47 protein-coding genes (2 of these 47 only partly in view) are annotated in these 57,671 nt (G+C 48.3%); 8 read left to right on the top strand and 39 right to left on the bottom strand.

Annotated features, from left to right (window positions below; all coding sequences use genetic code 11):
- The 32 genes from B9Y59_RS10450 to B9Y59_RS10610 all read right to left on the bottom strand — a co-directional run.
- Nucleotides 1-318, bottom strand: partial view of a dihydroorotate dehydrogenase electron transfer subunit gene (locus B9Y59_RS10450; RefSeq protein ID WP_411655553.1) — the beginning only. It extends 447 nt beyond the left edge of the window; 318 of the gene's 765 nt are visible here — the first part of the coding sequence; the start codon lies at nt 316-318; its stop codon lies beyond the left edge, outside the window.
- Nucleotides 315-1,244 carry an orotidine-5'-phosphate decarboxylase gene (pyrF, locus tag B9Y59_RS10455; protein WP_085533320.1) on the bottom strand — a complete coding sequence of 310 codons (930 nt, stop codon included), beginning with the start codon at nt 1,242-1,244 and terminating at the stop codon, nt 315-317. The genes B9Y59_RS10450 and pyrF overlap by 4 nt, the downstream gene beginning before the upstream one ends.
- Before the next feature lie 33 nt (nt 1,245-1,277).
- Nucleotides 1,278-2,567, bottom strand: coding sequence for a dihydroorotase (locus tag B9Y59_RS10460; RefSeq protein WP_054324576.1), 1,290 nt, complete (start codon nt 2,565-2,567; stop codon nt 1,278-1,280).
- 258 nt (nt 2,568-2,825) lie between these two features.
- Complete coding sequence (locus tag B9Y59_RS10465) at nt 2,826-4,571, bottom strand: NADH-dependent [FeFe] hydrogenase, group A6 (RefSeq protein ID WP_085533322.1); 1,746 nt, start codon at nt 4,569-4,571, stop codon at nt 2,826-2,828.
- An 18-nt stretch (nt 4,572-4,589) separates the two neighbouring features.
- Nucleotides 4,590-6,383: an NADH-quinone oxidoreductase subunit NuoF gene (gene nuoF / locus B9Y59_RS10470; protein WP_054324578.1), complete on the bottom strand. Its 1,794-nt coding sequence runs from the start codon at nt 6,381-6,383 to the stop codon at nt 4,590-4,592.
- 12 nt (nt 6,384-6,395) lie between these two features.
- Nucleotides 6,396-6,767, bottom strand: coding sequence for a (2Fe-2S) ferredoxin domain-containing protein (locus tag B9Y59_RS10475; RefSeq protein ID WP_054324579.1), 372 nt, complete (start codon nt 6,765-6,767; stop codon nt 6,396-6,398).
- Nucleotide 6,768: 1 nt separating this feature from the next.
- A complete protein-coding gene (locus B9Y59_RS10480; RefSeq protein ID WP_242967369.1) occupies nt 6,769-7,299 on the bottom strand; it encodes an ATP-binding protein in 531 nt (176 codons plus the stop codon).
- 25 nt (nt 7,300-7,324) lie between these two features.
- A complete protein-coding gene (locus B9Y59_RS10485; protein WP_085533327.1) occupies nt 7,325-7,822 on the bottom strand; it encodes an NADH-quinone oxidoreductase subunit NuoE family protein in 498 nt (165 codons plus the stop codon).
- A gap of 188 nt (nt 7,823-8,010) precedes the next feature.
- Complete coding sequence (locus B9Y59_RS10490; protein ID WP_085533329.1) at nt 8,011-8,730, bottom strand: PHP domain-containing protein; 720 nt, start codon at nt 8,728-8,730, stop codon at nt 8,011-8,013.
- Nucleotides 8,727-9,059: a DRTGG domain-containing protein gene (locus tag B9Y59_RS10495; protein WP_054324583.1), complete on the bottom strand. Its 333-nt coding sequence runs from the start codon at nt 9,057-9,059 to the stop codon at nt 8,727-8,729. The genes B9Y59_RS10490 and B9Y59_RS10495 overlap by 4 nt, the downstream gene beginning before the upstream one ends.
- Entirely contained in the window at nt 9,049-10,365 is a 1,317-nt protein-coding gene (locus B9Y59_RS10500) for a [Fe-Fe] hydrogenase large subunit C-terminal domain-containing protein (RefSeq protein WP_198945614.1), read from the bottom strand. The genes B9Y59_RS10495 and B9Y59_RS10500 overlap by 11 nt, the downstream gene beginning before the upstream one ends.
- A gap of 3 nt (nt 10,366-10,368) precedes the next feature.
- Nucleotides 10,369-10,812 (bottom strand): ATP-binding protein, encoded by a 444-nt coding sequence (locus B9Y59_RS10505; RefSeq protein ID WP_054324585.1) that lies wholly within the window; start codon nt 10,810-10,812, stop codon nt 10,369-10,371.
- Nucleotides 10,809-11,159, bottom strand: a complete 351-nt coding sequence (locus B9Y59_RS10510) for a DRTGG domain-containing protein (RefSeq protein WP_054324586.1) — start codon at nt 11,157-11,159, stop codon at nt 10,809-10,811. The genes B9Y59_RS10505 and B9Y59_RS10510 overlap by 4 nt, the downstream gene beginning before the upstream one ends.
- 201 nt (nt 11,160-11,360) lie before the next feature.
- Nucleotides 11,361-12,320 (bottom strand): hypothetical protein, encoded by a 960-nt coding sequence (locus B9Y59_RS10515; RefSeq protein ID WP_085533331.1) that lies wholly within the window; start codon nt 12,318-12,320, stop codon nt 11,361-11,363.
- Between the two features lie 19 nt (nt 12,321-12,339).
- On the bottom strand, nt 12,340-14,190 hold the full coding sequence (locus B9Y59_RS10520) for a TasA family protein (RefSeq protein ID WP_085533334.1): 1,851 nt from the start codon (nt 14,188-14,190) through the stop codon (nt 12,340-12,342).
- A 375-nt stretch (nt 14,191-14,565) separates the two neighbouring features.
- Nucleotides 14,566-16,485 (bottom strand): ABC transporter ATP-binding protein, encoded by a 1,920-nt coding sequence (locus tag B9Y59_RS10525; RefSeq protein WP_085533336.1) that lies wholly within the window; start codon nt 16,483-16,485, stop codon nt 14,566-14,568.
- Nucleotides 16,482-18,701: an ABC transporter ATP-binding protein gene (locus tag B9Y59_RS10530; protein WP_085533339.1), complete on the bottom strand. Its 2,220-nt coding sequence runs from the start codon at nt 18,699-18,701 to the stop codon at nt 16,482-16,484. Before B9Y59_RS10530 ends, B9Y59_RS10525 begins: the two co-directional genes overlap by 4 nt.
- Nucleotides 18,698-19,099 (bottom strand): MarR family winged helix-turn-helix transcriptional regulator, encoded by a 402-nt coding sequence (locus tag B9Y59_RS10535; RefSeq protein ID WP_158089005.1) that lies wholly within the window; start codon nt 19,097-19,099, stop codon nt 18,698-18,700. The genes B9Y59_RS10530 and B9Y59_RS10535 overlap by 4 nt, the downstream gene beginning before the upstream one ends.
- A 386-nt stretch (nt 19,100-19,485) precedes the next feature.
- Complete coding sequence (locus tag B9Y59_RS10540) at nt 19,486-20,022, bottom strand: HdeD family acid-resistance protein (protein WP_054324591.1); 537 nt, start codon at nt 20,020-20,022, stop codon at nt 19,486-19,488.
- A gap of 355 nt (nt 20,023-20,377) precedes the next feature.
- A complete protein-coding gene (locus tag B9Y59_RS10545) occupies nt 20,378-21,208 on the bottom strand; it encodes an Mrp/NBP35 family ATP-binding protein (RefSeq protein WP_085533341.1) in 831 nt (276 codons plus the stop codon).
- Nucleotides 21,209-21,326: 118 nt separating this feature from the next.
- Nucleotides 21,327-22,286 (bottom strand): NAD(P)H-dependent glycerol-3-phosphate dehydrogenase, encoded by a 960-nt coding sequence (locus B9Y59_RS10550; protein WP_085533343.1) that lies wholly within the window; start codon nt 22,284-22,286, stop codon nt 21,327-21,329.
- 925 nt (nt 22,287-23,211) lie between these two features.
- Nucleotides 23,212-24,735, bottom strand: coding sequence for a sensor histidine kinase (locus B9Y59_RS10560; RefSeq protein ID WP_242967292.1), 1,524 nt, complete (start codon nt 24,733-24,735; stop codon nt 23,212-23,214).
- Nucleotides 24,725-25,405, bottom strand: a complete 681-nt coding sequence (locus B9Y59_RS10565; protein WP_054324768.1) for a response regulator transcription factor — start codon at nt 25,403-25,405, stop codon at nt 24,725-24,727. Before B9Y59_RS10565 ends, B9Y59_RS10560 begins: the two co-directional genes overlap by 11 nt.
- 917 nt (nt 25,406-26,322) lie before the next feature.
- Complete coding sequence (locus B9Y59_RS10570; RefSeq protein ID WP_143255293.1) at nt 26,323-26,526, bottom strand: hypothetical protein; 204 nt, start codon at nt 26,524-26,526, stop codon at nt 26,323-26,325.
- 86 nt (nt 26,527-26,612) lie between these two features.
- Nucleotides 26,613-28,076 (bottom strand): NADP-dependent glyceraldehyde-3-phosphate dehydrogenase, encoded by a 1,464-nt coding sequence (locus tag B9Y59_RS10575; protein ID WP_085533349.1) that lies wholly within the window; start codon nt 28,074-28,076, stop codon nt 26,613-26,615.
- Between the two features lie 109 nt (nt 28,077-28,185).
- On the bottom strand, nt 28,186-28,845 hold the full coding sequence (locus tag B9Y59_RS10580) for a CpsD/CapB family tyrosine-protein kinase (RefSeq protein ID WP_085533351.1): 660 nt from the start codon (nt 28,843-28,845) through the stop codon (nt 28,186-28,188).
- On the bottom strand, nt 28,794-29,528 hold the full coding sequence (locus B9Y59_RS10585) for a YveK family protein (RefSeq protein ID WP_158089006.1): 735 nt from the start codon (nt 29,526-29,528) through the stop codon (nt 28,794-28,796). Before B9Y59_RS10585 ends, B9Y59_RS10580 begins: the two co-directional genes overlap by 52 nt.
- A gap of 398 nt (nt 29,529-29,926) precedes the next feature.
- Entirely contained in the window at nt 29,927-30,148 is a 222-nt protein-coding gene (locus B9Y59_RS10590; RefSeq protein WP_085533355.1) for a DUF3006 domain-containing protein, read from the bottom strand.
- Between the two features lie 50 nt (nt 30,149-30,198).
- A complete protein-coding gene (locus B9Y59_RS10595; RefSeq protein ID WP_085533357.1) occupies nt 30,199-31,116 on the bottom strand; it encodes a ComEC/Rec2 family competence protein in 918 nt (305 codons plus the stop codon).
- A gap of 12 nt (nt 31,117-31,128) precedes the next feature.
- Nucleotides 31,129-33,012, bottom strand: coding sequence for a YgiQ family radical SAM protein (locus B9Y59_RS10600; protein ID WP_085533359.1), 1,884 nt, complete (start codon nt 33,010-33,012; stop codon nt 31,129-31,131).
- A 70-nt stretch (nt 33,013-33,082) separates the two neighbouring features.
- Nucleotides 33,083-35,563, bottom strand: a complete 2,481-nt coding sequence (locus B9Y59_RS10605; RefSeq protein ID WP_085534612.1) for an FtsK/SpoIIIE family DNA translocase — start codon at nt 35,561-35,563, stop codon at nt 33,083-33,085.
- A gap of 433 nt (nt 35,564-35,996) precedes the next feature.
- Nucleotides 35,997-36,812 (bottom strand): ClpP family protease, encoded by an 816-nt coding sequence (locus tag B9Y59_RS10610; RefSeq protein ID WP_305764611.1) that lies wholly within the window; start codon nt 36,810-36,812, stop codon nt 35,997-35,999.
- 333 nt (nt 36,813-37,145) lie between these two features.
- Here B9Y59_RS10610 and B9Y59_RS10615 point away from each other — a divergent pair, with 333 nt between their 5' ends.
- From B9Y59_RS10615 to B9Y59_RS10635, 5 genes are all read left to right on the top strand, one after another.
- Nucleotides 37,146-39,080 (top strand): aconitate hydratase, encoded by a 1,935-nt coding sequence (locus B9Y59_RS10615; protein WP_085533361.1) that lies wholly within the window; start codon nt 37,146-37,148, stop codon nt 39,078-39,080.
- Nucleotides 39,081-39,106: 26 nt separating this feature from the next.
- Nucleotides 39,107-40,318 carry an NADP-dependent isocitrate dehydrogenase gene (locus B9Y59_RS10620; protein ID WP_054324759.1) on the top strand — a complete coding sequence of 404 codons (1,212 nt, stop codon included), beginning with the start codon at nt 39,107-39,109 and terminating at the stop codon, nt 40,316-40,318.
- Nucleotides 40,319-40,385: 67 nt separating this feature from the next.
- A complete protein-coding gene (locus tag B9Y59_RS10625; RefSeq protein WP_085533363.1) occupies nt 40,386-41,036 on the top strand; it encodes a redox-sensing transcriptional repressor Rex in 651 nt (216 codons plus the stop codon).
- A gap of 363 nt (nt 41,037-41,399) precedes the next feature.
- A complete protein-coding gene (adhE, locus tag B9Y59_RS10630; RefSeq protein WP_085533365.1) occupies nt 41,400-44,096 on the top strand; it encodes a bifunctional acetaldehyde-CoA/alcohol dehydrogenase in 2,697 nt (898 codons plus the stop codon).
- 282 nt (nt 44,097-44,378) lie between these two features.
- A complete protein-coding gene (locus tag B9Y59_RS10635; protein ID WP_085533367.1) occupies nt 44,379-45,239 on the top strand; it encodes a DegV family protein in 861 nt (286 codons plus the stop codon).
- Nucleotides 45,240-45,994: 755 nt separating this feature from the next.
- Here B9Y59_RS10635 and B9Y59_RS10640 read toward each other — a convergent pair.
- From B9Y59_RS10640 to B9Y59_RS10655, 4 genes are all read right to left on the bottom strand, one after another.
- Nucleotides 45,995-47,098, bottom strand: coding sequence for a TasA family protein (locus tag B9Y59_RS10640; protein ID WP_158089007.1), 1,104 nt, complete (start codon nt 47,096-47,098; stop codon nt 45,995-45,997).
- A 287-nt stretch (nt 47,099-47,385) separates the two neighbouring features.
- Nucleotides 47,386-48,999: a CTP synthase gene (locus B9Y59_RS10645; protein ID WP_085533371.1), complete on the bottom strand. Its 1,614-nt coding sequence runs from the start codon at nt 48,997-48,999 to the stop codon at nt 47,386-47,388.
- A 218-nt stretch (nt 49,000-49,217) separates the two neighbouring features.
- The gene (locus tag B9Y59_RS10650; protein WP_085533373.1) at nt 49,218-49,790 is read right to left on the bottom strand and encodes a hypothetical protein; all 573 of its coding nucleotides are present in this window, start codon (nt 49,788-49,790) and stop codon (nt 49,218-49,220) included.
- A 34-nt stretch (nt 49,791-49,824) separates the two neighbouring features.
- A complete protein-coding gene (locus B9Y59_RS10655; protein ID WP_085533375.1) occupies nt 49,825-50,796 on the bottom strand; it encodes a peptidylprolyl isomerase in 972 nt (323 codons plus the stop codon).
- 243 nt (nt 50,797-51,039) lie between these two features.
- Here B9Y59_RS10655 and B9Y59_RS10660 point away from each other — a divergent pair, with 243 nt between their 5' ends.
- Nucleotides 51,040-51,984: a S1 RNA-binding domain-containing protein gene (locus B9Y59_RS10660; protein ID WP_054324752.1), complete on the top strand. Its 945-nt coding sequence runs from the start codon at nt 51,040-51,042 to the stop codon at nt 51,982-51,984.
- 131 nt (nt 51,985-52,115) lie between these two features.
- On the top strand, nt 52,116-53,156 hold the full coding sequence (locus B9Y59_RS10665; protein ID WP_085533377.1) for an alpha-hydroxy-acid oxidizing protein: 1,041 nt from the start codon (nt 52,116-52,118) through the stop codon (nt 53,154-53,156).
- A gap of 1,404 nt (nt 53,157-54,560) precedes the next feature.
- On the opposite strand, the gene udk is transcribed toward B9Y59_RS10665, so the two are convergent.
- Nucleotides 54,561-55,205, bottom strand: a complete 645-nt coding sequence (gene udk / locus B9Y59_RS10670) for a uridine kinase (protein WP_085533379.1) — start codon at nt 55,203-55,205, stop codon at nt 54,561-54,563.
- 14 nt (nt 55,206-55,219) lie between these two features.
- On the bottom strand, nt 55,220-55,795 hold the full coding sequence (locus B9Y59_RS10675) for a nitroreductase family protein (RefSeq protein WP_085533381.1): 576 nt from the start codon (nt 55,793-55,795) through the stop codon (nt 55,220-55,222).
- Between the two features lie 393 nt (nt 55,796-56,188).
- Between B9Y59_RS10675 and B9Y59_RS10680 the strand changes: the two genes are divergently transcribed.
- On the top strand, nt 56,189-57,565 hold the full coding sequence (locus B9Y59_RS10680; RefSeq protein ID WP_054324749.1) for a citrate/2-methylcitrate synthase: 1,377 nt from the start codon (nt 56,189-56,191) through the stop codon (nt 57,563-57,565).
- Between the two features lie 66 nt (nt 57,566-57,631).
- Here the strand turns inward: B9Y59_RS10680 and B9Y59_RS10685 are convergent, their stop codons facing one another.
- Nucleotides 57,632-57,671 carry the final stretch of a Crp/Fnr family transcriptional regulator gene (locus B9Y59_RS10685; protein ID WP_242967294.1) on the bottom strand. The gene runs 632 nt beyond the window's last position, so only the last 40 of its 672 coding nucleotides appear in the window; its start codon lies beyond the right edge, outside the window; its stop codon occupies nt 57,632-57,634.

The raw sequence follows: 57,671 nt of genomic DNA on the forward strand, positions 1-57,671 counted from the left end.
ACGGGAACAGTCCCCCAACACAAACCCGTTCCCAAGCGGGGCCAGAATATCAAGCATTGCTCCTTCTTCCATGCCCGCTAAAATTCGGGTTCCTTCGCCGCGTATCTGGAACACAAAGCGCAAAGTACCTGCTGCGCGGTCTACACCACAGATTGAGATGGGACGGCGCAATGTTTTTCCCGGTACATAGAGGTGCGCAAACTGTCCCGCCTGTGCAACCTCAGCAAACTCCGGAGCTTCCACGACAAAATCAAAAATGTCCTTTGTAAGCTCTCTTTTTTTCAAAAGCTTACAGGTTTTCACGTCATACTTCATCATTTGATCGTCCCTATCTCCCCTACGATTTCATCGCGCATCCGCACCGCTTCTGCTGCAGCCGCTTTCGCATAATCGCGTTCAGGAGCGTTCTGCTTCTGCCACGCGCAAAGGATCGAGCGGGAGGCATTGACAATAGCGCCGCGGCCGTTTGTATCAAAGGCGGGCGCAACGTCCTTTGCACCGCCGCCCTGGGCCCCATAGCCTGGAACCAGAAAGAAGGTATGGGGCAATGCGGAACGAAGTTCGCGGAGCTGTTCCGGATAGGTCGCTCCCACCACTGCACCAACACCTGAATACCCATACTGCCCGGGAAGCTCTGTCCCCCACTGCTCGCAGAGTACTCCCATCGTTGCATACAGGGTTTTCCCGTCGTCAAAAACTCGGTTTTGCAATTCGCCGGAAGAAGGGTTCGACGTTTTAACCAACACAAAGATGCCCTTGTCCTCTGCCTGACAGATCGAAAGTAGGGGCTTGATTCCATCGGAACCCAGATAACCGTTTACGGTAAGGGCATCCCCGCCAAATGGAACACAGAGCGTATCCTCTACCATCGTGGTCCCCAAGTGCGCTGCCGCATATGCTTCCATGGTAGTCCCTATATCGTTTCGTTTTCCATCCGTTATCACAAACATTCCTTTGCTGTTTGCATAGGCAATGGTATCGTGCAGTGTTTTAACACCCTGCCAGCCATACATTTCATAGTAAGCGCACTGCGGCTTTACTGCCGGTACAATATCGCACAGTGCATCAATCAACCCTTTATTGAATTCCAGGATGGCTGCGGCCGCACCGTCCAAATTTTTTCCATACTTTTCAAAAGCATCCTCTTTGATATAGGAGGGGATATAGGCAAGCTTGGGGTCCAAACCCGCTACTGTGGGATTCTGTAACTTTGCAATGCGTTCAATCAGTCGGTCAAATGCCATATTCTTTTCCGCCCTTCTTATTTTCTGATGGTTTTATATTCTTCCTTCGTTGCCGCCGCGGTAGACGATCTTTCCTCTACAAACAGTCAATTTCACGCGTCCTGTCAAAATGCGCCCCTTAAAGACCGCATTGCGGCTCTTTCCATGGAGCTTCTCCGGTTCCACTGTCCACTGCTCTTCTGGGTCAAACAGCACGATATCCGCTGGGGCTCCAGGATTTAAGGTTCCCGCAGGAATGTGCAACAGGTTTGCCGGCGCTGTACTCATCAGACGAAGCAGTTCTCGAAGCGTCAAAAGGCCCGTCTTCACCAGGTAGGTAATTCCAGCGGCAAGCGAGGTTTCCATCCCGATACTGCCGTTCGGCGCCTTGGAGAAATCAGCTTTTTCCGCAGGCGTATGAGGAGCATGATCGGTGGCAATTGCGTCAATGGTTCCATCGCGGAGCCCTTCGATCACTGCCAATCGGTCCGATTCTGTGCGCAGCGGCGGACTCATTCGGAAATCCGCATCCCGCGCCCGTAGCATCGCGTCGGTCAAACTGAAATAATGTGGAGCAGTCTCCGCCGTGACCTGCACACCGCGGCGTTTTGCATCCCGAATCATTGCCACCGAGGTACGGGAACTCACATGGCAGATGTGGATGGGGACCTGGTATGCCTCCGCCAAAGCAATGTCCCGTGCGGTTCCGCAATCCTCGGCTGCCGCAGGGACGCCCGGCACACCCAGTTCACGGGAAACATCCCCCTCGTTCATCAGTCCGCCTTTGGAGAGATCGAGGTCCTCACAGTGGGAAACGACCCGCATCCCCAAGCCAGGTGCAGCCCTCATCGCCCGGGCCATCAGACGGGAATCTACAACGGGACGTCCGTCATCGCTCAGCGCAATCGCTCCTGCTTCCCGCAAGGCTTCCAAATCGTCCAGTTCATTGCTCTGCAATCCTTTTGTAATGGCCGCGGCCACATAAACATGGGCATCTGCTTCGGCGGCCTTGTCCAAAATATAGCGCACGGTGTCCGGGGTATCGATCGCCGGCTTTGTATTGGGCATGCAAAGCAGGCTGGTCACGCCACCCGCTGCTGCAGCCCGGCAGCCGGTAAAAATATCCTCTTTTTCTGTAAAGCCTGGGTCGCGCAAATGAACGTGCATGTCCACCAGGCCAGGGGCTGCCACCAACCCCTTTGCGTCAAACACCTGGGCATCCGGCGCTTCAACCGTCCCGCCAACCTGCTTTAGGAGACCGTCCTCCAGCAAAAGATCTCCAATGACATCCAAGTTGGATGACGGGTCAAGAATTCTCGCGTGTTGCAGTAAAAGCTTTTCCAAAGTGCACCTCCTGGATGGAATTTCTATAATTTCTATTATACTGATTCCACGGAGAAATGTAAAGAAAGCCTTTCCACGAGAACGTCGAGAACAAGATCAGTAGAAAAATTGCTTCGAATGGATTCCGTCAATCCAGGGAAACCTTGTCGAATTTTCCATATGTCCCTTAGAAAATTTGACTCAATACGCAACAAAAATCCCGGACGGAAAATACCGTCCGGGATTTTTTAGAACTTGTTTTGTGAAAAGATGTTTCTATTAAAATCTTTTTCTTGCAACGTAGCTGGTGTGCAAAAGCTCGTGTGCCTTATGGCTCCCCGGCTCACCCAAATATTCATCGTACACCAGTTTAATCAACGGGCTTTCATGGCTCTTACGCAACGGAAGATTCTTATCCTCTTCATAGAGTGCCTTTGCACGCAGCCCCTTCAGGTCTGTAAAGCTGCGGACCGTTGCCGACTGAATCGGCTGGCCGCCGCCATTGACACATCCGCCTGGGCAGCACATGATCTCAATGAAATGATAATCCGCTTCGCCCTTGCGGACCTTCTCTAGCACCTCATTCGCATTGTTCAGGCCGCTGACAGCAGCAACCTTGACATCCATGCCGCCGATGTGATAGACCGCCTCTTTAATGCCCTCTGTGCCGCGCACTTCTGTATAATCTACGCTGTCAAGGCTCTTTCCTTCCAGAACATCCGCCGCCGTGCGGAGCGCCGCTTCCATTACGCCGCCCGTCGCGCCAAAGATGGCCGCTGCGCCGGTGGAAACGCCCATAGCATCGTCAAAGTCCTCATCGGGCAGATTGACGAAGTCCAGGTGAGCACGGTTGATAAGGCGGGACAGTTCACGGGTGGTAATTGCAATATCGGTGTCTGGAATGTCCTCTCCTGCTGCAGCCTCATCGTCGCGTTTGATCTCAAATTTCTTCGCTGTGCAGGGCATTACACTGACCACCACAATATTCTTCGGGTCGAGTCCATTCTTTTCGGCAAACCAGGTCTTAATCATTGCACCGGTCATCTGCTGTGGGGACTTACAGGACGATACGTTTGGCAGCAGATCCGGGAAATAGTGCTCGCAGAACTTAATCCACCCTGGCGAGCAAGAGGTAATCATCGGCAATACGCCGCCATTCTTTACGCGATCCAGGAATTCGGTCGCCTCTTCCATGATGGTGAGGTCGGCGCCGAAGTCGGTGTCAAACACCTTGTCAAAGCCGAGGCGGCGCAGGGCGGCAACCATCTTGCCTTTTACATTCGTACCAACCGGCATTCCAAAGCATTCGCCCAAAGTCGCACGAATGGCGGGAGCGGTCTGTACCACAACATACTTTTCCGGGTCATTGATCGCCGCAAGAACTTCATCGCATTGATCGCGCTCGGTAAGAGCACCTGTCGGGCAACTCACAATGCACTGGCCGCAGGAAACGCAGGCCACTTCGTTCAAGGGACGTTCAAACATGCAGCCGATGTGCGTATCAAAGCCGCGGCTGTTCGGGCCGATGACAGCCACATGCTGGTGGGCACAAGCGGCAACACAGCGGCGGCAGAGGATACATTTTCCATTGTCGCGGACCAAATACTCGGTGGACTCATCTTTGAGAGATTCGGGTTTTGCGCCGTCGAAGTGCTCAGCGTCATCCACACCCAGTTCATAACAGAGCGACTGCAACTCGCAGCTCCCGCTGCGCTTGCAGGTGAGGCACTTCCGGTCATGCACCGAGAGCAGCAGCTCCAATGTGAGCTTGCGGGATTCCTGTACCTTCGGTGTATTGGTGAATACTTCCATCCCCTCGTTGACCGGATAAACGCAGGCCGCAACCAAAGAACGGGCGCCCTTCACTTCTACAACGCACATACGGCAAGCGCCAATTTCGTTGATATCCTTCAGGAAGCACAGGGTGGGGATATTGATCCCCGCATACCGTGCAGCCTCTAAAATCGTAGAATCCTTCGGCACCGAGAGGGGCATGCCGTTGATTTTTATATTGACCATATCCATTGATGGCACACTCCTTTCTTATCTCTTCACAATCGCGCTGAACTTGCACTTTTCCATGCAAGCGCCGCACTTGATGCATTTGCTCGTATCGATCACATGCGGCTTCTTCACGGTACCGCTGATGGCGCCGACCGGGCAGTTGCGCGCACAAAGCGTACAACCTTTGCACTTGTCTTCCAAGATGTAGTAATTCGTCAACGCCTTACATGCGCCCGCCGGGCAGCGTTTCTCCGTAACGTGTGCAATGTACTCGTCGCGGAAATAATGCAGGGTGGAGAGCACCGGATTCGGCGCAGTCTGCCCCAAAGCGCAGAGCGAATTCTCCTTCAGATAGTTGCACAGTTCTTCCAGACGGTCAATGTCCTCCAATGTGCCATTGCCGCTCGTAATCTTATTGAGGATCTCCAGCAGGCGGCGCGTGCCAACACGGCACGGGGTGCACTTACCGCAGGACTCATCCACAGTAAATTCCAAGAAGAACTTCGCAATGTCCACCATACAGGTGGTATCATCCATGACAATCAAGCCGCCGGAACCCATCATGGAGCCGATGGCAATCAGGTTGTCATAATCGATCGGAACATCCATCTGGGAAGCCGGGATACAGCCGCCGGAAGGACCTCCAGTCTGAGCCGCCTTAAAGGAATGGCCATCCGGCACACCGCCGCCAATCTCCTCGACGATCTCGCGCAGAGTGGTCCCCATCGGGACTTCCACAAGGCCGGTGTGCTTGATCTTGCCGCCCAGGGCGAACACTTTCGTGCCCTTGCTCTTCTCCGTACCCATGGATGCAAACCAGTCCGCACCCTTGAGGATAATCTGGGCAACATTGGCATACGTTTCTACGTTATTCAAGATGGTTGGCTTGCCAAACAGGCCCTTGAGCGCCGGGAACGGCGGACGCGGGCGAGGCTCGCCACGTTTGCCCTCGATGGAGGTCATCAGAGCCGTCTCTTCGCCGCAGACAAACGCGCCGGCGCCCAGACGAAGCTCAATATCAAAATTAAAATCTGTATCGAAAATATTTTTACCGAGCAGGCCGTACTCCCTAGCCTGATCAATTGCAATTTGCAAACGCTTTACAGCGATTGGGTATTCTGCACGAACATAAATATATCCCTGAGAAGCACCGATTGCATATCCGGCAATAGCCATTGCTTCCAGAACCGCATGCGGATCACCCTCCAAAATGGAACGGTCCATAAAAGCGCCCGGATCGCCTTCGTCCGCATTGCAGCACACATACTTCTGATCCGCCTGGTTCTGCGCGGCAAAGAGCCATTTTCTGCCCGTCGGGAAGCCAGCTCCGCCGCGTCCGCGCAGGCCGGATTTGGTGATTACATCAATGACATCCTGTGGGGTCATCTCGGTGAGGGCCTTGCCCAACGCCTGATAACCGTCAACCGCTATGTACTCATCGATGTCCTCAGGATTGATAACGCCGCAGTTGCGCAGGGCAACACGGTGCTGTTTTTCATAGAAAGGTGTTTGATTCAGAGACTTGACGGAGTTGGAATCCTCCACTACAGTCTCTTGATAAAGAAGGCGTTTGACGATTCTGCCCTTGAGCAGATGCTCTTCCACGATCTCCGGTACATCGTCCGGCTTGACCATGCTGTAGAACGCGCCCTCTGGATATACAATCATAATCGGGCCCAAGGCACAGAGGCCGAAGCAGCCCGTACGGATGACATTGACCTCTTGATCGAGGCCTTTCGCGGCAATTTCCTCTTTCAGACGCTGGATAATCAGCTCACTGTTCGAGGAGGTACATCCCGTACCGCCGCAAACCAGTACATTCGAACGATACATTTTGCAGCCTCCTTATTTTGAATTAGCGCCAATGGTAAACTCTGTGACGACATTGCCGTTGACCAGATGATCGTTCACCATGCGGACCGCTTTTTCTGGGGTCATCTTCACATAAGTGATCTTCTCCTTGCCGGGTTCTACAACCTCGACAACTGGTTCAAACTGGCAGATGCCGATGCATCCCGTCTGGGTAACCATGACATTCTGGAGGCCTCTTTTTGCCACCTCATCCACGATGGTGGTGAGAACTGGGCGTGCGCCCGCAGCGATACCGCACGTGGCCATACCGACCAATACGCGGATCGCATCATCCTGTCCTTCCCGCAGCGTGACTTTGCCGCGAGCTTTATCTCGGATTGCCTGAAGTTCCGCTAACGACTTCATACTATATTTTCTCCCCTTTGATGCTTTGTGTTTGTTCATTGAGGAAATCCCGCATCCATGCCACTACATCGGGCATATTCAGCTCCACTTCCTCGCCCAAGATCCCGCGCAGTTCACGGGTATCCAGTGTAAATTCGCGGTCATCTATTCTGCGATGGAACACAAAATCCCGGTCTGTGTTGCAAGTGATTAACAGGAGAACCGTGGCATTGATGTCTCCCAACGGGATAAAGTCCACGTGAGAGGGCACAAATTCTGCTGTCACCGCTGTTCCTTTCCCCGGCTCAGATACGATCCGCAGCTCACCGCCCGTCATTTCCGCTTCCATTTTGAAGAGCGGGATACCCAGGCCTACTTTGCGCGTTGTACGCGTAGTGAAAAAAGGATCTGTCACATGGGCAACCTGATCCGCGGACATCCCACGGCCATTGTCCACAATCTGGATCGTCAAACGATCCTGAGTGGTATCCTCACAGACCTCCACCTCAATACAAGTCGCTCCCGCTGAAATGGAATTCTGCGCGATGTCCATCACATTTAAAGATAGCTCCCGCATCTTAGTCGTTGTACTTTGCCAAGATTCCGTCGATTTCCTCCGGCACCAAACGGCCATATACATCGTCATTGATGGTCATGACCGGAGCCAAACCGCAAGCGCCAATACAGCGGCAAGCGGTGAGAGAGAATTTCCCGTCTGCAGTGCACTCCTCTGGCTGGATGCCGAGCGCAGCGCTCACCTTGTCCAGGACTGCCGCCGCACCCTTTACATAGCAAGCGGTTCCCAAACAAATAGAGATATTGTACCGCCCCTTCGGTGTAAGGGAAAACTGGGAATAAAAGGTCGCCACGCCGAAGACTTCTTCCAGCGGCTTGTTCAGGCCTTCCGCCACCATGGTCTGCACTTCTACCGGCAGATACCCATAAATTTCCTGCGCTTCTTGCAGGACTGGCATAATCGCGCCTTTGTCATCTTTGTGCTTTTCAATCACTTCGTGCAGTTTTTGCTCCTGCTCCGGAGTCCCTTGAAAAGGCAAATTGCTGATTTTTTTTTGCATTCTTGTTCCTCCCTGTGAATTCCAATATGTGGCATAATGTTTCGTAATTTTTCGAACATTTCGTCACATATGCATTGTGATTTATTATAGCACATTGTTTGTAGAAAATCTACAATTTTTCTAGAAATTTGCCTTAAAATATACTCGAAACAATCATGTTTAATAATTTTTCATAAGGATAAGTATTTTTAGAGATTTTGTTCATCCAAGAATCGAATGACCGCCTGTACAGATGCTTCCGGCAATTCCAACGTTGGGCCGGGGTCCCGCATATGCTCCAGATAGTGGGCGTCTGAGTTGCGCAGGAGCAGCATACCGGACAACTCCGGATTGGTTTGCAAAAGGGCCTCCGGGGAACCGGTAAAACTGATCTCCGCTGTATGGAAACCAGCCTCCGGAGGGATGGCGCCCAGGACAGAAATCACACTGTAAGCCGGTTTATCCACGTGCGCTGGGAATGCGGTGCCTCCAAACCTCCTTGCCTCGTACAGTACATGGTCCACACCGACCTGTGTTGCATGAATCAACAGCCGTTTTTCTTCATCCAGAATATGGTCTTGCTCATCCATGACCAATTGGCGGCCAAAAATCTCCGGCCGATTGGGAATTTCCATACTACGCGACCGCACAAAGTCTTCAAATGCTTCCGCCGCGGGAATATCCGGGAACAGACACACAACATGTGCCTCCTCCTGGGTACAGAGTTCCATGCCCGGAATCACCACGAGGCCCGCCTGTTCCCCCGCTCTGACCGCAGAGGCGGCGTTCCGGCAAGAGTTATGGTCTGTCAGTGCAATGATGTCATATCCGAGCAGCTTTGCCATGTTGACCAAGTTGTAAGGAGTCATATCGTCGTCTCCGCATGGCGAAAGACAGGAGTGCAAATGAAAATCGTAAAAAAATTTCATCCTTTCAATAACTCCGCCAGGCGCGCTCCGAGTTCGTAACTGTTTTGCTCGCTACAGAGCACCAGAATGTCCTGTTGCTCTGCCTTGTTGCGTGCCTCTTCATCCAGCGATGCGCGGTCTGTCAGGACAATACAAGCAGCGTCCGCCAACGATGCCACCGCGATTGCGTTCACATTGCCCATCACGGTAAACCAAGCTGCATCGGCAGGAAGCCGGGCCATCACCCAACTGAGCAGATCTCCCGTATAGCCTCCGGTCACCTCACGGGTGAGATCTCCTCCCACCAGTACCTGCAACCCCAATTGGTCGCGCAATTCCTCAACGGTCATTGGAATCAACCTCCTTGTTATGCCCCAGCACAAAACCTCCCATAGAGGAAAGAGCTTGGGCAACGTGTTTGATCTCCTCACGCAAGATAAAGATACATTCGTTTTCCTTTGCAGAGCCACGCACTACATCCTCAGCAAACGCACGGCATGTGGGCGCCCCACAGGAACCGCAGTCCAGTCCCGGAAGTTTCCCACAAATTTTGTCGATGTCTGCCATCATCCGCAACGCTTCTCCCATATCATCGGAAAGCTTGAGCACTGGCGCAAATTCTAGGTTATCCTCCCATTGCATGCAGGGTGGAATGCCGCCTTCCAAATGGTTCTGTGCAACCGGCAAATACCGGCGCAGCCGCTGTAGCCGTGCCTTTGCAACATAGGCGTTCTCCACACAGAGGACGCCGCCAACGCATCCGCCAGCACAAGCGTTCAATTCGATGAAATCCAGCTCCTTAATCCGCTCATCTTCCAACTCCTCCAACACGCGGATCACGTTATCCACACCATCTGCCGCCAGATATTTGTCATTAAGCAATGCGGCTGATTCTCCGCCGCTGGATGCCCACCCTACGCCGATGACACCGCATTGCATCAAGGGTTCCACTGCTTCCGCCTTTTCCATTTTATCCACCAATGCAGGAAAGATTTCACTGATTGCAATGGCTCCGTCCACATAGGATGTTTTTGTGCTGATTGGGCATTTCGTATCCGTCACCTTTGCAGGACACGGCGTTATAAAAAATGCGCCGATCTTTTCCATCGGCAGACCGGTTTTCTTTCTGGCTTCTTTTTTTACAAATCGTGCGGCCGTCTCCATGGGAGAATTCAACGGTAGCACATGGGAACAAAGTTCGGGAAACCGCACACGAATTAAACGCACCACCGCCGGACAAGCGGAACTGATCACAGGCCGTTGCAACAATCCTTGCTGCATCAGTTTGCGTGTAGCGTCCGAAACCAGCTCCGCACTGCGCGAAACCTCGTACACCTCGTCAAACCCCATCCCCTTCAAGCCGGTGAGGACAATGTCGATGTCGTCCAGATTATTAAATTGACCGAATAAGGCTGGCGCTGGCAGTGCAATCTTGTAGGAGTAGTTGTCCAACATAGAAAAATGGTCAAACCGAGCCCGCTTGGCATGGTGTGGGCATACACGAATACATTCGCCACAGTCAATACACCGTTCCGACAGGATTAATGCCTTTCCATCGCGTACACGGATTGCCTCGGTTGGGCAGCGTTTAATACAGTTCGTGCACCCCATACACTTATCCTTGTCCAAAATCACAGAATGGAAAAACTTTTCCATCTTTTAATCACCGCCTGCCCGGTTCCTATCGGTAAATACAGTCATGTAAAGGGTCGTCCCCTCCCCAACCTTGGTATCTATGTCTAGGATATCGGAGTATTTTTTGATATTCGGGAGACCCATCCCTGCGCCAAATCCTAAGGAGCGCACATTATCCGGCGCTGTGGACCATCCCTCCTGCATGGCTTTACTCAGATCTTTGATCCCAGGGCCATGATCCTCTAAAATCACATAGATTTTGTCCGAGTCGATCTCCACATGCGCCGTGCCACCGCCTGCATGGATGACCATATTGATTTCCCCTTCGTACATGGCGATAGCCACGCGGCGGATGACATCCGCATCGTAACCGATTTTTTTCAACTTCCTCTTGACATCGCTGGAAGCCGCGCCAGCCTGGGTAAAATCGTCCCCCGGTACTACATAATCAAACGACAGGGCGCTCATTGCACTTCACTTCCCCCTGACAAGCCGTTGGTGTAGAGCAGTCCGCAGGCAGTAAACATGCGGTAGGGGGTTTTCAGCACGGTAATCCCCTTTTCTTGAGCCAGTTCTAATACAGTATCATCAATCTCCTTTCCCCGGACAAAAATGATGCAGTGCATGTCCATCATCTCCGCCGTCCGCACAACCTGTGGGTTCGTCAGGCCCGTGAGCAGCACGGATTGGTCCTTGACAAAGGCCAGCACGTCGCTCATCATATCGCTTCCGCACGCCGTACGAACCTCTGTATCGAGGTCTCCCTCTACCAGGACATCCGCCTTTAAAATCTGTACTACGTCGCGTACCTTCATAGAACGTTCCTCCCGTTTCATGATTCACAATGTTTTTAAATACTCTACAATAAAATTTATGCATTTTCATTATAACATATCACAGAAACGGAAACAACTGGCCGGACAAAAGATCGAGAATAAAAAATACCCTCCTCTAAGTTTTTCAGAGGAGGGTATCTCGATCAATCCAATGTTACGAACCCAAGAAAAAAAATGTTATCAGAAAAATCCGCCGATAGACACTGGCTTTACCTTAAATGTCACTTCAGAGGGATCAAATCCATTTTGTTTCGAGTAATTCACAGTGTGGGACTGCTCCTGCGGCTCCAGGATATATCCGTTTTCCGCTAAATAACCCCGCACATCATCCGTACCAATTGTAAGTTCTCCCTCGGAGTCTGCCGTGTAAGGGAGGGTCAATTCCTCCACGCGGGTTCCATTGTCGGTAAAATAGATGGATAATTCCTGTGGTCCCGTCTGTAAGGGCTTCACCGTAAATACCACCTCAGAAGGCTCAAACACATCCTTGCCAGAGGAGTCCACCGTATAATTTACTGTATGGGACTGCCCCTGCGGATCAAGAACGTAACCATTTTCCGCCAAGTATGCCTGTACATCCGCCTCGTCAATGGTAAACTCTCCGTAGGAAGAGGGACGGTACGAGTAAGATAACCCTTCTACACGGTTTCCATCCTTGTCCTCAAAATATGCGTAGAACGTAGGAGTGACTTTATTGAGTGAAAAATATTTGGATACGGAAGCATTTCCTGTAGCAGGCGCCGTGTATTCTATGCACAAAGGACTCGGCCGTCCATTCCGGATAACCGCATACTGTGGAACACGATCAAATCCGGATAAGCCCTCGATGCCCGTGGCGTCCTCTAAGGAGTCATATTGCCAGCCATAGCTGAGGCCAATCGATGGGATTTTTTGCCCGTTCACATGGAGGACCCAGGCATAATCATATGGATAGGCGGGATCCGTCGTCCACTTATATTCCACTGTGACCGTTTGACCGCAGGGAACCCACAAATATCCCACCGTCTTAAACCCGCCGTCATTAATTCGATATTCCACCTGATATTTCCCGTCGATCGAATAATCATACGCGGAAGCCACCGACGAAATACAAAACAACATACATGCCGCCAAAAGAAGGGCGAACAGCCTCTTTTTCATACCATCCAGCTCCTTTTCCTTATTCGATCGTACCTATATTCAGGCAAACGTCCAAACCATTTTTGTAGTCTTCCCCCACTGGAGCTGAAACAATGGGCGTTTCCTGTGTCCCTCCAACAGTTTTTGTATTTCGAATGGTTCCTGTATTCATGGTAACCAAGCCCGCATTATATGTACTGCCTCTTACATTGGCGCCGCTTTCTGGAGCAGATACCTGACAGTTTTCAATCAATCCCGCGTTGAAGCAAGCCAAGCCTCCATTGTTGAAGAACATGTTAATATCATCATAAAGCGCTAAAATAATATCTTCGTCACTTAAATCCGGATTGATTTTCCCCTGGAAGGTTGTATTCCGAATAGCCGCTCCTGCGGTATTTTGGAAAACAATTCCGCCAAAATCGATATTCTTCCCTTTATTTTGCTCGTTTGCCTCCAACACACCGTTGATCGTGCCGTAAGAAATACAATCCTCAATTGTACCGCCATTGATTGCTGCAATCGTACCGCAATTGTTTCCTGTGGTATAAATCACGCTATCTGACGCAATGGTGAGGTTTTTCAAAGTGCCTGTATTTGTGGCCAACAGGCCTAAATGATCTCCGCCGTGGATCGTGTAACTTACGGAATGCTTAACCCCCTGATATTCCCCATTCAAGCTGCCGCTGAAGGATTCAATCGGCGTATACTCACCCAAGGCGATGTCTGCGCCCAGAACGAAGTGCTTGTCGCTGTAGTTTCGGATTTTATTGAACTGCTCCGCATTCATAATCAGGAAAGGATTCTCCTCGGAACCATCGCCTCCTGCAAAATCCGTGTTTATTTTTTCCACCAAGAATGTAATACTTTCGGGATTTACACCTTCGCTGTTAACAGTAACCTGCTGGGCCTTCTGTCCCTCTACAAACTGATAACCTTCCGGAGCAGTCAAATCTCCCGTAGAAACATCATATACCTTCTGCTCTGTACCGAGCTCATATTCAATTGGCGTAAACGTAGCTTCTGCGTCCTGTGGATCGGAAAAATGAATGGTTACCGTATAGGGATCTGCCGCAGGAGTAGAACTATCGCCGCCTTCATCTGGATTCCCACCTTCATCTGTATCCACTTGATAGGCATTCAGAGTCAGTAACCCATGATAGTGTTTCCCCTGATAGAGATTGTCCACGGTTTCTGGCAGATATCCCGCGAGGACATATGTCGCATTTTCCCCGGCTGGAATCACCGCGGTGGTATATGTATGATACTCTGTACCGGCATTCTTTGCCTTTTGTTCGGTGGGGTTCGCTTTGGAATCATCATAGAGCTTATTCAGATTCACATTCTCAATTTTTGTCCAACCATCGGCAGTATGTTTGTAAACAAAAATTTTGAGAACATCCTGAAGCTTATTCTCACAAACCGGTTGATCTGGCGTCGAGGGAGTCATTGTACCATTTGCCAGATCTTCTGGTTCAAACTGTGCCTCCCCTTCTTTACAGGCGGCGCCTAAGTCCATAGAGAGCTGAACCTTCGTGGGCAATGTTCCACGATTTTGAATGGTGACCGGCTTAAAATATGCCGGGATATTCTCCTCTGGATAGTTCTCTGGGTTTTGACTGTTGTTGGTCAGCGCATTGTCTCCACCGTCGCTGACAAATTCTTTATAAAAATTTTCGTACAGCATCGGGCGTAGATTTTTGAATTCCATCGGCTCAGTGGTTGTAAATCCGTCATCGCCCGGATTGACCTCAATGTCCAAAATACCAGCCTCGAAATTGCCGCTTACTTTTTCGGTATCCGTAAACCATGCCATTGTACCGCCCATCAACAGGCTGAGTACCAATAATACCGAAATGGCTGAAAGAATGACTCTGCTTCGTTTCGCTTTCATTTCTTCTGCACCTCCGTGTTTGGGACAGATTCTAATTTCTGTCCATTAAATCCTCAATATAAGACTATAATCTGTGAACTCTGCCTATTCTCAGATCACCCTAATTATAAGCATTTGAGAATCGTATTTATAGACATATTTCCTCTGATTATTTTTATATTTTATGATTCTTTTATATTGGAATTAGATATATAGTTAATCCATAACAATTTATAAAATGCTATAATTAATTTTATATTGGCTCTATATAAGTGAAAAATATGTACTTCCCAGAATTTTTTAAAAATGGCCAGCAGTCCTCTGAGCAAACAAAAAGCGTCAAGCTACTATAGTAACTTGACGCTCTTGATCGATTTGGCCCTATTCCTTTTTCATTTATGTGGCAGGCTGTAAACGGACAGGTGATGTGGAAGCCTTTTCAAATTGGCTATTATAAAGGTTGGCATAGAAACCATTCTTCTTCATCAGTTCTTCATGGGTTCCCTGCTCCACAATATCGCCGTCCTTCATACACAGAATCAGATCTGCGTCCCGAATGGTGGACAACCGATGTGCAATGACAAAGCTGGTGCGCCCTTTCATCAAATTGTCCATAGCCTTTTGAATCAATACTTCCGTACGTGTATCGACCGAACTGGTAGCTTCATCCAGAATCAAAATCTTGGGATCCGAGAGAATTGCACGCGCAATGGTCAAAAGTTGTTTTTGCCCCTGTGAGACATTGCTTGCCTCCTCGTTGAGCACCATATCATAGGCGCCCGGCAGGGTGCGTACAAAATGGTGTACCTGTGCGGCTTTTGCCGCTGCAATCACATCATCATCATCGGCGTCCAATCTTCCGTAACGGATATTCTCCCGTATGGTTCCATTATACAACCAGGTATCCTGCAAAACCATGCCAAATACCGAGCGAAGTTCCTGGCGCGAGAAATTGCGGATGTCATAGCCATCGATCAAAATGGCGCCTTCATTCACATCATAGAAACGCATCAAAAGCTTGACCATCGTGGTCTTTCCCGCGCCTGTCGGCCCGACAATCGCCACTTTTTGTCCGGGCTGAATACTGGCACAAAAATCATGGATAATGGTCTTACTGGGGTTATAGCCAAACTTGACATGTGCAAATTGTACGCTCCCCTTAATATGAACCAACGTATCTGTATCCGGCAGAGTATCATCGTTATTGATGTGTACCACGGGTGTATCAGGGGCCTCCTCCGATTCTGCAAGGAATTCAAATACACGCTCCGCTGCGGCTGCGGTCTGTTGAAGAATGTTGCTGATATTGGCAATTTGTGTGATCGGTTGAGTAAACTGACGTACATACTGAATGAATGCCTGGATTCCGCCGACATCTAACCGGCCACCAGCAGCCAACCACCCACCTACAATGCAAACGGCTACATAGCCTACATTTGCCACAAAGTTCATCACCGGTTGCATCAGCCCGGAGAGAAACTGCGATTTCCATGCCGATTTATATAGCGTTTCATTGTATTGGTCAAACTGCTGCATGGAGGCTTCTTCGCCGTTGAACGCCTTCATCACGGTATGTCCTCCGTACATCTCTTCTACATGGCCGTTCACATGCCCCAGATATTCCTGTTGCGCTGCAAAATATTTCTGGGAATGTTTCACAATGATGAGAATAAATACCAATGAAACCGGAATCACGCACAAGGCAACTAGCGTCAGCTGCCAACTGATCGAGAACATCATGGCAATGATACCAACTACCATGGTAACAGAGGTGATAATTTGCGTGATGCTCTGATTTAAAGTTTGGCTCAATGTATCAATATCGTTTGTCACACGCGAGAGTACCTCTCCATGGCTGGTGGTATCGAAATAATTCAATGGCATGCGGTTGATCTTCTTCATAATGTCGTTGCGCAAATGATATGTCACCCGCATCGATACGCCGGTCATAATCCATCCTTGAAGATAGGAGAACACTAAGCTGATGAGATACAATCCCAGCAGGAAAAGAAGGATCTGTGCGATACGCCCAAAATCAATTCCTGTTCCTGTACCGGCAATCTTTCCCATAATCCCATTGAAAATCTCAGTGGTTGCATTGCCCAAAACCTTAGGCCCTACGATGGTGAAGATGGTGGAAAGCATGGCGGTTCCCATCACCAAAAAAATCCGGAATTTATACTTTCCGAGGTATTGCAACAGCTTTTTCATGCTGCCCTTAAAATCCTTTGCTTTCTCCACGGGGCCGCGCACCGGACCACGCCCGCCCAAAGGGCCACGCTTGCGCGGAGTAGATCCGCTCATCGGGTTGCTCATGCCAATTCCTCCTCTGAAAGCTGCGACCGGGCGATCTCTTGATAGGTCTTACAGGACTGCATCAACTCACGATGCGTCCCTTTTCCAACGATCTTCCCGTCGTCCAACACAATGATTTGTTCTGCGTCCATGATGGTACTGACGCGCTGGGCGACGATCAAAACGGTCGCGTCGCCAGTATCCTGTTTTAAAGCATGACGCAAAGTAGCATCCGTCTTAAAGTCCAGCGCAGAAAAACTGTCGTCAAAAATATAGATAGGCGCCTTTTTCGTCAATGCGCGTGCAATCGAAAGACGTTGTTTTTGCCCACCGGAGACATTCGTGCCTCCTTGAGAAATATCGGTTTCCATCCCGTCCGGCATCCGGCGAATAAATTCCGTCGCCTGAGCCACATCCGCGGAGTGACGGATGTCCTCATCCGTCGCATTCGGGGAACCATAACGCAGATTGGAAGCAATATTTCCAGAAAAAAGCACTCCCTTTTGCGGCACATACCCGATATACTCCCGTAATTCATGCTGCGGGATTTTTCGAATGTCAACACCGTCCAACAGGATTTTGCCCGCCGTTACATCGTAGAAACGGGGGATCAAGTTAATCAACGTAGACTTTCCAGACCCTGTAGAGCCAATGAACGCTGTTGTCTGTCCTGGAAGCGCCGTGAAATGAATGTCCTGCAATACATCATCCTCCGCTTGATTGTAGCGGAAACACACATCTCGAAATTCGATCTTACCAGAGGGCCGCCCATTCAAATGGATCGGTTGTTCTGCGTCCCGGACGGCTGGTTCTGTGTGGAGTACCTCCGCAATGCGTTCTGCGGAAACCGACGCGCGAGGCACCAGGATAAACATCATAGAGATCATCAAGAACGCCATAATCACCTGCATTGCATATTGCATGAAAGCCATCATATCGCCCACCTGCATCATGGATTGCTCAATCTGTTGACTGCCAACCCATACCACCAAAAGGGAAATGCTGTTCATCATAAACATCATGGCTGGCATCATAAAGACCACTACACGGTTGACGAATAGATTTGTCTTGGTTAAATCGCGATTTGCCTGTTCAAAACGATTTTCCTCGAAGGATTGCGTCCCAAACGCCCGAATGACCATCATACCGCTCAGGTTTTCTCGGGTAACTAAATTGAGCTTATCAACCAGCTTCTGAACAACCTTAAAACGCGGGGTCACAATGGAGAAGATCACCACCACAAGGCCAATCAGAATCACTACACCCAGGGCAATGATCCAACTCATAGATACACTTTTGTCAAGTGCCATCACGATGCCGCCAATTCCGGTAATAGGCGCAAGGCAGATCATCCGCAGGCCAATCACAAGCAGCATCTGTACCTGCGTGATGTCATTCGTAGTCCTTGTAATCAGAGAAGCCGTAGAGAAACGATCAAACTCCTCGTTTGAAAAATGTTCCACCTTTTGAAACACGTCGTGCCGAAGATGTTTCGCTGTTCCCGCTGCAATGCGTGACGCCAATAGTCCCACACAGATCGTAGCAGCAGCGCCAGCTAGCGTGAGAAGAAGCATCAAAAGACCGGTGCGTAAAATATAATCGCTTTGAATCTTTCCGACGTCGACTCCTAATTCCTGATAAAACGCTTTTGTCATAGCAATTCCCATCTGGCGATTGGTCGAATCGTCCGAGAGCCCTGCCTGTTCCCATGCCTGTTGAAGAACCTCTTTTGGAATTTGTTCAAACATCGGAGCGGCCGAGTAAAGCTGATGAAGATCTATATTCTCCAGATCTGCCTTAACTGCTGTTGTTTGTTCTCCTGCAACGGCTTTCATTGCGTTGACAATTGTTGTCACCCCACGGCTATATGCATCTGCTGTTGCCTCCAACTCCGGATCATCCAGCGTATTTTGCACATAAATGTCGGTATTTTGCAGGGCCGGATATGAGTCCAAATATGCGGCAGCCTCTGCACTGTCTACAGCAACCAAATGATAACTTTGTTCCATCTGCAAACGGGCCGTTTCATCCATAAACTGTTGCAAAAAAGAAAACCCATCTGCACCGATTGCCTTCGGCGCCGGGTCCTCTATACCACCCTGCTGAATTCCCACATTCACTATGTTCGACATCATGTTGGGCAAATTCAGGTCACACATAGCCTGTCCAAATAGAAGTACCACACACGCAATGATCGGCCCAATGTAGGGCTTTAGATACTTTGCGAGTTTTCTCATGAATCGGATTCATCCTTTCCTATTTGATTTCGTTCTTCTTTAAGCGTTGTCAAAATATCGAAAAGTTGGGACGACAATTCCAACAACCGGTTGAGATTTTCTTCTCCCATCCGACGCTCCGCTTCATCGGCCAAGGAAAAAATCTCTCTTCGCGCATGTTCCAAAAGTTCATATCCTTTAGGAGTCAAACAAACATACACAGCACGACGGTCACACTTGGTCATGCTCCGTACAATCAACCCTTTGCCCTCCAAAGAATTGAGCATCTGCGACACTGCCGGCATCGACATGTTTGTCCGCCGGCTGATCTCAGTGATGCGAACACCGTCCGTCCCGCCCATTTCGCCTTGCAGTCTACCGCAGGCTGCAATTTTATGCAGCATAAAAAAGGCGGTCATCGGCAAGCCATCCCTCTGCGCAAAAAGCGGTTTTATACATTTATAGCGCCAAAACAACTCCAATATTTTTTTCCCGCTGTGCGACTCCCAATCCTCATACCCTACCATAGCCCTGTGTTTTCCCTTCCTTATATTTTTGTTTCTAAATAGTTAAGTATATTAATATTATATAAGGCCATCAAACTTTGTCAAGGCGAAGTTTGCAATCTTCACAAATTCTTAATACTCTTTTCGTGCAATATTTCTATTCTCAATCCTTAGATTTCGTATTTTGTCCTTTCTGGTCAGGTTTTCCAGATGGACCCATTTCTATCAAAAATACGGAATACAAAAAGCCTCCGCTTTAAAGCGAAGGCTTTCCAATTTAACCTTAAATAGGTTGCATCTTATTCCATTTTGAGGTGACTCTCAAACCACCACATAAACAGAGCTGCAGCACCCTGCACCAGAAATACCAAACCCATGGTAATCCCAATGATTTGAATCGCAATTACTGGACGGATAAACGAGATGAACCCCAAAAGAATAGAAGCCACACCGACCAGCGTCATCCAATACCAGCCCTTTACGCCAAATCGTTTGATTTCCAGGGAATCCACTGTTCGTGTGACTCCGGAAAACACCGTCCAAAGGCCAAAGATATAGGGAATTACATTAATCGTAACCACCTGATCGCACAAGACAAACAAGCCCAAAAGTATCGTAAGGATTCCCTCCGCTAAAAGCCACCCTGCACCATACAGGTTGCGGAAACAAAAAATATAAATCACAATACTGAGCGCGCCAGAAATGAACATCGCCAAACCAAAAACAATGGTTAACGACAATAAAATAGACGACGGCGCTACAATCGCCAGTACTCCGGCAAAAATCAATAAAATACCGGAAATAAGCCATAAAGTTTTAGAAACACCTGGTTTCATTCTATAGATCCCCCTCTTTACGTCGCGAAATTTCATTTTGCTGAAATGAAAACTGAAAATCCTATCTCCTGCAAACAATTTTATCTCTTTCCCATATCCGGAACGCTGGCCTCGAATGGGCCTTTAAAAGATCTTCTGCTACGTATTTTCTATAGCTGTCTCATTTTCAAAAATATAGTTTATTATACCCCTTGTGAACCGAAAAAGAAACAATAATTTCCTTATTTTAACAAGTTGCAATTTACTTTTAGTATTATTTTAAATAAAAAATACATCCTGTTGCGCAAATTACATTATCCACGCAACAGGATGCCCATTTTTTGACAGCCTAATGATTTAAAGTGGTTTCAAAAATTCAGAGTTGTTCCACCGCATCCGCTGCGGTGTTCAGGCAATCGGTATTGACCAGTTCCGCCAAACCCGCGTCATAATTCTTAGCAATTTCCGGATCGATCGGCACCCTGCCCAAAACTTTTAAATTGAACTGCTGTGCCGTTTGCTCTACATGGCTTTCTCCAAACACCTTGATCTCTCGGCCGCAGTCCGGGCACTTGACATAACTCATATTCTCTACCACACCAATGATCGGTACATTCATCATCTTGGCCATATTAACTGCCTTCGCAACGATCATAGAAACCAGTTCCTGCGGAGAGGTGACGATTACAATTCCATCCAACGGAATGCTTTGGAAAACAGTCAGTGGAACATCGCCAGTCCCCGGAGGCATATCCACAAACATATAATCGACATCTTCCCAGATCACATCCGTCCAGAATTGTTTTACTGTATTGGCAATGATGGGCCCACGCCATACCACTGGTGCTGTTTCGTCGTCCAGCAAGAGGTTGACCGACATAATATCAATCCCCGTCTTAGTACGTGCTGGCAGAATGCCAAATTCGCTGCCCATGGCCTTCTGATGAATCCCAAATGCTTTTGGAATGGAAGGACCGGTAATATCTGCATCCAGCACCGCAGTATGCGCTCCCCGACGGTTCAATAACACGGCGAGCATGGACGTAACCATACTTTTGCCCACACCGCCTTTTCCGCTGACGACACCGATAACCTTTTTAATATGGCTCATCGCATTCGGTTTTTCCAAAAAATCCGCAGGATTTGCCTCTCTGGAGGGGCAATTTTCCCCACAACTGCTGCAATCGTGCGTACAATTTTCACTCATACAGATTCTCCTTTGTCTATCCGCTGCCGCGCAACGGAAAAATCCGCCCGTTTTGATACGGGCGCTCTTTTATTGTAATAATATATACCAAATTTGTCAACGAAACCAAGGAGCTCAGCTAAAATTCTTTCTTTAAGCTGCGCATAAAGAGGTCCAATAACACTTGATCCGGGTCTTCGCCACAGTTGACAACCGCATTTACAGCCCGGCAGATAGGCATCTCCACGCCATATAGATCACACAACCGCAACAAAGCCGTCGTTGTTGCCACACCTTCTGCCAACTCCCCGTATGGTTCTCCACGAACGAACGCCTCGCCAAAACGCCGATTATGGCTGTACTCCGAAAAGACAGTTGCCTGATAATCCCCCAAATGGCTCAATCCATAGGCGGTGATCTCATTTCCCCCCATCGCTTTAATCAGACGCGCCACCTCCCGTGTACCACGGGCCATCAGAGCTCCTTTCAACGCGGTCTTATTTTTTCCATCCAACATCCCCGCCGCGATACCGATCACATTCTTCGCCGCTGCTCCCACTTCATTGCCGATCAGATCACTACCATAATAAAATCGAATCAGATCGCTTGAAAAAGCCTTTATCAACATTTCTTTTGCCTCTTGGCTACGGCTATCAATCACCATGCAATTGGGAATGCCTGCCGTAAAGTCCTGTACATGTCCCGGTCCCACCCAGACGGAAACCGTCGCCGTCTTGGGCACGTATTCATTCACGACTTGTGTCAAGCGTTTCCCCGTAGTTGCTTCAATTCCTTTCATACAAAGCACAATCGCCTTATCGTTGAGATCAAATATAGACATTTGTTGCATTAAGGTCCGCAAACTCTGGGCTCCAATCGAAATCACTAGGATCTTTGCATGCTGAATCGCATCTCCAAGGTCGCTGGTCAACTTGATGGTATCCCCTAATTGTACGAGACCGTTGGTGCGGGTCTCATACAGACTCTTCATCCGTTTGGACTCATCCCGTCCATAAAGAATCACCTGATGCTGCAAGCGGTCCGCATACCATGCCAAAAAACTTCCCCATCGACCGCAACCAATTATCGATATGTTCATACCTGCGATACAAGCGCCAAAACGACTTGTACCCTCCTCCTCTCCAAAAGTAAATCAAACGTCCACGATAACAACGCAAATTGTGAAGGTTCGATTATATAATATTTGTATTATATATTTATCATTATACAATAAGTATTAAACAAACACCTACTCACTAGCAAAAAGCAGTTGATTCTACTTTTACGATAACCTTTTCGCTTCCAACTTTACTTCCTTGCAGTATACTTTACCAAACCCCGTCTTTACTTACAACGTAAAATTTCAATAACGTCGGAAATAGCGAATTGAAAAAATCCCCGCAGGCTTCCACAGCCTCTTATCTGGATGTTTCAATGCTCTCTCAGCCGTTGGAAATCTCTGATTTCCGCTTACGGCGTGAGGTTATCTATAACATCCAAACGAATGAATTGAAAAAATTCCACGCAAGGCTTCCACGGCCTCTTATCTGGATGTTTCAATGCTCTCTCAGCCGTCGGAAATCTCTGATTTCCGCTTACGGCGTAAGGTTATCTATAACATCCAAACGAATGAATTGAAAAAATTCCACGCAAGGCTTCCACAGCCTCTTATCTGGATGTTTCAATGCTCTCTCAGCCGTCGGAAATCTTTGATTTCCGCTTACGGCGTGAGGTTATCTATAACATCCAAAATGACAAATTAAAAAAATCCCCTGCAAGGCTTCCATAGCCCCTTATCTGGATGTTTCAATGCTCTCTCAGTCGTCGGAAATCTTTGATTTCCGCTTACGGCGTGAGGTTATCTATAACATCCAAAATAACGAATTGAAAAATATTCCCCACATGGTTTCCACAGCCTCTTATCTGGATGTTTCAATGCTCTCTCAGCCGTCGGAAATCTTTGATTTCCGCTTACGGCGTGAGGTTATTATAACACATCCCCCACAAAAATAGGACAAACCGTCTCACATAAACGGCGAGGTAGTCGATACAGAATTGTTTTGCTCGTCCTGAATGTCCAGTTCAAACCAAAACGTACTTCCAACCCCCTGTTCACTCTGCACACCATACGCTCCACCATGCATGTCCAATATGGTTTTGACAATCGAAAGTCCCAATCCGGTCCCCACTTGTGCGCGCTTATGTGCCTTATCCACCTTGTAATAACGTTCCCAAATGTCCTTGAGCTTGTCCTGGTCAATCCCCTCTCCAGTATCTCGTACCTCAATGCGCACTTTTCCATCGTGTTCTGACTGCTTCAAGCGCACCACTTTGTCCTCACCTGTATAAGTAATCGCATTATTTACCAGATTATAAACTACCTGAGAGATTTTCAATTCATCTGCATAGACAGTCACATCACGATCCGCTGTAAATCGGATATCATAGTCTGTCAACTTATTGTATCGTCCCAAAATATCGCGTACGCTCTCCGTTAGATCGAAAAAGCTGGGCGATAACTTCTGTGCACCGGACTGCATTTTACTCAAGTCGAGCATATCGTTCACCAGCGTTGTCAATCGATTAGCCTCATCAATGATAACCTGAACATTTTCCGGCGTGTTTTCCCCGGGAAGGTCCCGCATAACTTCGCTATACCCGGTAATCATTGTAAGCGGTGTACGAAGATCGTGAGAAACATTAGCGATCAAGTCGCGCCGGAGTGTTTCCACCTTAGAGAGTTCTTTTGCTGCATAGTTGAGCGTCGCACCCAATTCTGCAATCTCCCGATAGCCATCCTCTTCAAAACGCACATCATAATTTCCCTGGGCCAATACTTTTGCAGAAGAATTAATTTTGATGATGGGACCAGAAATTCGCCGGGACAGGAATAGCGCCAAGAAGAACGCTAAAACCAGCATAATTACCGTGATCCACGTAAGCTGTATGCGTAGTGTCTGTACCGTAGAGCCGACCGGAGAAATCGTTGAATTCAGCAAAACCAATAGCTTCTTGCCATTTTCCCTCTCTGTAATAAATGTATAGATCATACTTTCCGGCGCATCAGCATCATCGGTAACCTGTTGCCGTTGCCAATTTGGTACCGTACGCATATTGTCCTGTGGAAATTGTTCAAAATAAACCCCTCCATTGCGGCGGGTAATTTCATAAATGAATGCTCGCTGAAGTCCGCTTAACCGATGAATAACACAATTTGGCACCGCATCCTCCGAATAGAACAGATCCCCGTACTCATCTGAAACAATGATACAAATTTGATTGTTTTGTGAGATATCCTGTAAAAGCGTACTCAGATCATCGGAATTGATATTGCGTTCGATGGTTTGTGCAGAATTTTTGATGTCGCTCACCTTGATAAACTTATAAAAACTACCGAGGAACATAATCTGAAAAACCCACAACATCACCAAAATGATGGCGGCAAAAGCCGCAAAACCGGAAAACAGTCCCCATTTTATCCCAACACGGTGGGGAACAAGCCCCCGGACGCGGTCTTTCAGCTGTTTGAAAAATGCTTCAAGCCTCAAACCGATAGCCCACTCCTCTCAATGTGACAATAAATTTACTGTATTGCTTAAGGCTCTTGCGTAGAAGCTTAATGTGTGTATCCAAGGTGCGGTCGTCTCCATAAAAATCATAGCCCCAGACATTTGTAATTAAATTTTCTCTGGTCAACGCAATGTTGCGATTTTTTGCAAAATAAAAAAGCAAGTCATATTCTTTGGGAGACAGATCCACCTTTTCCCCGTCAATCGTGACAATGCGGCCTGTAAAGTCGATATTTAGTCCCTCGAAACTCACCTGGTCCTTCTTTGGTTGGTCTACAGTGGGCTTTGCACGTTTCATAATAGCATTGATACGCATCATCAGTTCTTTTGGAGAAAAAGGCTTGACCACATAATCGTCGATGCCCAATTCGAAGCCGTGAATCTTGTCGTATTCTTCACCGCGTGCAGACAGCATCAACACGGGTGTTGCACTGTACTTTCGAATTTCGCGTACAGCGGAAAAGCCATCCAGTTCCGGCATCATCACATCCATAATAATCATATCAAAATCGTCCGGATGCTCGCGACAAATGTGGACAGCTTCCATCCCATCCGCCGCCTCACGAACGGTATGGCCTTCAAATTCCGCATATTTACGGATCAGCGCGCGGATCTTCTCCTCGTCGTCCACCACTAAAATACGATACATGAACACTCCTCCTTGTAATATCTGTATTTTCGCACAGATCTGTGACGGTTCTGTGATGCTTTTCGGATTTTCTTCCTCCTCATGGTACTACAATCCCCGGGAAAGGGCAAGAATCGGTTTTACAATTCTTCCCGATGTACTATGTTGTAAAAAGATCTGCTAGTAAACGTCAAGTACGAATGTATTCTTTGCCTGTAGAAAAGGACGAATATAATCGAACGATAAGCGCTATAAAGCATTAACGACAGCTAAGTACATATTCGACAAAATCATAGTAGTGACAGGGATACCCTGCAATTTGGTGGGGACTGTCATTTGATATATCCCCATTACAAATAAACAAACGGATATTGGTAATAGGGATAACTGTGATCAAACGGCAGCTGTAAAATGACGGATGATTCCTCTCACTAATTGACTAATGAATATTTTTAATAGGGACAGTCATCGCAAAAGGCAGGTTGTCCCTCTTGCTAATATACTTACAGTTATTTCTGCTTCGGGGGTTTCAAACACACGGATGTTACAACGTAGCAGATATGCAGACATGAGCATCGCAGAAATATTCCATGCGCTAAATCAAACTTCATCTATTTTTTTGTGTTATTTACTGTACGTCGGCAAAATTACTAGGGTATATGGCGAGCCCCCCTACTTCGCCGCTGGACATTTTGGGGACGGCGTCCTGTCTGACAGCAAATATGCGACAGAAAGTCTATCCCCTTTTTAATCGTTTCTACCGGAGTGGGCTTCTGAAAGTACCTCGAAAGAACATTCTTTATAAAGTGTCCATTCCCTTCTTTCAAAACAATTGTCCCTCTAAATACAAAAACAAGCCTGTCGTGAAGGCTTTTCATCATTCCACAACAGGCTTGCCATATTATTCTTTCCTTACCGGCGAAACAGATCCAGAAGATTCACTCCCTAGCACCCCCGTGCATAACAAAAACAGGGTAAAATGGCCAAATCAATACGTTAAACATTTTACAGCAATGATTTAACTGCCCTCTTTGCGTTTGAGAAAATTGGGCAACTTTATTTTTACTCAAGCCGCTCCACTGAATCACTTCTTCCAGTTTCATCCGAACAGAGCCAAAATCTTCATCCCGCATATCCATCATCTCTATTTCCTAGTTCTATGGAAGACACTACTGGTATAAGAGATTTCGATACGCTATTATTCGATACTTTCCTGTATTGATATTTATTAAAAGTCCTCGCGGAGATTGACGGTGATTGCCTTGGGACGGGTCATCGCCTCAATGGAATACCGTACGCCTTGTGTACCCATACCGCTGGCTTTTACCCCTAGGAACGGGAAGTGATCCGGACCGCGCTCCGTCTTGTTATTGATCTGCACAGTGCCGACCTCAAGCCGCTCTGCAATAGAAAACGCTCGGTTGATGTCATTGGTAAAAACAGAGGATTGTAAACCATATTCCGAACGATTCGCCAACTCGATTGCCTGGTCTACATCTTTGACCCGGATAATCGGCAGAATCGGTGCAAAGGGCTCTTTCCAAGCAACCTCCATATCTTCCGTTACATGATCCAGCAGAGTTGGATATACCAGATTCTTTTCCCGACGGTTGCCAGTTACCAAGATCGCGCCTTTCTCCAAAGCCTCTGCAATCAGCTCCATAGCGGACGCAGCCGCCTTCTCATCAATCAAAGGAGTAATCATGGCGCCGTTGCGGGGATCGCCCACCTGCATCTTATCCACACGTATTTTGAGCTTCTCCACCAACCGGTCGGCCACAGCATCGGTTGCAAACACGCGCTTAACTGCTGTGCACCTCTGGCCGGAATAGGCATATGCACCGTCGGCAATCGTATTGGCTGTGAAATCCAGATCCGCATCCTCCAGCACAATCGCCGCATCCTTGCCACCGAGCTCCAGCAGAAGCGGGGTCATGCGTGCTAAGCTTGAAATGTGCCTTCCAATTTCTGTACTTCCGGTAAAATTGATAAAATCAATGCCTTCGTGCGTAACGATGTAATCCCCGATCTCACTGCCGCGCCCAGTTACGGTATTGAGTACACCGCCGGGTAAACCCGCGCTCTGAAAGACCTCTGCCAGATGTAATGCACTGATCGCCCCCTGTGTAGGCGGCTTTAAGACAACGGTGTTGCCGCCAATCAGCGCCGGAGCAATTTTGGAGACGGAGAGATTCACCGGATAATTAAACGGGGATATTGCCAAAACGGTCCCGAGGGGAACCCGGCGAACAAATGAGAGCTTTTGGCGGGACCCGCCGGGGAAGTTCTCGCCGCTGATCGCCTGCCCTTCCATGCTCTTTCCCATGTCGGCCGTGTAACGGAGTAGGTCTGCCGAACGCGTTACTTCAGAAAGCGCCGATTTCTTTTCCTTTGCAACTTCCATCGTCAAAATCTCGGCAATTTCCTGCGCACGCTCTTCCAACAGATCTGCTGCGCGATAAAATACCTCTGCACGCTCATAGATGGGTGTTTCCGCCCAAGTACGCACATGCATCTTGGTATCTCTTATGGCCTCATCGACCTCTTGCTTTGTCATCGCCTGAATTTTCCCAATCAAGCTTCCGTCTACTGGGGAATGAATTTCAAGCTGCTTTCCGGAGTCGGACTCCACCCATTCGCCATTGAGCAGATTTCCATATATGCATTCCCCGTGAACCGTATTTTGAAACATCGGCAAGTTCCTCCTTTTTGTTCTATGATATAGTATTCTCTTTCCGAAAGGAAAATACACCCTGTAAAAGAAGGCACCTATCAAACGATCTGTAAAGTAAAACTGCCCTTTATCGCCTGGTTTTGGATACCAATACGCTCCCTAAAATGGGGATGCATGCATCGTTCAATCTTGAAACAGTTTGCTGAATATCTGCACATTTTGCAACATTTTTCCATACAACCAGCAACACTCCCGACGTATACCGTCCTACTAGAAGGGCGTCCGGTGAATCACAAACCGGCGGGGTATCTACCAGGACAAGGGCATGGGATTGGCACGCCTCTTGCAGCAATCCCTCCATCTGTTCCGTGTGAAGGAAAGCTGCCGCATCTTTGGACCACGATCCGGCAGACAGGATATTTAGTCCGGGAAGGACTTCTCTTTGGACACAATCCTCCCATTTTCTCTGTCCCCGAAGGACCTCCGACAGACCGCAACCATTTGAGATCTGTAAAAGGGAGTGCAGCTGTGGATTTTTCAGACATGCATCCACCAGGAGAACCGGTACAGATCGGGAAGCCACAATCGCCAAATTCGTACAGACCACCGCATGCAAAAACGCAGACGGCACTCCGGAAACCACAACCGAGCGGCGTTCCTCCAAACCGCGCGAAACGAGCAGACGCGCATATAGCGTCCGATAGGCTTCCCATTGCTCGATCGGGCTGAACTGTGTCAGCAAATGCGGCGCTTGTTCAAAGTGCTTTGGTTTTCTCCCCCGCACCATATGGTCACCTCCCCCAAGCAAGCCGGAAGGGGGATTTCTGCAAGCACAGGTGCTCCGTACTCTTCCAAATCCTTTGCGGTTCGGATATGTCCATCCAATGCCTTCCATACCAGAATGGCCGTAATAGAGCACCCCAGTCCCAGCAGGCCTCCTAATATGGTGTTGACTGCAAGGTCCGGGGAAGTGGGTTTCTCCGGCACAGACGCGGAATCGACCACCTTGACATTGCCCGCTTGGAGTACCCGCAGAATTTCCGACGGTGCACAAGCCACGAGTGTATTACACAGGAGAGCAGCCTGCTGCGGATCTTTAGAGGTAACCGAAATCCGTAAAATTTCCGTATGGTCCACTGAATCCAAAGTGAGCATTCCACGCAACTCTTCCAACGATTGTTTGCCTCCTGTCCGGCGCAAAACCTGTTCCAAGGTCCGGTCGCTTTGCAGAATCACCGCACAGGTATCCACCAGTTTTCGGGAAGTATCCACATTGCCAGCATTCAATTCGCGGGCTGTATCCTGTGAATTGTATATATACAAGGTAGCAGATGACGTATAGGAAGGCGTCAGTACATAAGCCGAAAACCCATATGCCGCACAAGCACAAAGGAACATACACAGAAGCCAAATCGGACTGCTCCGAATGAGCAACCACAATAGCGAAGGGAAATCCGTCCGTTTGTGCACAAATCCGCCTTCTTTCTCAAAGTGATACAAAAATCATAGCACAGCCCGCTCTGTAAAACAATCCTAAATTGGGAATATTCTCCAAAGTCAACTTTATTCACATATCTAACTTGCACAATATTTTAAAGTGGCAATTGCATCGTCTGCGCTAAAAATAGGACCATTTCATGCATCCACCGATGATATGAATAACAGTTTTTCTCGATCAAAGCAGCGGTTCAGCCACTTTCTGGCTACCGATCCGCAAAAGTTTCTGATTACATTCTATTCGCAAAAGCATAAATAAAGGGGACACTCCCTATCACGGTCTATTCGGCCGGATATAGAGTATCCCCTTTTCATATACTTCTTTTGAAAAATACATTGACTTTTTATCCGTGGGCATATTTTAGGCTATTTTATTCTTTCCAAAGCTTGTCCTGTAGCTTTTTAATCTTTGACCGGCGCGCTGCCGTCTTCTCTTCATTGATGTGGATTGTACCCTCTTCGTCGATCTCCAAAACGGAACCTTCCACCGCCCCGTCTGGAAGCTCCCCGGTCTCAATTGCAAAAAACTTTTGATCTTTGTCTTCACAGATTGCATAGGCGCCTTCAAAACGGTCGATCACCAAAATGCGCATAATGGATTCCTCCCTTGTTTCTATTCTTCTCATCATACACGAAAGCCCGTTCAAGCGCAAGACTCTTTCTCCGTCATAGCCCAAACCGCTTTTCCATCACTCAAAAACAACAGTGTCCCACATACGTCTGTACGGAAGGAGGATGCACCGATACTTTGTAAGCGGCGAAGCACCGACTCCCGCGGAAGGCGGCTGGTATCCCAAGCAGTCGAAATCGCTGCATATTCGGGCTGAACGGCATCTAACAAAGCCTTTCCCGTAGAAGTATCGCTTCCATGATGCCCCACTTTGAGCACATTCGCCTGTAATTGTACACCACTCGCCAAGATGGACGCCTCCTCTTCCAGCTCGGCGTCGCCCATTAGCAAAAAGGCTGTATCACCGTACACAATCCGTAGAACCAAGGAATTATTGTTTGTATCCTCTGCAATGGACAGCGGCGCTACAATTTGTATCTCCGCATCTCCAAGAAAAAAGACACTTCCCGCCTGTGGATGCTGAACCGGAATAGCACATTCTTGCAACGCCTGCTGCGTTTGGCGGTATTCCTCCGTATCTGCAGATTGCTCCGGTGAAAGATATGTTTTCACCGGAAACGCCCTCAGGACTTCCGGAAGGCCTCCAATGTGATCCGCATCCGGGTGCGTGTTTACCACGTAGCGCAGAGAACAAATTCCTCTTCGTTTCAGATACTGTACAACCCCAGCGCCCTGATCTGGGGTCCCACCATCCACCAGCATGGCCTCGCCTGCACATTCCAAAAGCAGGCTGTCCGCCTTCCCGACATCCAATACATGAAAAGCAAACGGCGCACGATCCACCGCATCTGAAAATGTTCCCAAACCGCAGGCACGGCGTACATCGCGCCATACGGCGGGCGAGGAGGGAAGAAGGGAAAAGATTACGAGGATGAGCACAAACAACAGCACAGGCATATATCGCCGCCACAGCGTCTGTTTCTGCTGCACAAGCCCCCCTCCTTACCGGTGCGCGCCACGCCGGGACCCAGACTTCCTTTTTGGGGGCCTTTTTCCATATTTCGGTTCCTGCTTCTTCCCATGGGGAACTTCCGGAACAGGGCCCCATACCAGACAATTTTCCCCGCGTCCAATCAGGTCGGTGCGCCCCGCCAATTTCAGCGCTTCTAACACCAACGGTTTGTTTTTGGGGATAAAATATTGCATCAAGGCCCGCTGCATTGCCTTTTCCTTACTGCTTCGCGGAACATAGACCTCTTTCATCGTGTATGGGTCCAGGCCCGTATAAAACATACATGTAGAAATAGTCCCCGGTGTGGGATAAAAATCCTGCACCTGTTCTGGACGCAGATGATTCCTTTTGATAAAAAGCGCCAGCTCCACCGCATCCTTGAGGGTACTTCCAGGGTGCGAAGACATCAGATAGGGAACCAGGTACTGCTCCTTTCCGATCTCCTTGGTCAGTTTAAAAAAGCGCTTTTGAAAAGCCAGATAGGTCTCAATATGTGGTTTTCCCATACAATCCAAGACACGCGCTGTACAGTGTTCCGGAGCAACCTTGAGCTGTCCACTGACATGGTATTGTACCAGTTCCCGAAAGAAGGTGTCGTCCGGGTCCTCCATTAAATAGTCGAATCGAATGCCCGAGCGGATAAATACCTTTTTGACGCCCGGCAGGGCACGCACCTTGCGCAATAGCTCAAGATATTCCCTATGGTCAACCTGCAATGCAGGGCACGCCTTTGGAGCAAGACACTTTTTTCCCGGGCAAAGGCCAGCCTTTTCCTGCTTCTTACAGGACGGTCCCCGGAAATTGGCGGTCGGTCCTCCTATGTCGTGGATATACCCCTTAAAATGCGGGTTTTGGGTCAGAATCTTGGCCTCCCGCAAAACGGACGCCTCGCTTCGCGTTGTAACGGCGCGTCCCTGATGGAAAGCGATGGAACAAAAATTACATGCCCCAAAACATCCGCGGTTGTGTGTAATCGAAAATTCCACCTCTTGAATCGCCGGTACTCCTCCCATAGATTCGTAACAAGGATGGTATGTTCGTTCATAGGGCAGTTCATAGATTTCATCGAGCTCTTTCTGGGAAAGAGGCATCATCGGTGGATTCTGTACAAGAATTTGATTCCCGTGGCGCTGAATAACCCGCCTTCCACGCACCGCATCCTGTTCATCCTGTTGTTTCCGGCAGGAGAGCGCATAAGCGCGTTTGTCCGCACAGACTTGTTCATAGCTGGGACATTCCACGGCTGGTCCCGGACGGTACTCATGCGTCGGTACCAGGTAACAGGTACCGCGAACGTCTGTGATGCTGGAAACCGGGACTCCCTCCAACAATCGCTGGGCAATCTCCAGCGCTTGCTTTTCGCCCATCCCGTAGGAGATCAGATCCGCACCGGAATCCACCAGAACCGAGGGATGAATCTTGTCCTCCCAGTAATCATAGTGGGCAAACCGCCGCAGGGAAGCTTCCAGGCCGCCGATAATGACCGGTACATCCGGATAGAGTGCCTTGCACTTGCGCGAATAAACCGTGACCGCCCGATCCGGCCGTAACCCTGGCCGGTTTCCCGGAGAATAAGCATCTGTTTTCCGACGATTTCGCGCCACGGTATAATGGGCCACCATGGAATCAATATTTCCCGCATTCACCAAAAAAGCCAATTTAGGCTTGCCAAAACGTTGAAAATCCCGATCCGTTCGCCAATCCGGCTGTGATAAAATCGCTACCCGATACCCATAGTGCTCTAACAGACGTGAAATGATCGCTGTACCAAAGGTCGGGTGATCCACATAGGCGTCACCTGTCACCAACACAAAATCCGGTGCATCCCACCCACGTTCCAACATTTCTTTGTTTGTAATTGGTAAAAAAGCCATATTCCTTCCCTTTTGCTCCCTTTTACATTGGCGGGCCGCTTCCCATTGTTTGAAGCGGCCCGGATTCCTCTTACGATTCGTTCGTCGGATTGCTTTGTTCGTCGCTAACCCGCATATTCATTTCGAGCCACTGCTGGTAAGTGATCAGTACTTGGCGCGGTTTACTTCCCTCGTGTGGGCCGACGATCCCCATCTGTTCCATCTCGTCGATCAATCTGCCCGCGCGTGCGTATCCCAAACGCAGGCGGCGCTGCAAGAGAGACGTAGAAGCCTGTCCTGCCTCCACCACACACTTGATTGCTTCCTGCATCATCGGGTCCTGGTCTGAATCCGCCGTATCGTTGCCAGCACTCCCCTTTTCTGCCACAGCATTCTTCTCAATTTCCTCTGCGATTCCTGCATCGTAGCCGGGTTCCTGCGATTTCTTAACAAAGTTTACAATGCTTTCAATTTCGCTATCGCTGACAAAACAGCCCTGAATTCGAATGGGCTTCGGAGAGCCCACCGGGGCAAACAACATATCGCCGCGCCCTAAAAGCTTTTCTGCACCGCCCATATCGAGGATTGTGCGGGAGTCCACCTGTGAAGAGACAGCAAAAGCGATTCGGCTGGGAATGTTCGCCTTGATGATCCCTGTGATAACATCCACCGAAGGGCGCTGTGTGGCGATCACTAAATGCATACCTGCGGCACGTGCCATCTGAGCCAACCGGCAGATGGAGTCCTCCACTTCGTTGGGTGCGGCCATCATCAGGTCTGCCAACTCATCGATAATAATCACAATCTGCGGCATATGCTGCATCGGCTGCCCCTGCTCATCCTGATACCCACAGGAACTGGCCAAGCGGTTATACGCCGCCAGATCCCGCACATTGTTTTCGGCAAAGATTTTATAGCGTTTGAGCATTTCTGTAACCGCCCAGCTCAATGCGCCTGCGGCCTTACGCGGATCGGTCACGACAGGGACCAACAACTGTGGAATTCCATTGTAAATACCGAGCTCGACCACCTTTGGGTCGATCATCAGAAAACGCACCTCATCCGGTGTCGATTTATACAAAAGACTGACAATCAACGAATTGATGCACACGGACTTGCCGGACCCCGTAGAACCGGCGATCAGCAGGTGTGGCATTTTCGCCAGGTCGGCCGTAGCGATTTCGCCCGCAATATCGCGCCCCAACACCACTGTTAAACGGCTCTTGCTGGTGACAAAGGTATTGGATTCGATCAGCTCACGCATACGCACCACACTGACCTTTTTGTTCGGTACCTCAATGCCCACCGCTGCCTTTCCTGGGATGGGCGCTTCAATGCGCACACCGGAAGCAGCCAAGTTCATAGCAATGTCGTCCGCAAGATTGGTAATCTTGCTGATTTTTACTCCCGCCGCAGGTTGTAGCTCATAGCGTGTCACCGCCGGGCCACGGGAGATATCCAGAATTTTCGTCTGTACGCCAAAGCTCTTCAACGTTTCCACCAACATACGGCCGTTGGTCTGCAACTCATGGGCAATCTCGTTTTCGTCGGCTGCTTTCGTTGTCTCCAACATCGAAACCGGCGGAAAATGATACTCACCGTCCTCCGGCGGTTCGTCCAACATCGTGAGTTGAACCTCCTTGGCGGGCGCTTGCTCCTCTGGTAACTGCTTTTTCTCCATAGATTTCGGCATAAGCGGAGTCAGTGGTTCCGGTACCGGGATTCCCTCCACTGGCTGTACTACAGAGTCCGTCGGCTGTACGCCAATCGGCTTGCGGAATACCTCGGCAGGCTCTTCCGGGCGGTCTTCTCCTTCGAGCACTGGGTCCGGCGTATGAAAAACCTTCTCCAGTTTTTCCAGCTTTTCATTCCGCTGTGGTTTGACCGACTTGACCGGGTGGGCTGGCAAGTGGTTGGGATCATCCGGATCAAGAGCGATGTCGATATTCATGTCATGCTGGCGTTCCATCTGTCTGCGCTCACGCGCTTCCCCAATGTTGTTGGCAACCACCTCTGCAGGTTTTGCCACCGTACGGAAAAGTTGCACCAAGCTTGTGCCCGTGAGAATCATCACCGCCACAAATAATAGTAAGATAATCACAATTCGTGCCCCAACGGTTCCTAAAAGCATCACAAGCGGGATTCCCAACAGGCCGCTCACCAGCCCAGCCCCGGAACGTTCAATCCCCTTCCCATAGAGCCCTCCAAGCGTCTGGAAAAAGGACATCCCTTCCTGTGCGCTCTCGCCAAATATGTAGAAAGCAGCGCACACCAAGATGATGATTCCAACCATGATGCCGATTTTCACCCGCATCTTCCCACTGCGCCGCTCAAACGCTGTAACAATCGAAATATACAAGAGCAGCACAGGCCAAAGGATTGCACAAGTTCCAAAGAGGCCCATCAACAGATTATGTAACCAAAGCCATACATGGTCTCCCTCGATCAAAACCAAGCAGGCCATAAAAATGGACAAGGCAAAAAGCAATATCGCTAAAATCTGATTGCGCTGCTTGGCTTCTTCCGCCCGTTTCGCTTCCCGTTCCGCTTTCGTCGTTTTTGTTTCACTCATTCGGCGATTAGCGGCACGCTGTTTTTCTGCCTGTCGCCGCGCCTGCGAGTTGCTGTTTCGCTTTGCAGGCGTATTCTTTTTTGTAGTCCTCGTCTTTTTTTCGTATTTACCAGCCACTTTATCCCCCAATTACTTCGGCGCCTATCCGCCGTCTATTCAAGTAAAATATGTAAAGCGCGGTTTACACCGCGCCTGTGTTCCTCAAAAACCAAACGGCCAAAATGCACAAATCCGTGTGGAAATTTTTGTAAGGCTGTTCGGCAAACGGTCACCAAATCTTTCCTTCTACGGCATTAGGATAGCGGGAACCGTTTTTTACATTCGTTCAAGCTACCTGGCGGTAGCTTGTCATGTTTTCCAGCCGCCTGTGCGTTCAATATTCTTACAGCCTTCAAAAGCCTTTATTTTCCGCCTACGGGGTGAGGCTATCATTCTAAGCCTTTTTGCCGGTCTTTTTTGTCGACTTCGAGGTCTTTTTTGCTGCCTTTTTCTCCTTGTCAATCATCTTGTATAAACAATCGATCGCATCCGACAGGCTCCCCAAGGAGTCAATCAAGCCCTCTTTCACCGCGTCCGGCCCGTCCAAGACCGTTCCCACATCCATGACCAGCTCCTCGGTATTCATAGCCAGCTCATAAAAGCGCTGAGGGGTAATATGCGAATTGTCGGTCACAAATTGCGTAATTCGCTCTTGCATCCTCTGGAAGTATTCCAAGGTCTGTGGAACCCCCAACATCAATCCGTTCATCCGCACTGGATGGATTGTCATGGTTGCGCTCGGTGCAATAAAGGAATGCTTTGCTGCTACAGCTAACGGCACTCCGATGGAATGCCCTCCACCCAACACCAAAGAAACCGTCGGTTTTTTCATGCCAGCGACCAGTTCCGCAATTGCGAGTCCGGCCTCCACATCCCCGCCTACGGTATTTAGAATAATCAATAAACCGTCAATGCGTGGTTCTTCCTCGATGGCCACAAGCTGCGGGATTACATGTTCATATTTTGTGGTCTTATTTTGCGACGGCAAGACATTATGTCCCTCGATCTGGCCAATCACCGTCAAGCAATGAATCATATGCCGCCCATCTCCGGTGATGACCGAACCGGTATCCACAATTTGATCGGTCTGTTGCTTTTCGTCGTCTCGCGCTTCACTGCGGTCTTTATTTTCTCCGCTATCGTTTCTTACGCCAGCGGGCTGCGCCACAGCATACCGCGCGGCACGCATGGCCGAATACGTTTTTTCCATACTTGCCACCTCCTACCGCTTAGTGTTCCGGCCATCCAGCAGTTCATACACGAAGGACGCGGGAAAATTGCGGTATAGGCAAGTTCAATTGTATTATAGCATCATTCCACACGGCCTTCAAGCCAGGGGTTGTTCCGATTTCCAAAACCTGATCTGCAGAACTTGCTGCCTCGTCAAAATTTCACAGAGCATAAACCGGTAACATAGAACCGATACAAGGCCCCATCTGTGTGAATATATTGACAATCTTAGGAAATTGAACGATAATAGGAATAATAAATTAGACAGGATCATTCACGAAAACTTTCGAAAGTAAAAATGGAGGAAAATCATATGGGACTGACTTTGGCGCAAAAGATCATTAAAAACCATATTGTGAGCGGCGAGATGACAGTCGGCAGCGAGATCGGCCTGAAAATCGATCAGACCCTCACACAGGATGCGACCGGTACCATGGCCTATCTCGAATTTGAGGCAATGGGCGTTCCGCGTGTCAAAACAGAGCGGAGCGTTGCTTATATCGACCACAATACCCTGCAAACCGGCTTTGAAAACGCCGATGACCACCGCTTTATCCAAAGCATCGCCAAAAAGCACGGCATCTGGTTCTCTCGCCCAGGAAACGGTATTTGCCATCAGGTGCATCTGGAGCGCTTCGGAATTCCGGGCAAGACCCTGATCGGTTCCGACAGTCATACGCCAACCGGCGGCGGTATCGGGATGTTGGCAATGGGTGCAGGCGGCTTGGATGTCGCAGTCGCCATGGGCGGCGGTCCCTATTACATCACCATGCCCAAGATGTTGCGCGTAAACCTGACAGGGAAACTTTCCCCCTGGGTTTCTGCGAAGGATGTCATCTTGAAGGTTTTGCAGATTCTCTCGGTCAAGGGCGGTGTGGGAAAAATTGTCGAATATTCCGGCGAGGGTGTCAAGAGTCTGTCCGTACCGGAACGTGCTACCATCACCAACATGGGCGCAGAGCTGGGCGCCACTACCTCCATCTTCCCATCCGACGAAATCACCCGGTCCTTCCTGAAGGCGCAGGGCCGCGAGGAGGATTGGATTGAGCTTTCTTCTGATCCGGATGCTGTGTATGACGAAGAGATCTCCATTGACCTGTCCGAATTGGTCCCATTGGCCGCCTGCCCCCACAGCCCGGACAATGTAAAATCCGTGGATGAGATCGGCGCCATCAAGGTCGACCAGGTCTGCATCGGTTCCTGCACCAACTCCTCCTATCTGGATTTGATGCGTGTCGCCTCCATCCTGAAAGGCAAGACGGTTCATCCGGATGTAAGCCTGGCCATTGCCCCTGGTTCCAAGCAGGTTTACAATATGTTGGCGCAGAATGGCGCTCTGGCAGATCTAATCGCTGCAGGAGCCCGTATTCTGGAATGCGCCTGCGGTCCGTGTATCGGTATGGGCCAGTCCCCGAATTCCAAAGGGATCTCCCTGCGCACCTTCAACCGCAACTTTGAAGGCCGTTCCGGTACTGCGGATGGCCAAATCTATCTGGTCAGCCCGGAGACAGCTGCAGCTTCCGCACTGACCGGTGTGTTCACAAATCCGCAGACTCTCGGGGATGAAGTGCCGATTGCCCTGCCGGAGAAGTTCCTTATCAACGACAACATGGTTGTTGCGCCAGCTCCGGAGAGCGAGATGGACCAAATCGAAATCCTGCGCGGACCAAACATCAAGGAATTTCCCACCACGGACCCGCTGCCGGAAACCATTGCGGCGAAAGCGCTGCTCAAGGTTGGCGACAATATTACAACCGATCACATCATGCCGGCCGGCGCGAAGATCCTTCCCTACCGTTCCAACATCCCGTACCTCAGCAATTTCTGCTTCGCTGTATGCGATAAAGAGTTCCCGGAACGCTGCAAAGAATATGGCAAGGGCATCGTTATCGGCGGCGCTAACTACGGACAAGGCTCTTCCCGTGAACATGCGGCGCTTGTGCCGCTGTATCTGGGGGTAAAGGCAGTCCTGGCCAAAAGTTTCGCGCGTATCCACTGCGCAAACCTGGCCAACGCTGGAATACTCCCATTGGTCTTTAAGAATGAGTCCGATTATGATCGTGTAGATCAGATGGATGAGCTGGAATTGCCGGAAATTCGTACAGCAATCGCCAATGATTCAAAGATCGTTGTGAAGGATGTAACGAAGGGGATTGAATTCGAAGCAGAGGCCGTCCTCTCAGCGCGCCAGCGCGAGATGGTCCTGGCTGGCGGCCTACTGAACTATACAAGAGAGCAGTCCAAATAAAATTGAACGTAATGGAGGGATTTCCCATGGCCAATAAGATTCCTATGACCACCCCGCTTGTGGAGATGGATGGCGACGAGATGACCCGTATCATCTGGAAGATGATAAAGGATATTCTTCTCACGCCCTATATTGATCTGAAAACTGAATATTACGATCTTGGCCTCAAACACCGCGATGAAACCAACGACCAGGTGACTGTGGACAGCGCCAACGCCACCAAAAAGTACGGCGTGGCTGTCAAGTGCGCTACCATTACTCCGAATGCGGCGCGCGTCGAAGAGTATAACCTCAAGGAGATGTGGAAATCCCCGAATGGAACCATCCGCGCCATGTTGGACGGTACGGTTTTCCGCACTCCCATTTTGGTAAAAGGCATTACGCCATTCATCCCCACATGGACAAAACCCATCACCATCGCCCGTCATGCTTACGGCGACGTATACCGCAATGTAGAGATGCAGGTGCCAGCCGGCGCCAAGGCCGAGCTTGTTGTCACGGATTCCGAGGGAAAGGAAACGCGCGCTACCATCCATGATTTCCAGACCCCCGGTATCATCCAGGGAATCCACAATCTGGACAAGAGCATCAGCAGCTTTGCGCGCTCGTGCTTTAACTACGCTTTGGATGCCAAAAAGGACCTCTGGTTTGCAACCAAGGATACCATTTCCAAGCAGTACGATCACCGGTTCAAGGATATTTTCCAAGAGATCTTTGACGCTGAATATAAGGAAAAATTCGATGCAGCAGGGATCGAGTATTTCTATACCTTGATCGACGATGCCGTTGCCCGCGTGGTCCGCTCTGAAGGCGGTTATATCTGGGCGTGTAAAAACTACGATGGCGATGTGATGAGCGATATGGTCGCCACCGCCTACGGGAGCCTGGCTATGATGACCAGTGTATTGGTTTCCCCGGACGGCGTATACGAATATGAAGCGGCACACGGCACCGTACAGCGTCATTATTATAAGCACTTAAAGGGAGAAAAAACCTCCACAAACTCCATGGCGACGTTGTTTGCCTGGACAGGCGCGCTGCGTAAACGCGGCGAACTCGACGGCAATTCCGCTCTGATGGACTTTGCGGACAAGTTGGAGCACGCTTCGATTCAGACCATTGAAGAGGGCGTTATGACCGGCGATCTCGCCAGCCTTTCCAATCTTCCGAATAAAACGACCGTGGATACGGAAACCTTCCTGAGAGAGATTGACAAGCGCCTTGTGGCAATGCTGTAAGCACTCCGCACGGACGGCGGAATCTCAACTGGCTTTCTTTTTCTGAATAGAAAGGACCTAATCAATTATGCCAAAACGGGAAAATATCTCCATGTCCGTCATCCGGCGGCTTCCCAGGTACTACCGATTCCTCAAACTTTTGGGAGAAAAAGGCGTTACACGCATCTCCTCAACGGAGCTTTCGGCCAAACTGGGGCTTACCGCCTCCCAAATCCGCCAGGATCTCAATTGTTTTGGTGGGTTTGGGCAGCAGGGATACGGCTACATGGTGGATCAGCTCTGTACAGAAATCGGAAACATTCTGGGTCTATCCCATGCCTACAAAGCGGTACTAATCGGTGCAGGTAATCTGGGGCGGGCCATCGCTTCCCATCTTTCCTTCGAAACAGAGGGATTTACGCTGGTGGGGATTTTTGACAATTCCGATACAAAGATCGGTCAAACCATCAATGGGCTCACCGTGCGCAACATCGGTACATTGGAGCGCTTTTGTAACCTTGAAAAGCCAACCATGGCAGTGCTCTGTGTTCCCCGAAGTGCGGTGGAATCCTTGAGTGACCGGCTGTATGCGTTGGGTATCCGCTGTTTCTGGAATTTTAGTCACTATGACATCAGCATGAAATATGCCGATGCGATTGTGGAAAACGTCCATCTGAACGACAGCTTGATGACGCTTTGTTACCGCATCACCAACGATCCCACGCATCCAACAAAATAACTGTAGATCCTACGGATCCTTGCAGAACGAGGGTATCCTTCAGTCATTTTATGACTTTTGGGATACCCTCGCTTTTTAGAAACTTCGATGTTATTTCCAGACAGAAAAAAGGATGTTCCTTTCCTATGAATTCAAAATTCGTAGCCTTGAGACACACTTTTTTATGGACTCATTTTTGTTAAGCCATGACCTGTTTCCATCTCAAAAGGAACGTGTCAAAGCGCTTTTCTTCCTAGTAAGCTCTTTTTCCAACTGCGCGCTGCCTTTATACGCAAAAAGCCGCAAGTTCCCCCTACTTTTCAGCATATTTCCTTTTCCACAAGGAGATACTACCAACAAATACAACAGGGGAGGAACCAAGGTATGGATGAAAAAGCAAGAAAAGTACCTGTGGTAAAGAAAACAGGCATCCCGGAATCCGAAACAGATGCCGCTGTGGAAGCACGGGCACGGGAGGCAGCGGCTGACACCGAAGGAGAAGTACACACAATGATTGATCGCCTGGTTCAGCGGGCGCAAAAGGCCCTCCAGGCTTTTATGGACATGAACCAGGAACAAGTCGATTCCATTGTTCACGCTATGGCATTGGCCGGATTGGACCAACATGTACGGTTGGCAAAACTTGCCTATGAAGAAACCGGACGCGGCGTTGTCGAGGATAAAATTATCAAGAATATCTTTGCGACAGAATACATTTGGCACTCCATTAAGGGCCAGAAAACCGTTGGAATTGTGGAAGAAAATGAGTTAGAGGACTATGTGGAAGTGGCAGAACCTGTGGGTGTGGTCGCCGGTGTCACTCCTGTTACCAATCCAACTTCTACTACGCTTTTCAAGTCGTTGATCTGTATGAAAACGCGCAATCCGATCATCTTCGGATTTCATCCAAGTGCCCAAAAATCCTCTGTCGAGGCTGCACGGGTGATGCGCGATGCCGCAGTCAGGGCCGGCGCTCCGGAGGACTGCATACAGTGGATTACAGCGCCATCCATTGCGGCTACCAATGCGTTGATGAACCATCCCGGCGTATCCTTGGTCCTGGCGACCGGCGGCAGTGGAATGGTCCGGGCGGCCTATAGTACGGGGAAACCAGCTTTGGGTGTCGGACCTGGAAATGTCCCGTGCTACATTGAAAAGACCGCCCGTTTGGAACGTGCCTGTACAGATTTGATGCTCTCCAAAACTTTTGACAACGGCATGATCTGCGCTTCTGAACAGGCTGTCATTGTGGATGAAGAAATTGCAGATTCCTTTGAACGCATTATGAAGGCAAACAATTGCTACTTTTTACAGGAGGATGAGATTGAAAAGGTTTCCAACTTTGTTATCAATCCACAGACACAAGCAGTCAACCCAGATGTTGTCGGAAAATCTGCCTCTTGGATTGCCGAGCAGAGCGGCATTCATGTGCCGGATCAGACGAAGATCCTTATCGCACGTCTTGCTGATGTAGGACCTGACTATCCGCTTTCGCGCGAAAAGCTCTCTCCCGTTCTGGCTTATTTCGTGGTCAAAGGTCACGGCGAAGGCTTTGCGATGGCTAAAAAAATGTTGGAACTCGGCGGTTTGGGGCATTCCGCTGTGATTCACTCTACAAATCCAGACCTCATCAAAGCATATGGCAAGGAGATGAAAGTCGGCCGTGTAATCTCCAATTCTCCTTCCTCACAGGGGGCAATCGGTGATATTTACAACACCAATACCCCTTCTCTGACGCTTGGATGTGGCTCCTATGGTCACAATTCCACCACCTCCAACGTGTCCTCTGTGAATCTGATTAACCGCAAACGGATTGCCCAGAGGAGGGTCAACATGCAGTGGTTCAAAGTACCGCCACAAATTTACTTTGAAGAAGATTCTATTCAATATTTAGAAAAGATGCCGGACATCGAACGCGCCTTTATCGTCACGGATGCGACCATGGTGCAGCTGGGATATGTGGACAAGATTTTATACTATCTGCGGAAACGGCCTGTGTACTGCCATTCCGAGATCTATTCCGATGTAGAACCCGATCCGGATGTTTCAACCATTCGAAGAGGCGTAGAGGCTATGCGCGCATTCCAACCCGATGTGATTATTGCGCTCGGCGGCGGCTCCGCTATCGATGCAGCAAAGGGGATGTGGCTCTTTTATGAACATCCGGAAGCTTCGTTCGATGGTCTGCGTTTAAAGTTTCTGGACATCCGGAAGCGCGCCTATAAATTCCCACGTTTAGGGGAAAAGGCAAAACTTGTCGCGATTCCAACCACTTCTGGTACTGGAAGTGAGGTAACTGCATTCACTGTTATCACGGATCGCCAAAACGGGAACATTAAATATCCGCTTGCCGACTATGCAGTCCGTCCAGATGTAGCCATCATCGACCCGCAATTCGTTTGGAACCTTCCCAAGGCAGCCACCCGTGACACCGGTCTGGACGTCCTCACACATGCAATTGAAGCGTATGTATCCGTCATGGCAAGCGACTACACGGATGGCCTGGCCCTTCAGGCGATCGGCATGGTATTTGAATATCTCCCGCGCGCCTATAAAAACGGCGCCGCAGACCCTGTAGCGCGTGAAAAGATGCACAATGCCTCATGTATCGCAGGCATGGCATTCACCAACGCATTTTTGGGACTCAACCACTCTATGGCGCATAAATTGGGCGGAGAGTTCCATATTCCCCACGGGCGGGCCAACGCGGTCATTCTTCCTTATGTCATTGCCTACAATGCGCAAAAGCCCACCAAGTTTACTGCTTTTCCAAAGTACGAAACCTTTGTTGCGGATCAAAAGTACGCAAAGATCGCCTCATTTATCGGCTGTGGTGGACGGACCACAGAGGAAAGTGTTCAAAATCTCATCAAAGCGGTTTACCGCCTAGAACAGGAGCTCGACTGTCCCCTGTGTATCAAGGATTGTGGTGTGGAAGAAAAGATTTTCTTTGACCGCCTTCCGGAACTTGCGGAGCGTGCGCATGAGGATCAATGTACTACCGCAAACCCAAGGTATCCGCTGATCCGCGAAATTCAGGAAATCTATGCGCAGGCGTATTATGCTCCTTATAGAGGTTGATAAGACCCGGATAGCTTTAAAACACCAAACAAAGTTTCAATATGATTCATGAAGAAGAAACCATCCAAAATTTTCTCGATGGTTGGCATTTTCGATTCTTCCTCTTTCAGAAGGTCCTCAAATGGAGGGAAGGGCTATATCAGCGCTTAAAGCGTACGACACTTCTATGAATTGTAACAGCCGTTGCCTTGACTTTTCTATAAAAGCACGCTATAATCTTGTTATAAAAACCAGATAACAGCGTGCTTATCATTACATAATTTTAATAGGAAGGCTTTTACTATGAATCAGGATAAAGTAGCCATTTTAACCGATTCCGGCGGAGATATTCCCAAGGAGCTTTTGGAGAAATATCATATCTATCAAATTCCCCTGCGTATTTTGTACAAAGAACGGGAATATCTGGACGGCGTGAACATCAGTGCCAACACGGTATATGCCATGCTTCCCATTGAAATTCCCAAGACCTCTCTTCCAGATGGCGCCCTCATCAATCAGGTTTTCGATCAAATTAAAGCGGATGGTTATGAAAAGGTATTGATCGTCTGTATTTCCAGCAATCTGAGCGGAACCTGTAATGTGATGAAAATCTTAGGGGATGCCTATCACGGTCTTGAGTGCCATGTATTGGATACAAAAAATATCTCCATTGGCAGCGGCTTTCTGGCTCTGCGGGCTGCTCAATATCTGGAACATGGGATGTGTTGGCAGGAATTATTGCAAAAGTTGCCCTTAGAGGTTCCAAATAGCCGCGTGTTCTTTTGCGTTAAAAGTTTAGAATACCTACAAAAAGGGGGCCGAATTGGGCTGGTTGCCGCAGCTTTTGGCACAGCACTCAACCTAAAGCCGATCATATCCTGCAATTCCGACGGAATTTACTATACGGCTGGAAAGGCCCTTGGACGTGTACAATCCATCCACAAGCTTGAAGCGCTTGCGCAACAGATGGCTGGCCACTCGGAAGTAGAGCTCGCGATTATGCATGGGGACGCTGCGGAAGAGGCAGAACGGATTTATGCAGATCTCAAAACTAAAATTCCCAAAGGAAAGATTACTGTACAGGGACAGATCAGTCCGGCCTTGGGAGTTCATACAGGGCCTGGTCTACTGGGAATTGGTGTATTCCGAAAAACAAGAGAATAAAATTATGCGAGAATCTACTTTGCCTGTATCAAAGAGTATAGACATGATTTTGTCTTTACTACGGTTAACAATGAGGATGAAATGGATTCATCTCCATCGGTTTCCAAACGTTTCAACTTGATCATGATAGAAATTAAAGTAAATTGTTTTCTTAACGTCGCTTTGATAAAAAATGCGCCCGACCTTCCTCAAGGTTGGGCGCTTAATTTTTGTGGTGTGCCGTCTAGCCGTTATGCCTTCATATCACATGTGAAACCTTTATAACCATCTGCTTTCATGACAACATGATAGGTTTCTCCACGTTTAAAACTTTCGGCTCCAATGCAGAATTCATTGTCATATTCGGAGATCTGATAGGTCCGATCTGTATTGTAGTTGTAGGTTTAGACAGCACTAACAGTGAAAGAATTCACTGTTAGTGTGCACCTCTTTCAGTTAGCTAAAACTAACCGCCTGGTATCATTTTCCGAAAAACGCACATTTAAGGTATCACCATCCCTTACTCTTGTCAATGACAAAATTCTTATGATTTCGATGCGGGCAAAGAAACCAAATAAACAGAATTATAATGAAGGCAACAGAAAAAATCCTCCCCATAAAATGTAATATGTATTTATTTCTCAGCACTTTCACACAAGCAATGGATGATTTATTTTATAATTGGAATCAAGGGTTTTATTGTGTACATAAAATAAGTGCTCGGTCTCAGAACAGGCCGAGCACTGGACTATTTAAATATAGAGAAACAACGATTACTATTTCGCTACAATGTCGAAGGTAAGATCCTCATAACCTTCTGCTTCGACAACAACATGATAGGTTTCACCCTTCTCAAAGCTTTCGCTTCCGATGCGGATCTCGTTGTCCGCTGGCGGCAGTTGATAGGTCTGGTTGGAATCAAAACTGATATAATCCGTCTCTCGATACTCCACACCATTTACCGTAACTCTCTGGACTGCCTCTTTCCAGGGATCTACTACATCAAAACCTTCATTGAACGCAACGGTATAGTAATCCATGTAGGTTTGGGTTTGCGGCTCGCCATAAATGGTCGGTGCAGAAAGCTTGTCCGGCTCCGCTGGTCCCCATTCAGCGCCCTCATCCACCTGGCCAGCATAGACCAACAACACGCCATGGTAATGCTTTGCCTGATAGGCATTTCCTGCGTCCTCCGGCAGATAGCCAGCGATCAGGAATTGTTCTTCACTCTCTTTTCCGGCCGGCAACGGATCTTCCGAGGTAAACGGCTGATATTCCGCCGTCTCTCCCTCTTCAAGAGTGTTCTCATTCAGGTTTACATTCGGAACTTTTTCCCATTCACCGTCACCGTTCTTCTCGTAAACAAAGATCTTCAGCTTGTCCTTCAAAATGTAGTTGGATTCTTCACAAGTTACCTTTTCACCTGTCTGGGTTACCTTTTCGCCGTAGACCTTGTCATTTATGGTCACGTTTTCCACGGTGATCTCATCGACATCTTTCTTGCCGTCCGGACCGTCGTCCACCATTTGGAACATAATTTGTGCCGGCAAAGTTCCCTCGTTGCGGACTGTTACCGGCTGAAAATAAACTGGAATTGGGGAATATCCCTCTGTATTTGCATTGACAACCTTTCCATTGACCTCAGTCAACTCTACCTCAAAAGCTTCTTCAGTCAAGGGACGAAGGTTCTCAAAGTCAATTTTCTGCTCGCCAGGCTCTGCCTGATCCGGTGTAACCGAAATATCAAGCTTGCCGGATACGAAGTCCCCTGCGAGCGGTTCCGTATCGTTGAAGTACGCCATCGTTGCCCCTGCGGTAACGCACAGGGCGGTCAGTACTGCCCCAACAGACAATACTAGTCTTTTTCCACTTTTACCCATTTTGTAAGTTTTCCCTCCATTGATGTTATTCATCTAAATGATTCGTAAGTTTCATTTTTAGCTTTATCTAACTGCCAAAAAATTCACTACCTGCGCGGACTTTTTAAAATTAGCATCAGCTAACTTTATAACATCGTTTTCCGGAAAACCTTGTTCAGAATACCACCTTCCCTATCGCTTGTCAATCCATATTTCCTGATTTTAGAAATATTTCTGAGATATTTTTAGAGTTATGGTTCATAATAAGAGCCGGCCCTTCTGCGAACAGAAAAGCTGGCTCTTGTACTTTACACGTTTCTGTTTTTTTCTTGAAAGACTTTTGCCGCTTCAATAAATCCCTGAAACAAAGGATGCGGACGGTTCGGGCGCGACTTAAACTCTGGATGAAACTGTGCCGCTAAAAACCAAGGATGATCCGGCAATTCCATCATCTCTACGATACGTCCATCCGGAGATTTTCCAGAGAACCGCACCCCTGCCTTTTGAAAAGTCTCCCGGAATTCATTATTTACCTCAAAGCGGTGGCGATGGCGCTCCTCAATAAGAGGTTTCCCGTATAAGAACGCTGCTTTTGAACCTTCTTCCAACTTACATGGATATTTTCCAAGGCGCATCGTTCCCCCCAACTGGATAATATCTTTTTGTTCGGGCATTAAATCGATCACCGGATGTTCGGTCTGTGGGTCGAATTCCGCAGAATTGGCATCTGCATATCCCAGAACATGGCGTGCATATTCCACTACCGCCAACTGCATTCCCAGACAAATCCCCAAAAAAGGAATCCTTTGTTCACGTGCAAAGCGGATCGCCTCGATCTTCCCTTCCACCCCACGTTGACCAAAGCCTCCCGGAACCAGAATTCCATGTACATCTTTTAAAATCTCCGCTACATTTTCGGGCGAAATCGTCTCAGAATCGATCCACTGGATTCGCACCTTGACGCGATTGCCAATTCCACCGTGTGTCAGTGCTTCTGCCACGCTGAGATAGGCATCGTGCAATTCTACGTATTTTCCAACTAGAGCAACCGTTACTTGTGATTTTAAGTTCATGGCCGTATCCACCATGGAAATCCATTCCCCCAGATCCGGGCCATTGGTATCCAAACCGAAATGGCGGCATACAATATCATCCAACCTTTCCTCCCGCAAGGCCAGAGGCACCGCATATAAAAGAGGTAGATCTAAATTTTCAATCACACAGTCTTCCCGCACATTGCAGAATAAGGCAATCTTCTTTTTCTGTTCCTCGCCCACCGGCTGTTCTGAACGCAGAACAATGACATCTGGTTGAATCCCGAGACCCAAAAGTTCTTTGACGCTATGTTGGGTTGGTTTTGTCTTTTGTTCGTTGGAACAGGCGATATAAGGAACCAATGTTACATGAATAAACAGACAATTGGCGCGGCCGACTTCCGCCGCAAACTGACGGATAGCCTCCAGAAAAGGCAAACTTTCGATATCTCCTACTGTACCGCCAACCTCAATCAGGGCGACATCAACATTTTCTTTTCCAGAAGAAATTCGCGTTTTAATTTCATTTGTAATATGGGGGATCACTTGTACTGTACTGCCACCGTAGTCTCCATTGCGCTCCTTCTGAATGACATTCCAGTACACCCGCCCAGAGGTGACATTGCTATTCTGTGACAGGTTTTCATCAATAAAACGCTCATAATGTCCCAAGTCCAAATCTGTCTCAGCGCCATCGTCGGTTACAAACACTTCACCATGCTGAAACGGATTCATTGTTCCCGGGTCCACGTTGAGATACGGATCAAACTTCTGCATGGTAACTCGCAGACCGCGTGCTTTTAAAAGGCGTCCCAAAGAAGCTGCTGTGATTCCCTTTCCAAGCCCAGAGACCACGCCTCCCGTAACGAAAATGTACTTTACTGACATGTCCTTTCCCCCTTATATGCGATATCCGATCATAAAACTTTCAAAACAAGGTCGTTTTATAGAATTTTCTCCTATTTTATGCAACTATTCTCACGTATTCCTGCAAAAACACAAAAAATTATATCGCCCACTGCATAGTTTTGTCAATGCAAAGGGCGATATTTACGCATAAAAATATTCGGAACGATAATCCAGTTTTTTGTCCAAAAAACAAGTCGTTATTTCAGAATCGTGAACAAAGAACCGATCAATGGAAGAGGTTCTTCACGGTCTTGCACTGCATGCATAACACCAACAATAATCAGAGCTGCCACAGCCCCAAATTGTGCCAACTGCAATAGTCCGACCAATGTAGCCCCCAATTGGGAAAAGACCATAATTCCACCCAACGCCAAAGAAAACAGCGAAGTGAATAAACTGCTAAGCAAACTCACCACCAAACCGAATACAACCTCAAAAATAGAAAGCAGTATTCCCTGATTCACATGATACCGCACTTTTGGATTACGGCCGTCTGCAATCAATCCTACCAACCAGAGGAAGCTAAAGTAGGATAAAATGTTGAATAACTTGACCGTCTCTGGATTGGACGGCGCATGCGTTTTTGGCGGTTTCTCCGGTGGAATTCCCCCATAGGGCTGATAGGGTGGTTGGCCATAGGGAGGATACGGTGGAGGGGTCTGATTGGCATAAGGCGGTTGCGCACCATAGGGCGGTTGATACGGTGGTTGCGGCGGAACGCGCTGTTCTTCGCGTTCTTCCTGAGGATTTTGCTGATTGTTTTCGCTCATTGTTTGTTTCTCTCCTTAGTCATGGGAAGCCGCATTATTCCGCGTGGTAAGTCGTAATCTCCGCACTTTCGATGGTCACATCCGTAGTCGGCTTATCATTTTCATCGGTCTCTACCGCAGCAATCTGGTCAACAATGGCCATATCCTCTTCGAACACCTGGCCGAACACGGTATGCTTATAGTCGAGGTGCGGCGTACCGCCAACTTCTTTATACAGATCAATTGCCTTCTGCAAAACGGCTTTCTGATCTTCTGGAATCCCATTTGTATAGATCTCGTTCAATGCGTTATTGAGGGCATCCACATAGGAATTCATCTCCTCCTGGCTTGCGCCGGATGCCATCTTGTCATTCATCATAAGCGTTGCCTTGCATGTTTCACGATTCATATACATTGTAGACATCATTGTTTCCGCTGTATCATCGGTTACCGTGTCTTTGCATTGTACAATGAAGAACTGGCTGCCATTTGTATCGACGCCGGAATTGGCCATGGAAAGCGCACCGCGCAGATTGATTAAATTGGTGTTGAATTCATCCTCGAAGGGTTCACCCCAAATGCTCTCGCCGCCTGTACCGGTCGCTGTCGGATCGCCGCCCTGAATCATGAAATTATCAATTACACGATGGAACACAATTCCATTGTAATAACCATCCTGAATCAGTCCCTTGAAATTCTCCACTGCTTTCGGTGCTGCTTCTGGGAACAGACGAATCCGAATGTCTCCCATCGAGGTGTGCAAAACAGCTATCTCTTCACCATCTGCAGGCTTCTCCAACTGATAACCAACAGGCTTGCCATCGTCCGGACGCACATGATCTTCCGCGTCTGCAGGAATTTCAACATCCCCCACTGTGGCTGCCTCCGAAGACGCGTTGGATTCGGTCTGAGAAGCGCTGCTGGTTTCCTCCGAGGAAGTGGTGGTATCCCCGCCGCATGCTGTCAAGGCTACAAGCAAAGTGCACGCCAACAGTGCACTGATGATTCTACGTCTGTTCTTTTTCATGTTCGAAACTCTCTCTTTCTTCGCAATCAAATTTTCCCGTATCGCTGGGACAATATGTCCATCATAGTATATTATCGGTAAATATGCAAGACAGACCGGCAGAAATTCACAAAAAAATCACTTTTACAGTAAGCACACCGCTGAAATGCACAAAGAAAACCACTCAGGAACCTTCCATATGAACGCATGCCACCGGCAAAAAACGCATATAGATAACCATGTAAGAGATAAGGAGGGTTCAAAATGGTTGAATATTATCCCGAGGGCTGGCTGATCGATACGGCTGAAAACCGTGCTGCTCTGCAAAGTACCGCTGCACTAATTGAAGCTTGCCGTACGGGTCAAATTTTGGAAGGACGTGCGCTCGTTTGTGACAGTGCACACAATCTGCTCGTCGATTTGGGGTGCGCGAAGGGAATTATCCCGCGCGATGAGGGGGCCCTTGGGATTCGTGAAGGTACTGTACGCGACATCGCCATCATTTCCCGTGTGAATCGTCCCGTTTGCTTTATTGTGACCGGATTCCAGAAAGATGGGGATGGTCACACCACGGTTTTGCTCTCCCGCAGAGCTGCACAGGAAAAATGCCGGGAAGCATTCATCCGCCGTTTGGTTCCGGGGGACATTATCAACGCTCAAATCACCCATCTTGAAAATTTCGGCGCTTTTGCGGACATCGGCTGTGGTATTGTCTCCCTTCTTCCAATCGATGCAATCTCTGTATCCCGCATTGACCATCCACGGGAGCGCTTTACCGTCGGCATGAACATCCGAGCACTGGTAAAATCCATTGAGAACGGGCGCATTACATTAAGCCACAAGGAGTTACTTGGTACCTGGGAAGAAAATGTTGCGATGTTTTCTGCTGGGGAAACAGTTGCAGGAATTGTACGTTCTGTCGAACCATACGGGATTTTTGTGGAACTCTCACCAAATTTGGCGGGACTGGCAGAAAGCCGCGAAGACGTCATCCCAGGGCAGCAGGCAAGCGTTTACATAAAGAGCATTCTTCCCGCACGGATGAAAGTAAAGCTCGTCATTATCGATACCTTTGATTATCATTACCGCCCTACACCGCCGAAATACTTCTTCGAAGGCGACCATATGGAACGCTTCGTCTATTCGCCTGAGGGCAGCGAAAAAGAAGTTATTACCGATTTTACTACGCAACCCTGTGAAGGGCTTTAGAATTATGATGGTCTCAAAAGGGCGTGGCAAGGTTGCCACGCCCTTTTGCGGTATCAGCACCTATCTGCATTCCGCATTGGAATCCTTGTCCAAATTATGGTATACTTTTTCTAAGAAAGGCGGAATGTATTATGGAGTATCGTGAAATTTTAGAAAATGCCCGAAAAATAATGGCCCCCAACTGCCGCGTATGCCGTGAGTGTAATGGCGTTGCCTGCCGGGGAGAAATCCCAGGCACTGGTGGAAAGGGAACGGGCAGAGCATTTATACACAGTTTCGAATATCTCGCAGGTATTAAAATTCATATGGATCTGATCTACGCCAATCAAGGACAGGACACCTCCTGCTCTTTCTTTGGCCAAACTTTTGCGGGCCCAGTATTCGCCGCACCTATCAGCGGATTATCCAATAATTACAATGGTTATCTGAGCGAAAAGACCTATGCCGAAGCGCTGGTCCCCGGAACCAAAGCGGCCGGATGTGCAGCTTTCACCGGAGATGGCGCCGCAGATTTCTTTTTCACCGACCCTCTCTCTGCTGTTGCAGCTGCGGATGGCGTGGCAATTCCCACCATCAAACCTTGGGACAAGGACAAGGTACTGGAAAAGATTCGGCTTGCTGAGCAAGCCGGCGCTATGGCCCTATGCATGGATATCGACTCTGCTGGACTCCCCCTTCTGGCTGCTGCAGGAAAGCCGGTTTGTTCAAAAGACGTGGATGAGCTTAAAGAGATCATACAGTCCACGAAACTCCCATTTCTTCTCAAGGGGATTATGACACCGGAAAGCGCCCAAAAGGCCGTACAAACCGGTGTGTATGGCATCGTGGTATCCAATCATGGCGGACGTGTTCTTGACCATACTCCGGCACCGGCAGAGGTTCTACCTGCGATTCGGGCCGCTGTAGGAACACAGGTCAAACTATTCGTAGACGGTGCCATCCGCACAGGTACGGATGTATTCAAGGCGCTTGCACTGGGTGCCGACGCCGTTTTGATTGGCCGTCCCTATGTTGTGGCTGCCTGCGGCGGCGGCGCAGAAGGTGTCACCATCTATACACAGAAAATTCTCTCCGAGCTACGCGACGCCATGAAGATGACCGGTTGTGCAACATTATCCGACATTACGAAGGACAAAATCAGCCTATGTCATGAAAAAGTCTCTTTCTGTTAAGCTCCTTCTTTCGAACACTCCCTCCTATGGCACCGGCAATTGAGATTATATTTTCCCATTTCGCATTTATTTGTTCTTTTACTGCGTATGCAATCGACCGTTGACAAACTTCAAGGAAAAAGAGTGGACTTTTTATAGATTCGGTGTACCAATGAAGTGAACCAACCGGATGAGAGGGCGTACAAAACAATATTTGGGAGAATGGATTTGGGTATCGAGAAAACGACCGGGCTACCGCAGAGACAATTGGAAGAGATATTGGACGTATCTGAGTAGTCTATCTCAAAATGGGAGTTTTCCAAAGTGAAAGATACAATCCCGTTCCCACGCTGGCTTTTGCTCAACCAATACAATCGAAGGGCCGATAACAAGAAAAAGCGGTATGCATCCCATTGAGGGGTAGCATATCGCTTTTTGTTATGGAGGATTTAAGGCGGACAACATCCCATATGGCACACGGACTTTGCAATGCAAAGTGTAATGTGTTTTACACTCTGCCGGTGTTGTTGTGAAATACCGTTCCCTCCAGGGAGGACAAGGACGTTTTCACGGCAAGAGGGCGAGGGGGGAATTGTGTGGTGGGGGCCACAAATACAGGGCTGGTCCCATCCGTAGACAGGGCGTATATAAACGCTCAGTTTTTCTCCTTGTTTTTCTGATTTTTGTTTTAGTATTGTAGAATTTAATACGATATTGGTGTACCTGACTGAATTCTGGTAAAACAAGAATCTACTCAACATATTTTGGTTCATATATGTTTCTAATTTCAATGTCTTTTCTACATCAACAATCTTTGAAATGAAAGAGACGGAAGTATTTATGTTTCAATCTATTTGCTCAAGATCTTTCTTGAGTATATAGACGTTTAGCTTCCACGAGTTTGACCATAAAAAAATTAAACACATGAAAAATTCAAAATTAACATAGCAAATGGGCTGAATCATATGTTGGAAAACATATAAAATAGCTCGTATTATCTGTTATAATGGATGTACTATTGAATGAAGCGAGAAAAGAAAAAGTAGCTTTTTATAAAAGCCACTATCTTTATGCATATGAGTAACCTCCCATTCCGAACATAAAGAAATTTGGTACATTTTTATGGATAGAACGTTTCCCTTTTTAAAAATATTCTTATATGAACTTAGATAATGCTATGCTTTTGAACTGCTAATGTGGATTGCCATATACCTTCTCCCTGATATGGGGCTTATTGGGAATTAGAAGGATTGCAGGGGACACTCGCTCTTTTGGTCAAGCATATTCACCAGAAGGCCATACCTGGGAGAAAAAGTCATCCTTTTCATAACCAATCCATCGGGGAATTACAGAGTGCTTACAAAAAGCCGTGGAATGCAGGGATTCTGCAATCCACGGCTTTTCAGCTTTTTATGCGCGCTATGGCTACATACTTGATACTGATCGTGTAGTAGTGTGCAATAAGGCATTAATACGGTCGACCAGCATATGTAGGGCCACACGGTTTTTCCCGCCCTCCGGAATAATAATGTCCGCATATCGTTTACTGGGTTCGACAAATTGTTCATGCATAGGTTTAACGGTAAGCATGTATTGATCGATGACCGAATCCAAACTGCGCCCCCGCTCTTTGACATCCCGCAGAAGCCGGCGAATCAGCCGGATGTCGGCATCGGCATCCACAAAGACCTTTATATCCATTAAATCCCGTAGCCGCTGATTTTCAAAAATCAAAATCCCTTCCAAAATAATTACTGGCGCAGGTTCCATATGGACGGTTTGCTCCTCCCGGGAATAGGTGACAAAAGAATACACCGGGTGATCGATCGCTTGTTTCCTTTTGAGTTTCTCAACATCCTCGATCATCCGGTCCGTGTCAAAGGTTGCTGGATGGTCATAGTTCCATTTAACACGCTCTTCAAATGGAGTGTTCGCATCGGAACGATAATAAAAATCATGGGATAGAATCAGCGCATTTCCTTGCATAGCCTCCTTCAACTTGTTAGCCAACGTGGTCTTTCCCGATCCCGTTCCACCCGCTACGCCAATTACCAAGGGCGCTTTATCCAAAATGGCCGCCCCCCTCAAAGCAAAATGTCTTGTAAGCTACGTTTGGGTACGTAATGAATGTCATTTTCATCGCGATAATAGTCAGTAACGCCGTCCTCACCCACTTCTGTAAGAACGATTTGCTCGTCCGGTTTTCCTAAGGCGATGAGCAATACCGGAATAAAGCGGTCTGTCAAATCTAGCGCTTGTTGAATCTCGTCCGGATTGAAATTGCCAATCATACACCCTCCCAGACCTTTCTCTACAGCTGCCAACAGAATCGTCTGCGCCACAATCCCCACATCTTTTTGAAACCGTTGGATTGCCGGATGCAATTGTGTATCCTGACAGATCACAAGGAAGGCGGTTGGGCAATGGCCTGGATGCGGCAGCTGCATGTGGGGAAGCGCGCGGGCCCATTTGGTGAGTGGTTGAATCTTTGCAACTGTCTCCGGATCGCAGGCTAAATAATACTTAAATGGTTGCATGTTTACACTGGAGGGTGTGTAACGTGTACAGTCCACCAAATCCTCCAGCTCCTCACGGGATATTTGACAGCTTTCGTCGAATCCACGGTAACTTCGATTTTGTTTTAGCAAATCCTTCAGCAAAGGAATCCCTCGTTTCTTTGCCCACAGGGGGTTTTCTTTTTATTGTAATCCAGCTGAACATTTGATACAAGGGTTTCCCCTGAGAAATTTTTGTATATCACTGCATTTTTATTCATAAGTTTTCAGGAAACTAGGCATTTATTGCATCGATTTATCTTGATTCGCCCGACAACTTTCGGCGATTTTATGTGATTTCGCACAGAGTTCACAGTTCGTTAACACAAGGATTCTTGCTAAAATATGCGAAATGTTATATACTTAATTATATTAGTTAACTGTTTTGGGCAGAAAAGGGACCCGGTGGGATGGGAATGAGCAACTGCCGGTATCGGCCCCGGGGGAATTTCGTGTGATACTTCCTCCTATCATCATACTTGGAAAAGGGGAATCAGAATGGCAAAAAACGCGAATCATGAATTTTTTGAGATTACACCGGAGATTTTGGAGTTGACCGATCTCTGTAAAGCGCATAGTACCATCGACACCAGTCTTTATGCCAAATACGATGTAAAGCGCGGTCTTCGCGACATCAACGGCAAAGGTGTGTTGACCGGTCTGACCGAGATCTCTGACATTATTTCCTCAAAAGTGGTGGATGGCAAAACGGTTCCCTGCGAGGGCAAGCTCTACTATCGGGGAATCGATGTTGAAGAACTGGTGGCTGGATTCCTTCGCGAAAACCGCTTTGGTTTTGGGGAAACCATCTACTTGCTTCTGTTCGGAGAACTGCCCAATGTACAGCAGTTGGACGAATTTAAGCAGATTATGAATAAATACCGTACATTGCCGACCAATTTCGTGCGTGACATCATTATGAAAGCGCCTACATCCGACATGATGAACACACTGGCCCGCAGCGTACTAACTTTATATGCTTATGATGAAAAGGGCAACGATACGTCCCTGCCAAATGTATTGCGCCAGTGTATTGAACTGATTGCCCTGTTCCCACAGTTGGCCGTATATGGCTATCAGGCATACTACCGGGAGTTGCATCCTTCTAACAGTTTCTTTATTCACGCTCCTCAGCCAGAGCTTTCCATCGCAGAAAATATCCTGTATATGTTGCGGTTGGATCACAAGTATTCCGATTTGGAAGCCCGGATTCTCGACCTGGCGCTGGTGTTACACGCGGAGCACGGCGGCGGTAATAACTCTAGCTTTACAACACATGTGGTCGCTTCCTCTGGCACGGATACTTATTCGGTGATTGCGGCAGCCTTAGGCTCTTTAAAGGGGCCAAAGCACGGTGGTGCAAACATTAAGGTTGTAAAGATGTTCGAAGATATGAAGAAAAATATCAAAGACTGGACCGATGAAGATGAGATTCGCAGCTATCTGCATGCTTTGCTCAATAAGCAGGTATTCGACAAAGCTGGATTGATCTATGGTATGGGTCATGCGGTATATTCGATCTCTGATCCACGTGCTAATATATTTAAGAAGTTTGTCAAAAAGCTTTCTGAAGAAAAGGGGCTCTCGGATGAGTATGGACTGTATTCCCGCGTAGAGCGCCTTGCACCAATCGTTATTGGAGAAGAGCGCAAAACTTACAAGGGTGTCAGCGCTAACATCGACTTCTATAGCGGTTTTGTTTATCATATGTTGGGGTTGCCTTCTGAGCTGTTCACGCCTGTTTTTGCAATGGCACGTATCGCAGGTTGGAGCGCACACCTCTTGGAAGAACAGATCAATGTTGGTAAGATCATTCGTCCTGCATATATGAGCATCTCTGCACATCGCAATTACATTCCATTGGAGGAACGATAATCTACCACTTCATATGCAATATTGGGAAACAAAAATGCAGCATGGATCATTGACCATGCTGCATTTTTATTTATCTCGGGAAGCAAAAGCAAACCTTTTTAATGCT

Source organism: Anaeromassilibacillus sp. Marseille-P3371 (assembly GCF_900169665.1).
GTDB lineage: Bacteria > Bacillota > Clostridia > Oscillospirales > Acutalibacteraceae > Anaeromassilibacillus.

Bases quoted from the DNA above. Each gene is read 5' to 3' on its own strand.
- pyrF (WP_085533320.1), bottom strand. From the start codon at position 1,244: ATGGCATTTGACCGACTGATTGAACGCATTGCAAAGTTACAGAATCCC.
- B9Y59_RS10465 (WP_085533322.1), bottom strand. From the start codon at position 4,571: ATGGATATGGTCAATATAAAAATCAACGGCATGCCCCTCTCGGTGCCG.
- nuoF (WP_054324578.1), bottom strand. From the start codon at position 6,383: ATGTATCGTTCGAATGTACTGGTTTGCGGCGGTACGGGATGTACCTCC.
- B9Y59_RS10475 (WP_054324579.1), bottom strand. From the start codon at position 6,767: ATGAAGTCGTTAGCGGAACTTCAGGCAATCCGAGATAAAGCTCGCGGC.
- B9Y59_RS10480 (WP_242967369.1), bottom strand. From the start codon at position 7,299: ATGGACATCGCGCAGAATTCCATTTCAGCGGGAGCGACTTGTATTGAG.
- B9Y59_RS10485 (WP_085533327.1), bottom strand. From the start codon at position 7,822: ATGCAAAAAAAAATCAGCAATTTGCCTTTTCAAGGGACTCCGGAGCAG.
- B9Y59_RS10490 (WP_085533329.1), bottom strand. From the start codon at position 8,730: ATGAAATTTTTTTACGATTTTCATTTGCACTCCTGTCTTTCGCCATGC.
- B9Y59_RS10495 (WP_054324583.1), bottom strand. From the start codon at position 9,059: ATGACCGTTGAGGAATTGCGCGACCAATTGGGGTTGCAGGTACTGGTG.
- B9Y59_RS10500 (WP_198945614.1), bottom strand. From the start codon at position 10,365: ATGGAAAAGTTTTTCCATTCTGTGATTTTGGACAAGGATAAGTGTATG.
- B9Y59_RS10505 (WP_054324585.1), bottom strand. From the start codon at position 10,812: ATGAGCGCCCTGTCGTTTGATTATGTAGTACCGGGGGACGATTTTACC.
- B9Y59_RS10510 (WP_054324586.1), bottom strand. From the start codon at position 11,159: ATGAAGGTACGCGACGTAGTACAGATTTTAAAGGCGGATGTCCTGGTA.
- B9Y59_RS10515 (WP_085533331.1), bottom strand. From the start codon at position 12,320: ATGAAAAAGAGGCTGTTCGCCCTTCTTTTGGCGGCATGTATGTTGTTT.
- B9Y59_RS10520 (WP_085533334.1), bottom strand. From the start codon at position 14,190: ATGAAAGCGAAACGAAGCAGAGTCATTCTTTCAGCCATTTCGGTATTA.
- B9Y59_RS10525 (WP_085533336.1), bottom strand. From the start codon at position 16,485: ATGAGCAACCCGATGAGCGGATCTACTCCGCGCAAGCGTGGCCCTTTG.
- B9Y59_RS10530 (WP_085533339.1), bottom strand. From the start codon at position 18,701: ATGAGAAAACTCGCAAAGTATCTAAAGCCCTACATTGGGCCGATCATT.
- B9Y59_RS10535 (WP_158089005.1), bottom strand. From the start codon at position 19,099: ATGACCGCCTTTTTTATGCTGCATAAAATTGCAGCCTGCGGTAGACTG.
- B9Y59_RS10540 (WP_054324591.1), bottom strand. From the start codon at position 20,022: ATGAAACCAGGTGTTTCTAAAACTTTATGGCTTATTTCCGGTATTTTA.
- B9Y59_RS10545 (WP_085533341.1), bottom strand. From the start codon at position 21,208: ATGAGTGAAAATTGTACGCACGATTGCAGCAGTTGTGGGGAAAATTGC.
- B9Y59_RS10550 (WP_085533343.1), bottom strand. From the start codon at position 22,286: ATGAACATATCGATAATTGGTTGCGGTCGATGGGGAAGTTTTTTGGCA.
- B9Y59_RS10565 (WP_054324768.1), bottom strand. From the start codon at position 25,405: ATGTATCGTATTTTAGTGGTGGACGACGAGGAGAAGATCCGCGCGCTG.
- B9Y59_RS10570 (WP_143255293.1), bottom strand. From the start codon at position 26,526: ATGATGGATATGCGGGATGAAGATTTTGGCTCTGTTCGGATGAAACTG.
- B9Y59_RS10575 (WP_085533349.1), bottom strand. From the start codon at position 28,076: ATGTTTCAAAATACGGTTCACGGGGAATGCATATATGGAAATCTGCTC.
- B9Y59_RS10580 (WP_085533351.1), bottom strand. From the start codon at position 28,845: ATGGTGCGGGGGAGAAAACCAAAGCACTTTGAACAAGCGCCGCATTTG.
- B9Y59_RS10590 (WP_085533355.1), bottom strand. From the start codon at position 30,148: ATGCGCATTTTGGTGATCGACCGTTTTGAAGGCGCCTATGCAATCTGT.
- B9Y59_RS10600 (WP_085533359.1), bottom strand. From the start codon at position 33,012: ATGGCTTTTTTACCAATTACAAACAAAGAAATGTTGGAACGTGGGTGG.
- B9Y59_RS10605 (WP_085534612.1), bottom strand. From the start codon at position 35,563: ATGAGTGAAACAAAAACGACGAAAGCGGAACGGGAAGCGAAACGGGCG.
- B9Y59_RS10610 (WP_305764611.1), bottom strand. From the start codon at position 36,812: ATGGAAAAAACGTATTCGGCCATGCGTGCCGCGCGGTATGCTGTGGCG.
- B9Y59_RS10615 (WP_085533361.1), top strand. From the start codon at position 37,146: ATGGGACTGACTTTGGCGCAAAAGATCATTAAAAACCATATTGTGAGC.
- B9Y59_RS10620 (WP_054324759.1), top strand. From the start codon at position 39,107: ATGGCCAATAAGATTCCTATGACCACCCCGCTTGTGGAGATGGATGGC.
- B9Y59_RS10625 (WP_085533363.1), top strand. From the start codon at position 40,386: ATGCCAAAACGGGAAAATATCTCCATGTCCGTCATCCGGCGGCTTCCC.
- adhE (WP_085533365.1), top strand. From the start codon at position 41,400: ATGGATGAAAAAGCAAGAAAAGTACCTGTGGTAAAGAAAACAGGCATC.
- B9Y59_RS10635 (WP_085533367.1), top strand. From the start codon at position 44,379: ATGAATCAGGATAAAGTAGCCATTTTAACCGATTCCGGCGGAGATATT.
- B9Y59_RS10640 (WP_158089007.1), bottom strand. From the start codon at position 47,098: ATGGGTAAAAGTGGAAAAAGACTAGTATTGTCTGTTGGGGCAGTACTG.
- B9Y59_RS10645 (WP_085533371.1), bottom strand. From the start codon at position 48,999: ATGTCAGTAAAGTACATTTTCGTTACGGGAGGCGTGGTCTCTGGGCTT.
- B9Y59_RS10650 (WP_085533373.1), bottom strand. From the start codon at position 49,790: ATGAGCGAAAACAATCAGCAAAATCCTCAGGAAGAACGCGAAGAACAG.
- B9Y59_RS10655 (WP_085533375.1), bottom strand. From the start codon at position 50,796: ATGAAAAAGAACAGACGTAGAATCATCAGTGCACTGTTGGCGTGCACT.
- B9Y59_RS10660 (WP_054324752.1), top strand. From the start codon at position 51,040: ATGGTTGAATATTATCCCGAGGGCTGGCTGATCGATACGGCTGAAAAC.
- B9Y59_RS10665 (WP_085533377.1), top strand. From the start codon at position 52,116: ATGGAGTATCGTGAAATTTTAGAAAATGCCCGAAAAATAATGGCCCCC.
- B9Y59_RS10680 (WP_054324749.1), top strand. From the start codon at position 56,189: ATGGCAAAAAACGCGAATCATGAATTTTTTGAGATTACACCGGAGATT.